The organism is Henriciella sp. (assembly GCF_029936995.1).
In the GTDB taxonomy this organism is placed as follows: Bacteria; Pseudomonadota; Alphaproteobacteria; order Caulobacterales; family Hyphomonadaceae; genus Henriciella.
On sequence record NZ_JAPYRE010000006.1, the window covers coordinates 169105 to 212331 of the forward strand.

28 protein-coding genes (1 of these 28 only partly in view) are annotated in these 43227 nt (G+C 58.3%); 17 read left to right on the forward strand and 11 right to left on the reverse strand.

Translation table 11 applies throughout. The features are described 5' to 3' along the window. Together Q1K31_RS13945 and Q1K31_RS13950 are read right to left on the reverse strand one after the other, a co-directional pair. Positions 1–449 carry the 5' portion of an aldose 1-epimerase gene (locus Q1K31_RS13945; RefSeq protein WP_300380781.1) on the reverse strand. Its footprint begins 457 nt before the window's first position, so the window shows 449 of its 906 coding nt (coding positions 1–449); its start codon is at positions 447–449; its stop codon lies off the left edge, out of view. After that, positions 442–2934 (reverse strand): glycoside hydrolase family 3 protein, encoded by a 2493-nt coding sequence (locus Q1K31_RS13950; protein ID WP_300380783.1) that lies wholly within the window; start codon positions 2932–2934, stop codon positions 442–444. The genes Q1K31_RS13945 and Q1K31_RS13950 overlap by 8 nt, the downstream gene beginning before the upstream one ends. A 228-nt stretch (positions 2935–3162) precedes the next feature. Between Q1K31_RS13950 and Q1K31_RS13955 the strand changes: the two genes are divergently transcribed. Then, positions 3163–6069 (forward strand): glycosyl hydrolase 115 family protein, encoded by a 2907-nt coding sequence (locus tag Q1K31_RS13955; protein WP_300380785.1) that lies wholly within the window; start codon positions 3163–3165, stop codon positions 6067–6069. Here the strand turns inward: Q1K31_RS13955 and Q1K31_RS13960 are convergent. The 3 genes from Q1K31_RS13960 to Q1K31_RS13970 all read right to left on the reverse strand — a co-directional run bounded on the left by Q1K31_RS13960 (position 6038) and on the right by Q1K31_RS13970 (position 11554). Further along, a complete protein-coding gene (locus Q1K31_RS13960; protein ID WP_300380788.1) occupies positions 6038–7048 on the reverse strand; it encodes a glycoside hydrolase family 5 protein in 1011 nt (336 codons plus the stop codon). The genes Q1K31_RS13955 and Q1K31_RS13960 overlap by 32 nt on opposite strands. A 30-nt stretch (positions 7049–7078) precedes the next feature. Beyond that, positions 7079–8161, reverse strand: coding sequence for a cupin-like domain-containing protein (locus Q1K31_RS13965; RefSeq protein ID WP_300380791.1), 1083 nt, complete (start codon positions 8159–8161; stop codon positions 7079–7081). A gap of 105 nt (positions 8162–8266) precedes the next feature. After that, positions 8267–11554: a TonB-dependent receptor gene (locus tag Q1K31_RS13970; protein WP_300380794.1), complete on the reverse strand. Its 3288-nt coding sequence runs from the start codon at positions 11552–11554 to the stop codon at positions 8267–8269. Between the two features lie 251 nt (positions 11555–11805). Here Q1K31_RS13970 and Q1K31_RS13975 point away from each other — a divergent pair, with 251 nt between their 5' ends. Genes Q1K31_RS13975 through Q1K31_RS13990 form a run of 4 tightly spaced genes read left to right on the forward strand, consistent with a single transcriptional unit; the run spans position 11806 to position 17695 of the window. Further along, on the forward strand, positions 11806–13314 hold the full coding sequence (locus Q1K31_RS13975; protein WP_300380797.1) for a tryptophan halogenase family protein: 1509 nt from the start codon (positions 11806–11808) through the stop codon (positions 13312–13314). Next, a complete protein-coding gene (locus Q1K31_RS13980) occupies positions 13311–14648 on the forward strand; it encodes a tryptophan 7-halogenase (protein ID WP_300380799.1) in 1338 nt (445 codons plus the stop codon). The genes Q1K31_RS13975 and Q1K31_RS13980 overlap by 4 nt, the downstream gene beginning before the upstream one ends. After that, complete coding sequence (locus Q1K31_RS13985) at positions 14638–16158, forward strand: tryptophan halogenase family protein (protein ID WP_300380802.1); 1521 nt, start codon at positions 14638–14640, stop codon at positions 16156–16158. The genes Q1K31_RS13980 and Q1K31_RS13985 overlap by 11 nt, the downstream gene beginning before the upstream one ends. A 10-nt stretch (positions 16159–16168) precedes the next feature. After that, positions 16169–17695 (forward strand): tryptophan halogenase family protein, encoded by a 1527-nt coding sequence (locus Q1K31_RS13990; protein ID WP_300380805.1) that lies wholly within the window; start codon positions 16169–16171, stop codon positions 17693–17695. Here Q1K31_RS13990 and Q1K31_RS13995 read toward each other — a convergent pair whose 3' ends face one another. After that, positions 17696–19420: a glycoside hydrolase family 43 protein gene (locus tag Q1K31_RS13995; protein WP_300380807.1), complete on the reverse strand. Its 1725-nt coding sequence runs from the start codon at positions 19418–19420 to the stop codon at positions 17696–17698. Between the two features lie 144 nt (positions 19421–19564). On the opposite strand from Q1K31_RS13995, the gene Q1K31_RS14000 reads away from it, so the two are divergent. From Q1K31_RS14000 to Q1K31_RS14015, 4 genes are all read left to right on the forward strand, one after another. Further along, a complete protein-coding gene (locus Q1K31_RS14000; RefSeq protein ID WP_300380810.1) occupies positions 19565–20704 on the forward strand; it encodes an endo-1,4-beta-xylanase in 1140 nt (379 codons plus the stop codon). A 148-nt stretch (positions 20705–20852) separates the two neighbouring features. Then, a complete protein-coding gene (locus Q1K31_RS14005; RefSeq protein ID WP_300380813.1) occupies positions 20853–21884 on the forward strand; it encodes a LacI family DNA-binding transcriptional regulator in 1032 nt (343 codons plus the stop codon). A 141-nt stretch (positions 21885–22025) separates the two neighbouring features. Beyond that, positions 22026–24374, forward strand: a complete 2349-nt coding sequence (locus tag Q1K31_RS14010) for a glycoside hydrolase family 3 N-terminal domain-containing protein (protein WP_300380816.1) — start codon at positions 22026–22028, stop codon at positions 24372–24374. Between the two features lie 68 nt (positions 24375–24442). Further along, complete coding sequence (locus tag Q1K31_RS14015) at positions 24443–25150, forward strand: DUF6445 family protein (RefSeq protein ID WP_300380819.1); 708 nt, start codon at positions 24443–24445, stop codon at positions 25148–25150. A 58-nt stretch (positions 25151–25208) separates the two neighbouring features. Here Q1K31_RS14015 and Q1K31_RS14020 read toward each other — a convergent pair whose 3' ends face one another. After that, positions 25209–26630: a sugar porter family MFS transporter gene (locus Q1K31_RS14020; protein ID WP_300380821.1), complete on the reverse strand. Its 1422-nt coding sequence runs from the start codon at positions 26628–26630 to the stop codon at positions 25209–25211. 307 nt (positions 26631–26937) lie between these two features. Between Q1K31_RS14020 and xylB the strand changes: the two genes are divergently transcribed. The 4 genes from xylB to Q1K31_RS14040 all read left to right on the forward strand — a co-directional run bounded on the left by xylB (position 26938) and on the right by Q1K31_RS14040 (position 32455). Continuing rightward, positions 26938–28392, forward strand: coding sequence for a xylulokinase (gene xylB / locus Q1K31_RS14025; RefSeq protein WP_300380823.1), 1455 nt, complete (start codon positions 26938–26940; stop codon positions 28390–28392). A 1-nt stretch (position 28393) separates the two neighbouring features. Next, a complete protein-coding gene (gene xylA / locus Q1K31_RS14030) occupies positions 28394–29737 on the forward strand; it encodes a xylose isomerase (RefSeq protein ID WP_367187589.1) in 1344 nt (447 codons plus the stop codon). Between the two features lie 10 nt (positions 29738–29747). After that, the gene (fsa, locus tag Q1K31_RS14035; protein WP_300380826.1) at positions 29748–30398 is read left to right on the forward strand and encodes a fructose-6-phosphate aldolase; all 651 of its coding nucleotides are present in this window, start codon (positions 29748–29750) and stop codon (positions 30396–30398) included. Between the two features lie 107 nt (positions 30399–30505). Further along, complete coding sequence (locus Q1K31_RS14040; RefSeq protein WP_300380829.1) at positions 30506–32455, forward strand: sialate O-acetylesterase; 1950 nt, start codon at positions 30506–30508, stop codon at positions 32453–32455. A gap of 23 nt (positions 32456–32478) precedes the next feature. On the opposite strand, the gene Q1K31_RS14045 is transcribed toward Q1K31_RS14040, so the two are convergent. Further along, positions 32479–33162: a Crp/Fnr family transcriptional regulator gene (locus tag Q1K31_RS14045; RefSeq protein ID WP_300380832.1), complete on the reverse strand. Its 684-nt coding sequence runs from the start codon at positions 33160–33162 to the stop codon at positions 32479–32481. Positions 33163–33279: 117 nt separating this feature from the next. On the opposite strand from Q1K31_RS14045, the gene Q1K31_RS14050 reads away from it, so the two are divergent. From Q1K31_RS14050 to Q1K31_RS14060, 3 genes are read left to right on the forward strand one after another with little or no spacing between them, the layout of a single operon-like run. Continuing rightward, positions 33280–35205 (forward strand): DUF3604 domain-containing protein, encoded by a 1926-nt coding sequence (locus Q1K31_RS14050; protein WP_300380834.1) that lies wholly within the window; start codon positions 33280–33282, stop codon positions 35203–35205. Next, a complete protein-coding gene (locus tag Q1K31_RS14055) occupies positions 35206–36033 on the forward strand; it encodes a peptidyl-prolyl cis-trans isomerase (RefSeq protein ID WP_300380836.1) in 828 nt (275 codons plus the stop codon). Beyond that, positions 36030–37016 (forward strand): HupE/UreJ family protein, encoded by a 987-nt coding sequence (locus Q1K31_RS14060; protein ID WP_300380840.1) that lies wholly within the window; start codon positions 36030–36032, stop codon positions 37014–37016. Before Q1K31_RS14055 ends, Q1K31_RS14060 begins: the two co-directional genes overlap by 4 nt. Positions 37017–37057: 41 nt before the next feature. Here the strand turns inward: Q1K31_RS14060 and Q1K31_RS14065 are convergent, their stop codons facing one another. Then, entirely contained in the window at positions 37058–38671 is a 1614-nt protein-coding gene (locus Q1K31_RS14065) for a GMC family oxidoreductase (RefSeq protein WP_300380842.1), read from the reverse strand. Next, positions 38671–39960 carry a 3-hydroxyacyl-CoA dehydrogenase gene (locus tag Q1K31_RS14070; protein ID WP_300380845.1) on the reverse strand — a complete coding sequence of 430 codons (1290 nt, stop codon included), beginning with the start codon at positions 39958–39960 and terminating at the stop codon, positions 38671–38673. Before Q1K31_RS14070 ends, Q1K31_RS14065 begins: the two co-directional genes overlap by 1 nt. A 259-nt stretch (positions 39961–40219) precedes the next feature. On the opposite strand from Q1K31_RS14070, the gene Q1K31_RS14075 reads away from it, so the two are divergent. Then, the gene (locus tag Q1K31_RS14075) at positions 40220–40657 is read left to right on the forward strand and encodes a peptidylprolyl isomerase (protein WP_300380847.1); all 438 of its coding nucleotides are present in this window, start codon (positions 40220–40222) and stop codon (positions 40655–40657) included. A 464-nt stretch (positions 40658–41121) separates the two neighbouring features. On the opposite strand, the gene Q1K31_RS14080 is transcribed toward Q1K31_RS14075, so the two are convergent. Further along, a partial coding sequence (locus Q1K31_RS14080; RefSeq protein WP_300380850.1) for an error-prone DNA polymerase occupies positions 41122–43227 on the reverse strand: 2106 nt, incomplete at its 5' end.

Below are 43227 nucleotides of genomic sequence, written 5' to 3' on the forward strand. Positions count from 1 at the left end.
AGAGAGAGCGAGAAGTCGACGCCCGCTTCCCGAAACCGGATATGTTGCTCGCATTCATAGCGCCATGGCCACCAGTCTGTGCCTTGCAGGTACAGGCTGATACGGTCTTCTTCCAGCTGGGTAACATGCCAGGTGCGCTGCCAGCCTTCACCATGGATGGCATTGGCATCGCCCGTCCAGTTCGGCGGGAGGGTATATGTCCTGCCCTCATGGGAAAACTGGCCGTTCCTGATGCGGTTCGAGAACGGCACGAGTGCAAAACTGCCAGCATCAAGAGGGTCCGGATCAGTAAGGCGCTGGCGTGGTGCCAGAATGTCCTGACCAAGATAGCTGAGCCGGTCAATCCTGCCGCCGAAGGCAGGTGTGATGTTCATATCGAAGCCATGTGCCGACAGGTGAAGGCGCGATGTTTCCGCCTCTCCTGCCGGCGAAGATACGGAGTTACTCACCGTCACATGTCTCCTGGCCGTCTGCATCTTCGGCCAGGCGGACATCGGATACAGACACTTCAGCTGCCGCTTCACTGCGGATCGCAAGGGGAGCTGTAATCTGTTCGAGATTGATGTCGCTAAAGCAGCTGAGGGAAATGCGGACGTCGGTCCATTGCCCGTCAGTGCTGGTGAATGTGCGGTAGGCTGCACAATCATCGCCCTCGCAGAGCATGCCGATATCAAGACTGTCAGCTGCGGCAGCTTTCAGCGTCAGGGCAAGTTCTATGTCGGCATTGGATTCACGTACATAGCTGTGCGTCTGGCCATCGGTGAAGGTGGCCTGGCCGCCTTCGGAGGGGAAGCTGAACTGGATCGCATCTTCCTGGGCCTGATGATCGACACGAGTCTGGCTGACCTCGTCCGACAGGTTGGCCTTCCACTCGCCAACGAAGCCGCCTTCAGCGAAGAAAATACTCTGGCCTTCACTTGCTGAAAGCTCTGAACTGACGTTCTCGTTCAACTCTTCGAGTGTGCCGGGATTGGCATAGGAAAGGCCATATCCATAGGCAAAGAGCGGGTCATATGCTTCGTCACCGACGTTGAGGGGCGTCTGGTCGGGCTGGCGCGGCCATGAAAAGGAGAGCGTGCCCTTGAAGTCATGGCGCGGTTCGCCGTCTTCATTGGCAATCAGGAGATCGGCCACGCCCCCTCCCTCGCTGCCGGGAAGCCAGGCGGCGACAAAGGCGTCTGATGCGTTGAGCTCACGGTTTACCCACATGGGCCGGCCTGAGAGGAAGACGCTGACGACAGGAATGCCCTCGGCCTGAAGTTCTTTCAGGAGAGTGAGCTCCTTTGAGCCGCTGAGATCATAGGCAAGATGGTCGACATCGCCGCGGAATTCCGCATAGGGCTCTTCACCGAAAACGACGATCGCGACATCGGGGGTTTCCGAGTAGGTGCCCTCAGGGCTGTACTCGACGCTGCTCGCGGCTTTCTCAATCCCTTCCAGGATTGAGCTTGCATTCGGGAACTCGGCGTTGTCGGCACCGCCCCCTTGCCAGGTGAGCGTCCAGCCGCCGGACTGTTTCGAGATGTTATCGGCTCCATCGCCAGCGACAAGGATACGCTTGTCTGGCGTGATTGGAAGGACCCCATCATTCTTGAGCAGAACGAGCGATTCGCGTACTGCCTGACGGGCTAGAGTGCGATGTTCGTCAGAGCCAAGGATATCTTCCTGCCCAGCGAGCGCGCGTTCTGAAGGCGTGCCTTCCTCGAAGACGCCGAAATGCAGCTTGGCCCGCAGGATCCGGCGCACGGCATCGTCCAGCCGCTCCATCGGGATCTCGCCTGACCTGGCCTGTTCGAGTGTGCTTTCATACAGTCCGCGCCAGCTATCGGGGGCCATATACATGTCGAGGCCGGCATTCAGCGCTTCCGGGCAGTCGGTATTCGTGCAGCCCTCGATCTGCCCGTGGGCATTCCAGTCCCCCACGATGAAGCCATCAAAACCCATGCGTTCCTTGAGCACATCGTTGAGCAGGTAAGGGTCTCCTGTGACCTTCTTGCCGTTCCAACTCGAGAATGACGCCATGACAGACAGGGCGCCAGCTTCGATAGCTGGCGGATAGCCGGCATTGTGAAGCCGTACGAGTTCGGCCTCACTCAGTATTGCGTCGCCTTGGTCTATGCCGTCCTCTGTACCGCCATCGCCCAGGAAATGCTTGGCCGTCGAGATCACATGGTCCTTGTCGAGGAAGACATCTGAGCCGAATTCACCTTGCAGGCCTTCAACAATACGGGGGGAGTAGGACGCCACGATTTCCGGGTCTTCGCCAAAGCCTTCATAACTGCGGCCCCATCTGTCATCGCGGGGGACGGCGACTGTTGGCGCGAAGGTCCAGTCATGGCCTGTCACACGCAGTTCAAGGGCGGTGACACGGGCGATCTCTTCCATGAGGTCCGGGTTCCGCATCGCGCCAAGGCCGATATTGTGAGGAAACAGTGTGCCCCCGACCACATTATTGTGGCCGTGAACTGCATCGATCCCCCAGAGGATCGGGATGGCGACGTCTACGCCTTCGGGATCAACAGATGCCTTGTAATAGGCATCGGTAGCCGCGACCCATTCTTCGACATTCGCATAGGGTTTGCCGTCCGGGGCGGAATTGCCGCCACTCAGGACCGAGCCGATCCGGTATTCCTTTACTTCTTCAGGGGTGATGGAAGCGTTATCGGCCTGGATGACCTGGCCGACCTTCTGTTCCAGCGTCAGTTTCGAAAGCAAGTCGTCGATGCGGGATTCGATTTCCCCGTCTATGAGGTGGCTCTCGGTTTCGGGCCAGAGTGTGAGGTCTCTTGCTGTTGAAGCGGCAGGTGTTCCGGCTTCGGTCTGGGCCGGGTCTTGCGTTTCCGCCGACGCATTCTGGGCGGGTTCGCCGCTGCAGGCGGTCATCAACAGCAATGCGGCTAGCGATATGGTTCCGTTCAGCTGCCTGGTCTTCATTTTCAGTCCTCCCCGGGTCCGTTTTCGGACGCCTTCCTTTTATGTCCTCGCCAGCAGAATGCGGTTGCAACACAAAATGTTGGCGTTAACATTCTGGCTAAACGAAAATGTATTCCGGCGCAACGGCGAAACCGGACGGGAGGAAAAATGACCGAGATGACGGGTCGGCTAGCCTGGATTTGTAAGCGTTCAACAACCTTGTTCGCTACGATTCTATTTGTAGCATTGGTGGCAGACGCACAGCCTCAGGCTGTTTCTCCAGATGAAGCGAACAGCAATCCTGCGGCCGTCTCGGAAGTGGCTGATAACCTCTCTTTTCCCTTGTTCGGGGCAGGCAAACCGACCACGATACTTGTCGACCCGGCCGAGGACCCCGGCATCCTGCGGGCTGTTCGTGACCTTCAGTCAGACCTTGAGGCGCGCGGGCCAATCCGCCCGGTTATCCGGACAGAGATACCGAAAGAGCCGGGCCAGATGATCGTTGTAGGGTCGCTGGAAAATTCGCGCTGGCTCTCTCCCCTGTTAGACAGCGGACAGGTTTCAACGCAGGGCCTTTCAGGCGAGTGGGAGGCATTTTCGCAGGAGGTTGTCGACGCGCCTTATGAAGGCGTGGAGCGGGCGCTGGTGATTGCGGGTTCAGACAAGCGCGGCACGATCTATGGCATCTATGACCTGCTCGACCGGGCCGGGGTTTCACCCTGGGCCTGGTGGGCGGATGTGCCGATCGAGAAGACCGGCAATCTCTATGTGTCCAGCGGACGGCGCCTTGAGAAACCGTCCGTGAAGTATCGTGGCATCTTCCTGAATGATGAGAACCCGGCCCTTTTCGGCTGGGCCAACAAGACGTTTGGCGGTTTCAATCACGCTTTCTATGAGCGCGTTTTTGAGCTGATCCTGCGCCAGAAAGGGAATTATCTCTGGCCGGCCATGTGGGGAAAGGCATTCTATGACGATGATCCGATGAATGCCGAACTGGCAGATGAAATGGGGATCGTGATCGGAACCTCTCACCATGAGCCGCTGGGGCGGGCGCATATCGAGTGGGAACGGTACGGGGAAGGGGACTGGAACTACCAGACCAATGCCGGAAACCTGCGTGATTTCTGGCGCTTCGGTATGGATCGGATTGGCGGACGCGAGGCGCTCGTCACGATTGGTATGCGTGGGGACGGCGATGAAGCCATGTCGGAAGGTACGGCGATCGACCTTCTTGAAACAATCGTTTCCGACCAGCGCTCGGTTATCGCGGATGTAACCGGAAAACCGGCCTCCCAGACGCCGCAGATATGGGCGCTCTATAAGGAGGTTCAGGATTATTACGATCAGGGCATGGACGTGCCCGACGATGTCACGCTCCTGTTTGCCGATGATAACTGGGGCAACCTCCGCCGCCTGCCGGAGCCGGGCGCAGAACGGCGGGGCGGATATGGCGTCTATTATCATTTCGACTATGTCGGCGGGCCGCGGAACTATAAATGGATCAACACGACCCAGATCGAGCGCGTCTGGGAGCAGATGGGTATCGCTTACGATTATGGGGCGCGCGAGGCGTGGATCGTCAATGTCGGCGATCTGAAGCCGATGGAACTGCCGATCAGCTTCTTCCTGGATTATGCATGGGACCCGTCTGATATCCCCCTCGAAAATCTGGACACCTACACACGTGACTGGGCCGCGCAGCAGTTTCCCGATGCGTATGCCAACGAGATCGCGGCGCTTCTGGAAGCCTACACAAAGTATAATGCGCGCCGGAAACCGGAACTGCTGGATGCCGATACCTACAGCGTTGTGAATTTCAGCGAGTTCGAGCGCGTTTCTGACGAGTACCAGGCGTTGGCAGAGCGTGCCGCTGTGCTGCGCGAGGAACTGCCGGAAGCCTATGACGATGCTTTCGTGCAGCTCGTCTGGTTTCCTGTTACAGCCAGTGCCAACCTGAATGCGCTCTACTACACAACAGCGCTTAACCGGCTCTATGCCGAACAGGGGCGCGCGCGCACGAACGGGCTCGCGGAGAAGGCCGCAGAACTTTTCGCGCGTGATGACCAGCTTCGGCGCGTCTATGAGGAAGAGATCGCCGGGGGCAAGTGGGTCGACATGATGTCCCAGACCCATATCGGCTACACCTACTGGCAGCAGCCTGACGTGCAGTCTGCCCCTGATACCGAACGTATTGAAATGCCAGAGGAAGCCGGCTTTGGCGTCGCTGTGCCGGGCAGCCGTGAGAACTGGGCTGCGAGAAGCGCGGAAGCTGTGCTCCCGCAAGTCGATGTGCTCTCGCGCCATACGGCTGAATTTGAAGTCTTCAATACCGGGCAGGCACCTTATGAGGTGACAGTCACACCGTTGCGGCCCTGGGTTTCGGTATCGGACAATGCGCTCAACATCGAGATGCAGAAAAGCGTCACACTGGCTGTGGACTGGGGCGAGGCCCCACTGGGATTGACGCGCGTGCCGGTCGAGATCGACGCAGGGTTGCTTGGCACCAAGACGCTTCATCTCCCGGTCTTCAAGCCAGAAAACGCCGCAGACGTCAGTGGCCTGGTAGAGGCGGATGGGTTCATATCGGTGGATGCTGCCGCGGCGAGCCGAATTTTTGGTGGGGAAGACATAGAGTGGTCAGTTATTCCAAACCTTGGCCGGACAGGCGACAGTATCGTAGCGCTTCCTGCCACGGCACCAGCGTCGGAGCCGGGCAGTGATAGTCCACGGCTGGAGTATGATCTCTGGCTGTTTGAGCGAGGGAAACTGGACGTTACGATAACGCTGGCCCCGACGCAGGATTTCAAGGCGCAGGGCGGCTTGCATTATGCGCTTTCAATCGACGATCAGGCGCCCGTTCTCGTCAATGCGGTGGAAGCGGAGGTTTCCGGGGAAGGCGATGCAAGCTGGGAGAAGTCTGTCGCGCAATATGCGCACGAGATTACAACAAGGCTCAGTGTCGATGAACCGGGTGCCCATACGTTGAAGCTCTGGCGGGTCGATCCGGGGCTGGTTTTCCAGCATGTTACGGTTGCGACGCGCGATTTGCCTGAGACATATCTTGCTCCGCCGGGCACCCCACAGTGTGAGGCATCCGATACGGGAGAGACCCTGCCGGATTGCTCTATTCCGGTTGTGTCGTCTGCCAGCCCCTGAGGATTTCACGGAAGAGCTTGCCTGAAGGGGTCAGGTCTTCCGGGCTCCAGGGGCCTGTCGGAGAGGTTCCCGGCTTGAAGAGGGAGGCGCCTTCATCCTTGTCGCTGACCGCCCAGTTGGCGTGCGACAGGTCATTGGCACGAATGAAATCCATCCATGCCCGGACAGACTCTTCATCGACAGCGCCGTCGCCGTCATAGCTCACTGCGCCCCATTCAGTGACGAACAGGGCAAGTCCTGCATCAAGGGCAGTCCGCGCTTTCTGGCGCAGTTCGTCCTTGTGACTGGCCGCATAGAAATGCAGTGTGTAGGCAATATTGTTGAAGCCCGTCAGCGGGTTACTGGCAGCCTTGTCGACATCCTGTGACCAGCTCTGCGTGCCTACGATGATAAGATTGTCAGGGTCGACTTCGCGGATCGCGCCGATGACGGTTTCGGCGTAGGGTTTAACCGTGGTTGACCAGTCTGTCGTATCCAGCGGTTCGTTGTAGATCTCATAAATCAGGTTGTCGGTATCGCCATAACGTTGGGCAATGTCGGTGAAGAATTCCATCGCGGCTTCAGGATTGTTTTCGGCACGATGAGAGTGCCAGTCCACAATGACATAGATGCCGTTCTCGATGGCGGCATCGATCACCGTATAGGCCCGTTGCAGGTTGCCTTCCGGGTCGGTGAGATAACTGCCTTCGCGTGTATCGGCTGCAATGGCCGCGCGTACCAGTGAGGCATTCCAGTTGCTGGCGAAATTATCCACGGCCTCCGCATTGTAATATTTTTCCTGTCCCCAGCCTGTGGTGCTCCAGAAGAAGCTTGGCCCGGCGAGGGAAACAGGCGTGCCGTTTTCGTCCACGATGCGGTTGCCTTCAGTGGTGATAAGCCCGTGGCGTTCGACTGGCGTGTCGCTAGCCGCTGGCGGCGGAGGCGTTATACAGGCGACAAGCGCGCCCATGATTGATGCGGTGATGAGCGTGCGTTTCATGTTTTTCCCCTGTGAGTATTCTCGCGTCGTTCAGGATGGGTTCTTGCGCGGCATCAGTCCGGCCTGCATGGCGAGATTGGTGGCCACCCTGGCCTTAAGCTGCTGGCGGCTCTGGGGCGTATGCGGGCCGAGCGCGCCTTTTGAGTGGTCGGGCAGGTGTGCGACCGGATCGCCGGTCTCGTGAAAGACGTACTGGTCGAGCATCATCTTCCAGGCTTTCTGCTGATGGGGCGGCATGTCCCGCAGCGCCAGGATGGCATGAAGCAGCGCATCGAAAGGCGAGGCGAGGTCGCGGGGGCTGTCATTCCACCAGTAATTCACGAGGACATTGAAGTCCTCGAGCGACTGGACGTGGTGCCACCAGAAATACGGAATAAAAAGCGCATCACCGGGTTCCAGCGTTGCTGTCTGTGCGTGGCGAAGCGCTTCAGCAAAACGCGGATATGTCTCCAGGTCCGGTTCTTCCAGCCGCACGAGGCTTACTGGTGGACCAGCGAGGGTGAATTCGAATGGCCCGGCATAGAGGTTCGGTGTCTGCTCTGGCGGGAAAAGGGTAAAGCGGCGGCGTCCAGAAACCACACAGGCAATGTTTTCCGAGAGATCAAAATGGGTCTGCACGGTCAGCCGGTTGCCCATCCATATTCGCGGCTCGATGACAGGTGGCAGGACGCCAATCTGATTTTCTTCCGCGAAACCCGGAAGGTTTTCGTACATGGGGGCCGACTGGATGTAGACCGATGGTGGATTGGCCTCATCCCGATAGCGGGCGATCGCATTCAGGGACTCGCTGATCACGGCGGGCTGGCGATCGAAATTCAGACCCGTAAGATCATCATTGTAAAAGTACTTGCCGGCGATTTCCGGTTTGCCGAGTATCGTTTCGACCGGACGGCGTGCATCAAACCGTTTCACATAGTCCATGATCGCTTCGGGCGACTGCCGGCTCGCGGCAACGGCTGGCCAGTGGGCAATGAAGTTCTTCATCAGGACAGGCTGGGCGGCCGGAAGGATATCATCACGGAACTGCTCAAGTGTGACGTCGTGCAGCGTTCGGACTTCAGGCATATCCTGAGCGCTTGTGCTCTTCGGGCTGTTCTCTGTCGTCTTCAGCATCGTGTCGGCCTTCCTGGTAGCGTTCGAAGCGGCCTCAGTTAAAAACGAACGGGCCCTACCATCAAATGGCAGGGCCCGGCCGTATAGTCTCGATCAGCATCAACCCTAGAAGTTGAAGCGCCCTGTGAGGGTGAAACGGCGGTCATTCTGGAACCAGGACCGTCCGCCGCGGCGACCGTCCGAGTTTGGAATGAAGGATTCCGTTTCGGTGATCTCATTGAACAGGTTGGCGAACTGGACCCCGATCTTGAAGTTGTCATTCACCGTATAGAAGATCGACCCGTCGACCTGTCCGCTGGCGTTCTGGAAGATCGGATAGAACGGTGTGATCGTGTCCCTTGCGGTTACGAGGTACTCATCGCGCCAGTTATAGGCGACACGTGCCGATACCGGGCCTTTTTCATAGATCAGGGCGACATTTGCATTGTGCTCTGAAAGGCCCTCCAGAGGTAGATCGCCGAGATCGACCACAGCTTCACTCCCGCCTGCTTCGGCATCGACGGGGCTCACCGTGGAAGAATTGACCCCTTCACTATCGATATAGGTGTAGGCGGCCTGAAGTCCCAGACCGTCCAGCCCATAGGGCAGGAAGTCATAAAACTGGCTGTAGGCCAGTTCGAAGCCCTTGATCGTGCCTGTTTCATCCGAATTGGTCGGCTGGTTCGTGACAAACACATCGAATGTCTCACCATTGTTCGTCAGCGTGATCGTGCCCGACCCTGAGACGATAATGTCCTCGATCTCCTTGTAGAAGGCCGTGGCAGTGAACGAACCTGTGTCGCTGAAGTACCACTCGAAGGCGAGGTCATACTGGTCGGACTTGACCGGCTCAAGGAACGGGTTGCCGCCGGAAGTCTGGAAGCCATAGAAGCCGGAGCTGAATCCGTCAGGGACACCTGATCCCGGGTTGGCCGGGTCATCCTGTGTAGCGGCAGATACCGGATAGGTCGCCCGCGTGAGGCCCACATCAGGACGTGAGAAGGCCTTTGAATAGGCAAATCGAATGAACTTGTCGTCCGTAAGGCCCAGCTTGACGTTCAGGCTGGGGAGCCAGTTTTCATAGGTCTTCTCGCCCACAAATGGAGCTGTCGAGTCATCCAGGAAGGCATAGGCGGCTGCCCGCTCTTCGGGAGACAGCGTACAGAAGAAGGACACGTTCTGTGCGGGGTCATCCGGGATACAGTCGCTACCCGAGGCATTACCAGATGTGCCCTGTGTGCCATCATCGGGGAGCGTTGAGGAGGAGCCATACTGGATGCCACCGCTCGAAGCGAGCTGGGTCTCCACATATCTCAGGCCGATATTGCCCTCGACCGTCATGCCGTTGCCGAATGGGTCATCATGACCGAAATTCAGCTTGGCATAGTAAGAGGTAATCTCTTCAGCCGAGTCTGTGACTTCGCCGGGTAGATAATTCGATCCGTTGATCGTACCGGGACGTTCGCTAAGCCGTCTCCAGCCGCCGCCGCCGCCGCCGGGCCCGCCAGTTACGCCGCCCTGATTGAGCCATGCAGCCACCACCGCATCGGCAAAATCGGCACTCGTGTCATAGTTCTGGGCCGGGTTGAGGCCGAAGAAGGGGAGTGACGGTGGCTGGGTGGTGTCACCGCGCTGGTAATTGTTCCAGTTGAATTCATCGTCAACTACACCAGAACTGACGCCTATGTCATCCATCCAGATCGGGCCGCCATTGCCCCAAACTTCTGACAAGGCACCCCAGTTATAGACCGAGAAGCGCGTCGTCAGATCCCGTTCATTATATCGCCCGCCAAAGCGAACAGACCGGACCCAGTCGAAGTCATCCTCGAAATCGTAATTCGCATCGATCCTGAACGCATCGGAGGAGCCTTCACTCTGCTCCGAATGGTCCATTGCGGCCCGCCAGAAGCTGTTGACCGGGTCATTGAAGCCAGTGCCATTTGCGAAATAACGCGGGCATGTCTGGCTGCCGACCGGGTTGGAGCAATCGATGTCTGCCCCGCTGGCACCGCCACCAAAACCGGGGGTCATGTTGGGTGGCAGGAACTCGATCTCTGGAATTTCAGGTCTGAGGTCGACGCGAACATCCTGGAAAGAACTGCCCCAGATGCCGAAATCGATATTGTCGGTCGTCGAATCGACATGCTGATAATCGAAATTGAAGGACCAGCGATCCGTTGGCGTCCACTTGAAGTTCAGGGACGTGTCTTCCGTGACCGTTTCCTGTTCCACGCCGCGGAAGATGTTGTTGGATTGCAAACCGTAAACCGGTACGCGCGCATCACCGCTTTGCTGGTCGGCCCGCCAGCCCACGGGAGCTGAAATCGTGCCGAACTGCAGCAGGTCGTCGCCGCCGAACCCGAACTCGGTGCCGGGCGCAAAGAAAAACGCGCTGTCGCCGACATTGTCCGTGGCAATCTCGGAGGCATGTTCGTTCCAGCTGGTCGTCGCTTCGGAGCGAAGATATTCAAAGGTGGCGAGCATCGTGTCGTCATTGCTCTCCCACTGGGCTGAACCGCCATAGCCGGTACGCTCACGGTCGTATTCCTGCGTGCGGACAACAGCCCCTTCAGGCACCCAGACGCGGCGGTCTGCAAGGTCATCGCGCGGCTGGAAACTGGATATCTGCGCCCCGTCAGAACGGGTCTTCAGCTCTGAATAGACGCCGCTGACAAGAAAGCCCACCCGGCCGATGTCTGTGTCCCATTCGTTGCTGTAGAGCAGGGAACCGGTCGGGGCGCCTTCATCGCGGAAGTCGGAATATTCATATTCCAGCGTACCTGCGAATTTCTGGCCGTCTGTATCAAACGGCTTGCGGGTGACAAGATTGACCGTTCCCGCAATGCCGCCCGGTATCAGGTCGGCGGTCTGGTTCTTGTAGACCTGAACAGATGCGAGAAGCTCCGGGGAAATGTCCGAGAAAGTCAGCGCGCGGCCATTATTGGCCGTGAACGTGTCGCGACCGTTGAGTTCGGAGCGGACATAGGTCAGGCCGCGAACGACGACACCAGACCCTTCGATCGAGAAGTGATCCGGGTCATCTGCTGCCGCAAACCGGCTGATTGAGACGCCAGGCACCCTTTGCAGGGATTCGGTGACAGACCCGTCCGGCAAAGCGCCTATATCTTCGGCCGTGATGGCATCGACCAGGGTATCTGCCCGGCGCTTGATGTCCTGAGAACTGGCGATGGAGCTACGGATGCCCTTGACGGTAACTGTATCGAGACGGGCTTCACCTGCGTCGGGGGATTCCTCGGCCGAGGCATCTTCCTCGATTGTCTCAGGGGCCTCTTCCTCCTGGGCGACCGCTGGTGTTGCCTGCATGATTGCCATGGCAGACGCCGTGCACAACAAGAAGCCGAACATCCGCTTCCTGGTGATAACAGACTCATTTTGTGCGTAGGTCTTGTCCATTCAGGGCCTCCCATCCCTTGGTTAATTATTGGGAGCGCTTTAATGTTAACGCTCTCAGTTTATGTTTGCACGAGACCACATAGTGTTTGCGCTATCAAGAATTAATTTTATGTTTTGTAAAAAGCCTGCGATTTGTGGCCAGAAGGCAACCCTTCCGCCGCGGCTCGACAGGCGCGGCCATATACCGGAGTAGAATTGGCGGGTGCAACGACATCTGCTCTCTGGTTGAATGGGGCATAGAGGGAGAGAGTATGCAGGTCAGAAGGATCGTTATTGCGGGTGGTGGTACGGCTGGCTGGATGACAGCTGCCGGACTTTCCAAGCTTCTCGGCCCGCTTGGCCTGGATATCTGTCTCGTAGAATCCGAACAGATCGGCACTGTTGGTGTCGGTGAGGCAACTCTGCCTCACATGCGTTTCTTCAATCGAACTCTGGGGCTGGACGAACGCGAGCTGATGGCTTTCACCAACGCGACGTTCAAGCTTGGCATCGAGTTTCGTGACTGGGCGCGGATTGGCGATTCCTATGTTCATCCCTTCGGGGATTATGGCCCCGCAGATCAGGAAATCCCTTTTCACCATGTCTGGCATCGTCTGCATGCGGAGGGCCGGGCTGGGCGGATTGATGATTTTTCCCTGCCCGTGCGGATGAGTGAGCGTGGGAAGTTCGACTTTCCCTCTACAGACCCGGACAACCTGCTGTCGACTTTCTCCTATGCCTACCAGCTCGATGCGAGCCTTTATGCGAAGTATCTGCGCCGTTTCTCGGAGGCCAATGGAGTGCGCCGTATCGAGGGGCGCATCATGTCGGTCGAACGGAATGGCGATAGCGGTGACATAAGGGCGCTGGCACTAGAAAGCGGCGAACGGCTGGAAGGCGAATTGTTTATCGACTGTACAGGCTTCCGGGCCATGTTGATCGGCAAGGAGATGGGCGCAGAATTCGATGACTGGTCGAATTGGCTGCCATGTGACCGGGCAATTGCCGTGGCGTGCGAAATGGCCGGGGAAAGTGTCGCCTACACGCGCGCGACCGCCCGGCCGGCAGGCTGGCAATGGCGTATCCCCCTTCAGCACAGAACAGGCAATGGGCACGTCTATTCCAGCGACTGCATGAGCGATGACGAAGCCGCGGACATCCTGCTGGGGTCTCTGGAAGCCAAAGCGCTTGGCGACCCGAAATTCCTGCGTTTCAAGGCCGGCATGCGCCCGAAGCAATGGGTGGGAAACTGCGTCTCAATCGGGCTTTCAAGCGGTTTCCTTGAGCCACTGGAGTCGACAAGTATCTATCTCATTCAGGCAGGAATAACCGCACTTGCAGAGCTGATGCCAAGTGGTGGAGTCGATACGCGGGATATCGAGGAATTCAACCGGGTCATGCAACTCGAATATGACCGGATTCGGGATTTCTTGATCCTGCATTATCATGTCACCGAGCGTGATGATTCAGACTTCTGGAATTATGTCCGCACAATGAGCATTCCGGATAGCCTGCGGGAGAAAATCGAGCTCTTTCGGTCACGCGGCGTTGTGCAGGAGTACAAGGACGGGCTGTTCCTGCACCCAAGCTGGGTTGCGGTGTATCTTGGCCAGCGTGTCATGCCGCAGGGTCGTGACCCGCGGGCGGACGCAATGGATGAGGCGCGCCTTAATGAGATGCTCGACTTGCCTGCGCAGATCGAGCGTAAACTCGACCCCTGTGCGGCTCATGAAGATGCCGTGAAATCATACTGCAAGCCTCGTATGGCGGCCCCCTCATGAGCCGGACTGTCTTCATCCTTGGTGATACGGTCGAAGCCTGGGCTACTGGCCTGTATGTCAGGCGCGTTCTGGATAAACTGGTGGACAATGTCGTGATCGCGCCATCGGCAGAACATCGGACCTCTGAGCCGTCTGCCCTTGTCGCGCCTCCGCAGACAAAACGCTTTTTTTCGTCCCTTGGACTGACAGAGGAGATACTTTTTCGAGAGGCGGGGGCGAGCTTCCTGTTGGGTGCCGAAATCAGGGCGCAAGAGACCTTTACTCTCGCCTATGGCCAATATGGTGTGCCGGCCAACTCCGTTCCTTTCCATCATTTCTGGATGCGTATGATGGATGTGGATGCTGCAGCGCCTTTCGATCATTACTCATTTGGCGCCGAGCTTGCCCGGTCCGGCCGCTTCGTCCATCCGTCACCAGATCCGAAACGCATCGAGTCGAGTTTCGATTATGGTTATACCCTTGAAGGTACCGCCTTTGGCGCCTGTCTTCGGGCGCAAGCGCTGTCGGCCGGTGTGATGCAAGCCTCGGCACAGGACATTGAGGAAGTGTCCCCCTGGCTGGTGCTCGATTGTACGGGGCGGGAAAGCCGAGGAAACTGGGTTTCCTGGCCGGACTTGCCGGAGAGTTTCTCTGTTGATGAAGAGGTCTCAGAAGAGCCTTCCGGCAACCTTTCTGTCTATACGGTCCAGCGCCTTGCGGACGGGGTTTCCATCTGCCTGCACCCCCGCAAGCCGACTGTGACCCGGAGGCTTGGGATTTCAGCGGGCGGAGAATGCAGGACAGGCCGGTCTGAAGCGCCGTGGCGGGGCAATGCCGTTTCGCTTGGTGGTTCGGCCTGTCAGTTGCCGGGGCTGCATTCACCCCAGTTTCTGCTTCTCCACGCCCAGCTTGACCTGCTTGCCAGCCTGCTGCCTGCTGAAAATGTGGCAGTTGATGTTGTCGCTGCTGAATACAATCGCAGGGCGACACGGATGATGGACAATGTCGCCGATTTCGACGCTCTCGCCCTGACATCGCTGAAAAAAGCAGGGCTGTGGCGCTATTCAGCCCCCTCACTTGCCCGCAAGGCCGAGCAGTTTGTGAGCCGGGGCCGGCCTGTCACTTATGACGATGAGCTTTATTCCGAACAGGATTGGATCGCAGCTTTTATAGGAGCAGGCTTTCTGCCTGAACGCGTCTCACCGCTGGCGCTTGCCGCGCCTCTCGAGGCGGTCGAGCGCAATTATGAAGGGCTTCGCAGGGCGATTGTACAGGCCGCTTCACGCCTTCCGGACCAGCAGCAATACCTAGACCACCTCTTGTCGATACAACAGGGGGCGCCGAATGCTGTCTGAGAACGGGTTGCGCGATATCATTATTGTGGGCGGGGGCACGGCGGGCTGGATGACGGCGGCTGCGCTATCCCGGCTCATGGCCAATGGCCAGACCCGTATCCGGCTGATCGAATCTGACGATATCGGCACAGTGGGCGTTGGTGAGGCGACAATTCCGCCGATCAATACCTTCAACCGGCTGCTAGGTATTGACGAAAACGATTTCGTGGCCAGGACACAGGCCACCTTCAAGCTTGGCATCGAATTCGAGGACTGGCTCAGGCCCGGCCATTCCTACCTGCACCCGTTCGGGGAGTTCGGTCTCGATATCGAAGCGGTGAAATTCTACCAGTTCTGGCTGAAATATTCCCGCGAGCAGGAGATTCCGCCGCTCGGGGAGTTCTGCCTGTCCGCTGTGGCGGCGAAAGCCGGAAAGTTCCTGACACCGGGCCATGATCCGCATTCTGTGCTCTCGACACTGGCCTATGCATTCCATTTCGATGCGACGCTCTATGCGCGCTACTTGCGTGAATATTCCGAAGCGCGCGGTATACAGCGTATCGAAGGCAAGGTCGTCGATGTGGGCTTGCGCGGCGAAGACGGCTTTATCGAGCATGTCAAGCTGGGCTCCGGGCAAACTGTTGAGGGCGATTTTTTTATCGACTGCACTGGCTTTCGTGCACTTCTGATCGGACAGGCGCTGGGTGTTGGCTACGAAGACTGGACGCACTGGCTGCCCTGCGACCGTGCGGTTGCCGTGCCGAGCCACCGCCAGCATGCCCCGCTTCCCTATACCCGTGCCATAGCGCGCCCGGCCGGATGGCAGTGGCGTATCCCGTTGCAGCATCGCACCGGCAATGGTCATGTCTATTGTGGTGAGTTCATGAGCGATGATGCAGCGACCGAAGCACTATTATCCAATCTGGATGGTGAGCCTTCCGCATCGCCGCGGCAGCTCCGGTTCACGACCGGACGACGGGAGCGTTTCTGGGAAAAGAACTGTATCGCCATCGGCCTGTCGGCAGGCTTTATGGAGCCGCTGGAGTCGACCAGTATTCACCTCATACAGGCAGGTATCTCTAAGCTCATTGCTCTCATGCCGGACCGTGGTTTCGCGCCGGTCGAGCGCAATGAATATAACCGGCTCACGGCCATGCAGTTCGAGCAGATCCGGGACTTCCTGATCCTGCACTACAAGGCAACCGAACGCGACGATACCGGGTTCTGGCGCTATGTCCGCAACATGGACATCCCTGACAGTCTTGAACGCAAGATCGAGCTATTCCGCTCGAAGGGGCGTATATTCCGGTTCGAGGATGAACTCTTCGGGGAGTCCAACTGGCTTGCAGTCATGCTGGGGCAGGGGATTATGCCGCGAACCTGGGACCCGATGGTTGATACGGTCGCCCCTGCCAAAGCGCTCGAAACCATGCGGCATGTGCATCAGGCCATTCATGATGTCGCCCGGCGCATGCCCACCCACCAGGCCTATATCGACCGGTATTGCGCCGCAGAGAAACTGACAGCCTGAGAAGGATGCCATGCAGATCAACCGTATTCGAAAAGTCCTGATCGTGGGCGGGGGAAGCGCCGGATGGATGACGGCCGCCGCACTCTCCAAGCTGCTCAAGAACGATTACTGCGAGATTCAGCTGGTTGAATCCGAGCAGATCGGGACGGTTGGCGTCGGTGAGGCGACGATCCCCCAGATCGGAACGTTCAACCGGACTCTCGGCATCGACGAGACCGATTTCATCCGGAAAACACGTGCGACTTTCAAGCTTGGTATCGAGTTCCAGGATTGGGGCAGGCTCGGAGATTCCTATATCCATCCCTTTGGGCCCTATGGCCTCGACATGGACGGGGTCTCCTTCCATGCCTTTTTCCTGAAGCATCACGGCAAGGATTATGCGCCGGAGACGACCGAGCAGTATTCGCTACAGGCGCTTGCCGCGCGCCAGGCGAAATTCATGCGGCCGGTTAATGCGGGCAATTCGCCGCTTTCCAAGATTGCCTATGCCTTTCATTTCGATGCGACGCTTTATGCTGCCTATCTGCGTGCGGAGTCCGAAAATCGAGGCGTCGAGCGTGTTGAAGGCAAGGTCACGAACGTCAACCAGAACCCGGAGACCGGCTTTGTGACTTCGATCGACCTTGAAGACGGGCAGAATCTCGAGGCTGATCTCTTTATTGACTGCACCGGATTCCGTGGCCTCCTGATCGAGGGCGCGCTGGAAACAGGCTATAATGACTGGTCTCACTGGCTGCCGGTCGACCGGGCGATTGCCGTGCCGACCGAGCGGGGTGAAGGGCCGCTTGTTCCGCATACAAAATCGATTGCGCGGGAGGCAGGCTGGCAGTGGCGTATCCCCCTGCAGCACCGCACCGGTAATGGCCATGTCTATTCCAGTGACTTCGTGAGCGACGAGCAGGCTCATGATACGCTGATGAATAACCTCGATACGAAGCCAACAGCCGAGCCGAGGTCGCTGCGCTTCAGGACAGGCCATCGCAAGAAGTTCTGGAACAAGAATGTTGTCGCGCTCGGCTTGTCTGCCGGATTTCTCGAGCCACTGGAGTCGACCAGTATTCACCTTGTACAGTCAGGTGTTGGCCGCTTGCTTCAGATGTTCCCGGACCGGGAGTTCAATCAGGCGGACATTGACCGCTATAACCGGATCACGACGTTCGAGTTCGAGCGTATCCGGGACTTCCTGATCCTGCATTATCACGCCACAGAACGAGATGATTCAGAGTTCTGGAACTATGTGCGCAACATGGAGATTCCGGATTATCTGGCCGACAAGATACGCCTGTTCAGGAGCTATGGCCGCATCTTCCGTGAGAATGACGAGCTGTTCAACGATACGAGCTGGTTCTCTGTCATGATTGGCCAGCGTATCCGTCCGGAGGCATATGACCCGGTTGCCGATGTGCAGTCTCCAGCTGAAACGGCCGAACGCATTGCCAATATCCGCTCCGTCATCGAGACGTCAGCTGGCCACATGCCGCAACATGCCGATTATATTGCACAGAACTGTGCTGCCGATGATCCCATAAAGGTCTGATCAGCGCGGCATGGCTTCTGCGTAGAGACCGAATGTAGCACCGACAAAGCCACCCGCCGTGCGTGTACTGAGCGGCTTGCCGTCCAGTCCCCGGGCAATAGTTGTCCATTCATCACTTTCGTCCGGACGGTAGGCGAAGTCATAGACATCACCGCGTGCCTGGATACGAAGTTGTAGAGACGTGTCTGGGTAGGGGGTGAGCATATCGCGCGCAATCTCCTCGCCGCCTTCGGGCGCTTCACCGCCTGCCTTTCTGCGCAGTGTGATAATCGCAGAGCCGTCAGCGGCCTTGCCGAGACCCAGCGCATAGAAATGATTGTCGTTCTGGAGCACGGCGATACCGGCTTCGCTGCCTGGCCTGTCGGGGGCGAAAGTGAGTGAGGTGGTCACTTCGGCATTCTGGTGTTGTTGACGCCGGCCCAGATAGGAGGGCTGTTTGCCACTGCCGATCGAGACGGGGCGTGCCTCAATCTCGAGAGCCCCATCAGGCAGCGACCACCAGGGGCTTTCCGGGACGCGGAGGGTCATCCAGTGCAGGGGCAATGCATCGCCCTCAAACTCTTCACGCAGCACGAAATTGCCGGATAGCGGTGTGACTTCAGTAAGCGGTTCAAAGCCTGCCGGTCGTGTTTTGCTGCTATAGGGAACTTCCTCTCCAGTTTCGGTGATAACCGGCCAGCCATCCTTCCACGCGACCGGCATGAGGAAAGTTTCCCGGCCGGTGTTGTAATGGTCGCCTTCATAGGGCCGCACGCCGAGAAAGGTTGCCCACCAGTCGCCTGCTGCATCCTGTACGAGGTCGGCATGGCCCACTGATGTGATGGGATTGGGGCGATCGGCAGACAGGTCGCGCTGGGTCAGGATGGGGTTCTTTTCATGCGCGGTGTAAGGGCCGGTTATCGACTTCGAGCGCAGCACGACCTGTGAATGGTCGATTGCTGTGCCGCCTTCCGCCGCGCTCAAATAGTACCAGCCATCGAGCTTGTAGATATGCGGCCCCTCGATCCATATGGGCTTGTCTTCGGGACGGACACCGCCATCGATAATCATCACGGGTTCGGACACTGGCTGAAACGTCTCCGGGTCGATTTCCCTGATCCAGATGGCGCGATGTCCCTCATAGGTCGAACCGCCCTCCGGTGCGTCATTGTTCATGAGCCAGACTTTTCCGTCCGTATCGAAGAAAAGGGACGGATCGATCCCGCCAACTTCCGGCAGCCAGACCGGATCGGACCACGGCCCGGCAGGGTCTTCGGACGTCACGATGAAATTACCGCCGCAATCGACGCATGTATTGGCAACATAGAAAGTGCCCTGATGATACTCGATCGTGGGTGCAAAGACCCCGCGTGACAGGCCGAGATCGTCGAAATCGAGCATCCCCGACCGATCTATTACGTTGCCGACCTGCTGCCAGTTCACGAGATCCCTGCTGTACATGACAGGGATGCCGGGGAAATAGCCGAAGGTCGAGGTGACGAGGTAGAAGCCGTCGTCTGCCTGCGTAACGCTCGGGTCAGGATAGAACCCGGCCAGAACCGGATTGAGATAACCGCCCGGGCCTGGAGGGTCACGAAAGGCCGGGTCATCCCCGCGATATTCGAACCAGTCGAAGCGCGCGATAGAGATGTCCTCCTTAACAGGCTCAGCCTGAGATGCGGGGTCGCCAGCGCACGCTGTAGCTGCAATGGCAGCAGCAAGTGATAAAAGAACTCGGCTGGACATGATCCATCAGCCTCCCTGGTGATTTTTTTGTCCTTCTGGTCAACCAGCGGGTAGACGCAGACGATAATTGAATGATAGCGTTACCATAAATAATGAAAGAACCAAGCCCGGATCATGAACGGGCCATGCGGACGGGAGGCTGCAATGACGGATTTTACACGGCGGGATGCTTTGAAGCTGGGGGCAGGTGCCTCTGCGGCCCTCGGTGCCGGGGCCTGTAGCGCAACACCTCAGAGGGTAGCTGCAGATATAGAGTCGGCCACGCCCCTGCATGAGCTGGCTGGCAAGAAGGGTGTCCGGTTCGGATCTGCCATGGGGGCCGGGCAGCTTGATGATGCGCGCTACAAGGACATCATGCGGCGCGAATGCGCCACCATGGTCGCCGAAAACGAGCACAAATGGTACACGATCTACCCTGATCCAAGGACGGTTAATTTCGACCCGGCTGACAGGCTTGTCACATTCGCAAAGGATAATGGCCTTACCATGCGAGGTCATACACTGCTCTGGCATCGTGAGAAATGGTCGCCCCAGTGGGTCAATGATCTCGAATTCGAATCTGCTTCTGAAACGGCTGAGTTTGTCGAGCAGAAGGTCGCGCGTATCGCTCAGCGCTATGACCCGTTCATCTATGCCTGGGATGTGGTGAACGAAGCCGTGGACGAAGAGACGGGGGCCTTCCGGCAGACATCGCTTTCAGCGCGAATGGGAGAGCAGCTCATCGATCACTGCTTCGCCGTCGCAAAGGAGAACGCACCGAATGCGCGGCTGGTCTATAATGACTTCATGAGCTGGGAATCGACCAGCGCTGCCCATCGGGCAGGTGTCCTGCGGCTGCTGGAGGGGTTGAAGAAACGTAATGTCCCCATTGATGGCGTCGGCCTGCAAAGCCATTCCAATTATGAGATGCCGGACGAGTTCACCCGGCAAAAGCAGAAGAACTGGATCGCTTTTTGCGATGAAATCACGGGTATGGGGCTGGAACTCTACATCACCGAGTTCGACGTCAACGACACGGATCTAAGGCCTGACATCGCATATCGTGACCGGCTTATCGCTGATTACACACGGGATTATTTTGACCTCATGCTGGATTATCCGCAGCTAAAGGAGGTGCTGATCTGGGGCATGGTGGATGACCAGAACTGGCTCCAGGACTTCCTTCCGCGAACGGATGGCGTGCTGAAACGGCCGACCGTCTATGACGAGAATTACAAGGCCAAGTCCATGCGCACGGCTATCGCCGATTCCTTGCGGGGCGCGGCGTATCGAGAGCCGATCTGACCGCAATCAGGTCAGTTTCGCGGGTTCTTCGCATCAAAACGTTCAGTCTTCAGCACTTGTTCACGCTAACGGTGAAGGCTCTTGCCATCACTGTAGCGGACTAGTTACAGGCATATACCTGTAATCATGCGGATTGGACGAAAGAACATTGAACAAGCGTCAGCCAATTACCATCAAGGAGGTCGCCGAGAAAGCCGGCGTCTCCCAGATGACTGTCTCGCGGGTGCTGAACAAGCAGAAGCTCGTCAAGGAATCGACACGCGAGAAAGTTGAGGCCGCCATCGCGGCGTTGAACTACCGGCCCAATCTCATGGCGCGAGGGCTGGCGGGCGGCCGTTCGAAATTGATCGGCCTGGCCTACTATAACCCCAGTCCCAGCTATCTCAGCGCGCTCCTGGTCAGCGCCCTGAAGCATTGCCGCGACCTCGGCCATCATCTTGTTATCGAGGACCTTGCCGATATCGAGAATGACTCCGATACGTCCGCAATCGTGAAACGCCTGAGTACGATCCGGCTGGATGGCCTGATCCTGGCACCACCCCTGAGTAGCAACACGGCGCTCCTCAAGCTGATTCAGGAGTTCGGCCTTCCTACTGTCCTGCTTGGTAATACGGAGTCGGCTGAAAGTCAGTCCACAGTCGTTTTTGATGATACCGCTGCGGCGCAGAGAATGACTGACTTGCTGATTGAGAAGGGGCATGACCGCATTGGTTTTATCTGTGGTCCTCTTGATCATCCGTCGAGTGGCCAGCGTCATGATGGGTACAGACAGGCCCTGAAAGCGGCGGGCATTCAATTTGATGAGGCGCTGGTTTTTGAGGGCGACTTCACCTTCCGGTCCGGTATGGATATTGGTGACCGGATGCTTGATCTGGATGTTCCGCCGACAGCCATCTTTGCCAGTAACGACGACATGGCAGCCGGCGTGATTGCCGCCGCACAGCGCCGCTCTGTCCAGGTCCCCGAACAGCTTGCGATTGTCGGCTTTGACGATACAGCCATTGCAGCTGCGATCTGGCCACGGCTGACAACTGTGCATCAGCCGATTGCTGAAATGGCGCAGGATGCTGTCGATATCATCTCGCAAGTTACCAGCAGTGACTGGAATGGTCAGCCGCTGCATCTCATCAATAACAATATCCAGATCATCGAGCGTGAGAGCCTGAGCGAACGCGGATAGCGCCGGAAAAACGGTTTACAGACTTCTCTCCCTGTATTTATGTTAGCCCTATCATAAATACAGGGAGAGAAGTCGATGGGCAGTTTGCAAAGCCGCGAAAGGTGCCGGTTCGGGTCTATTTTCAGAAGCGGTGCGGCGATCTTGGCCGCAGGCGTACTCGTTGCCGGGCAGGCCGGTCTCGCCCAGGGCCAGACTTCTGCTGAGACAGCTTCCGCTGAAACGCCGGCTTACATGGATGCAGAGCTGAGCGTTAAGGAGCGCGTGGACGATCTTCTTTCACGCATGACGCTTGAAGAGAAGATTGCCCAGATTACCACCGTCTGGACCGCCAAGACCGAGCTGTTTGACGAACAGGGCCGATTTGATCCTGAAAAAGCAAAAAATCTCTACCCTGACGGAATCGGGCATTTTGCCCGTCCAAACGATTTGCAGGGGGCATCGAGTCCCCTTGAAGAGCCATTTCGCGATGAGCAGGAGACCGTGCAGCTCGTCAATGCGATCCAGCGATATGCTGTCGAAGAGACGCGCCTTGGCATTCCGGTCCTGTTCCACGAAGAGGGGCTCCACGGCTATGCCGCACGTGGGGCGACATCGTTCCCGCAGGCAATCGGCCTTGCCTCAACCTGGGATCCGGCCCTGATCGAAGACATCTATTCCGTGGTTGCGCGTGAAATCAGGGCCCGCGGCCCGCACATGGTGCTCTCGCCGGTTGTGGATGTTGCGCGTGACCCGCGCTGGGGGCGTATCGAGGAAACCTATGGCGAAGATCCATACCTTGCCGGACGGATCGGGCTGGCTTCCGTGCTCGGATTTCAGGGCCGGAGCCTGCCCCTGGCCGATGACAAGGTCTTTGCGACCCTCAAGCACATGACGGGTCACGGGCAGCCGGAAAGCGGCACCAATGTCGGCCCTTCCAATCTTTCCGAGCGCTTGCTCAGGGAAGTATTCTTCCCGCCCTTTGAATACATTGTCGAAAACTCGAACATTCACAGCGTCATGGCTTCGTACAACGAGATTGATGGTGTGCCCTCACATGCGAATGGCTGGCTGCTGAATGATGTCTTGCGCGGTGAGTGGGGCTTCGAAGGCGCGGTTGTCAGTGATTATTGGGGCATTGATGACCTTGTGCGTCTGCACGGGGTCGAGCCCAACATGAAGCAGGCGGCTGTGCGTGCCCTGAAGGCCGGTGTCGATTTCGATCTGCCGGATGGCAATGCTTTCAAGCTGCTGCCGGAAGCGCTTGAAGAAGGCCTCGTCACCGAAGCGGAGATCGATCAGGCGGTTCGCCGGATGCTGGAGATCAAGTTCCTCTCAGGCATGTTCGAGGATCCTTACGCCGACGCAGAGTATGCCGTGGAAGTTACCGACAATGCCGAGGCTCGTGCGCTGGCTGAAGAGGCAGCTCGCAAGTCCGTCGTGCTGCTCAAGAATGACGGAATGCTACCACTCGACAAGAATGGGTTGGGTACGCTGGCGGTTATCGGCCCGAATGCTGATGCTGTGCGGCTTGGGGGGTATTCCGATGTGCCCACGCGCGTGCTCACCGTACTCGACGGGATCAAGGCGGAGGCAGACGATGCCCTTAATATTGTACATCACCCTGGCGTCGAAATAACCTCGCAAGGCGACTGGTGGGAAAACGAGATCATTCTCGCCGACCGGGAGAAAAATCTTCAGATGATCGAAGAGGCAAAGCAGGTTGCTGAAGGCGCCGATGCGATTGTTCTTGTGATCGGCGGGACTGAGGCCACCAGCCGTGAAGGCTGGGACAATCAGCATCTTGGCGACCGGACCGATATCGAGCTTGTCGGCGAACAGAAGGAGCTTGCCGAGGCCATGTTCGCGCTCGGCAAACCGGTTACGGTTGTTCTCATCAACGGCAAGCCGCTTGGTGTAGAGGACGTTGCCGCGCAGGCGAACGCACTGGTCGAGGGCTGGTATCTTGGTCAGGAAGGCGGCACGGCGATGGCCGATATCCTGTTCGGCAATGCCAATCCCGGCGGCAAGTTGCCGGTCACGATTGCGCGCAATGTCGGCCAGTTGCCGCTCGTCTACAATCACAAGCCGAGCGCGCTCAGGGGCTATCTTTTCGATACCACCGAGCCTCTTTTCCCGTTCGGGTATGGCTTGTCCTATACTACGTTCGAATATGGTGCGCCGACGCTCTCGGATGCTTCCATCCCGGTTGATGGAGAGGTCACGGTCAGCGTCGATGTGACCAATACAGGCGATGTGGCTGGTGACGAGGTCGTCCAGCTTTACCTGCGCGACGTCGTTTCTTCCGTGACCCGGCCGGTACAGGAACTGCGTGGCTTTGAGCGGATAACGCTTGCACCGGGGGAGACCCGCACGGTCACATTCACGCTCGGCGAAGACGATTTGCGTTTCTGGAACCGGGACATGGAGCGTGTTGTCGAGCCCGGCGCGTTCGAGATCATGACCGGGACAAGCTCGGCAGACACACAGAGCGTGACCCTGACAGTCGAATAGAACGATGCTTGCCTGATGCCCTGCGGGGCGTCAGGCTGACAGCGGACGGGCAGACCGGGAGACAAAGCGTGCAGCCTGATGCCGGCAGCCAGCCGCAAGTACGGCTCGAGGAGATTGGCCGCGAGCGCAATCCTGTCATAATCATAGATCAGGCAATACCGGGCGCTGGGACACTGATCGATACAGCCGCCAGCCAGGGCGTTTTCTCCAGACGCGGGCCATATTATCCCGGCGTGCGCACGCCGGGCCCTCGCGCATATGTCGACGCGGTCGGGCGGACATATGGCGGGCTGATCTGCGATGTTTTTGGCTGGCAGAGTGAAGGAATGCAGCCGGCGGGCTGTGATTTTTCGCTGGTGACGACCCCGCCTGAAGAACTGGTCCTGTACCAGCGCCTGCCGCATATCGACGGGACGAGCCCGGATCTCGTCGCGATTCTGCACTATCTTTGCGGGCCTGAAACCGGGGGGACGGGGTTCTTCAGGCATGTCGCGACAGGTTATGAATCGCTCACGGCTGAACGTCATGCCGGATATACTGAATCCCTGAAAACAGAGCTGGCTGAGACAGGCGAGCCGCCAGCGCGCTATCCGGGGGCCTCGCCGCATTTCGAGCGTGTTCGCGACTATGCCTGCACGTTCAACCGTATCCTGGTCTATCGCGGCAACTTGTTGCATTCCGGGCTTATTCCGGAGGACTTGCCGCTGTCTGACGATCCGCGCACCGGGCGGTTGACGCTTAACACATTCTTCCAGCGTGGCCCGCGCGGGGCATGAAAAAAGACGGCAGAAGCCAAGCCCCTGCCGTCCTTTATGAAGCGCGGAATGAAGCAGTCTAGCCTTGCATGTCTTCCAGTTCCTTGCCCTTGGTCTCCTTCACGGCCCAGACAACGAAGAAGATCGAGATGATCGCGAAAGCAGTATACAGGCCATACGCCCCGGTGAGCCCGATTGCAGGTGCAGCCAGCAAGACCGGGAAGCTCCATGTGATCAGGAAATTCGCGATCCACTGGAAAAAGCCTGCAACAGCCAGGCCGGAGCCGCGGATCTGGTTCGGGAACATTTCGCCCAGCATGACCCACATGACCGGTCCCCAGGAGAAATTGAAAAACATCACATAGGCATTGGCCGCAATCAGCGCGAGCAGGGCCATGGAGGTTGATAGCTTCAGGCTGCCATCCACAAGCGCGCCGGTTGAGAATGAGAAAGCAACAAGGCCGAGTGTGATGGCCATGCCGATCGAGCCGATAAGCAGCATGGGTTTCCGTCCGATCCTGTCGATCAGAAGAAGGCCCACAGCCACGGCCCCGATACTTAGTGCTCCCGACAGCACATTCGTGGCCAGTGCGTCGCTTTCTGTGAAACCTGCGGCCTGCCAGAGCACAGCACCGTAATAGAAGACAACGTTGATGCCGACGAGTTGCTGGAATACGGCCAGGCCGATACCGACCCAGATGATCGGGCGAAGGATCGACCCGCCACGAAAGATATCGGCGATGCGGGGCTGATGGTCACGGGCAAGTGATTCTTCGATTTCCGTGACCTTGCCGGCGGCACGGTTCTGCCCCGATATCCGTACGAGAATATTCTGGGCAACTTCTTTCTTCCCGGACACTACGAGATAGCGCGGGCTTTCCGGGATCGCGAGCAGCGCCACGAAAAAGATACCGGCTGGAATAAGCTCGATCCAGAACATCCAGCGCCATGCCTCGAAGCCCCACATCCATTCATTGGAGGCAGAACCTGCTGCATTGGCGATCACGAAATTACTGAGGAAAGCTACGAACAGGCCTGAAATGATCGCAACCTGCTGGATAGAGGACAGGCGTCCGCGCATGTGGGCTGGGGCGACTTCGGAAATATAGGCGGGCGCCATGACACTTGCGGCGCCAACGGCCAGCCCACCGATGATCCGGTAGATAACGAATTCAAGCGAGGAGCCCGAAATTCCCGACCCCCAGGCGCTTATGATGAAAAGGATCGCCGCAGCGATCATCATCGTGCGCCTGCCGAACATGTCGGAGAGTTTACCGGCGGCTGCAGCGCCAACCGCACAGCCCAGAAGTATGGATGCGACATTGAAGCCTGTCACGGCGGCATCCGAGTTGAAAGCCGCGCTTAATCCGTCCACCGTTCCGTTGATCACGCCGCTGTCGAAGCCGAACAGGAAGCCGCCGATGGTCGCGACGCAGCTGATCAGCAGAACAAAGGCAAAATCACCCTCGAAACGGCTTTTCGCCGTTGTGGTATCCGTCATGTCTCCTCCCGTTCCTCAAATGAGGACTCTTTCTGGTTCTTTAGCAGCCTCAATGTTAGGGCTATCATTTCGAGGCTACCGCACGTTTCGTCTACGTCAAAGACTTTTTCCCGATAAGCATCAAGTTTGCGGTCCAGTGAGGAGATTGAGTGATTTGAGATCATCATGACAGGCAGAATACCCAGGACCCATCGCAAAATAATCCGTCGGGCTATTGTCCACCACTCTTTGTGATGTTAGCGGTATCAATATAAAGACAAAAAACCGGCGCTCATTATGCCGGCAGAGGGCAAGGAAGCCGGAACGTATGTTTCTGGGAATTGATATCGGTACATCGAGTGTGAAAGCCGTCCTGATGGACGAGGCCGGCGCGGTGGTTGATTCCAGTAGTGCAGAGGTCCCGATTTCACGGCCGAAACCGCTCTGGTCTGAACAGAATCCAGCGGACTGGTGGACCTCAACCAACATGGCCATCGCTGGCCTCAGCGTGAAGCATAGACACGGCGTACGCGCCATTGGACTGTCCGGGCAAATGCATGGGGCGACGCTGCTCGACGACTCCCTGACACCTCTTCGTCCCGCAATCCTCTGGAATGACGGTCGTAGCCATGCCGAAGCGGCGGACCTGCAAGTGCGTGAGCCTGAATTTGTGTCCAGGGGCGGCAACCTCGTCATGCCGGGATTCACGGCGCCAAAGCTCGAATGGGTGCGCCAGCAAGAGCCGGAAGTGTTCGCCAGGACCGCCAAGGTTCTCCTGCCGAAAGACTATGTCCGCCTACGGATGACCGGTGAGCTTGCCTCCGACATGTCGGACTCGGCTGGCACGCTCTGGATGGATGTTGCCGGACGCAAATGGCACGAACCGCTGCTCGAAGCCTGCGGACTGACAACTGACCAGATGCCGGAACTTTATGAGGGCATTGAAGAGACCGGCATACTCCGCCGCGAAGCAGCTGAAGCCTGGGGGATGGACCGTGTACCCGTTATAGCTGGCGGCGGCGACAACGCGGCGGGCGCCGTGGGTGCCGGCATTGTTGACGAAGGCGACGCGCTCCTGTCTCTCGGCACATCAGGTGTAATTTTCGTTGCCGGAACAGAATTCCGCTCCAATCCGGGCTCTGCAGCCCACGCTTTCTGCCACGCTTTGCCGGAGCGCTGGCACCTGATGTCAGTCATGTTAAGCGCGGCAAGCTGCCTTGACTGGGCCTGCCAGTTAACCGGCACGAAGACGGCTGAGCAGCTGATCAACCTGGCCAGCCAGGATGCAAAAATCGCATGTGAGGAAGTCTTCCTGCCGTATCTTTCGGGTGAGCGTACGCCGCACAACAACCCGCATGCGAGTGGTGTTCTGTTCGGACTTGGTCACGACTCCTCAAAAGGGCAGGTGGCTCAGGCCGTGCTTGAAGGTGTTGCTTTTGGCATGGCGGATGGCTTCGACGCACTGCTGGCCTCAGGAATTGATGTGCATTCGATCTCGGTCATTGGCGGTGGCTCACAATCTTCCTATTGGGGGCGCATTCTCGCTGGCGTTCTCAAGCGCCCGCTCGTGTATCGCGACGGGGCCGCAACCGGTCCTGCACTGGGGGCCGCCCGGCTGGCCCGCTTCTCACAGGTCAAGGGTGCGATTGACGAGGCTTTTGCTGCCCCGCGCGCAATCAACGTGATCGAGCCGCAAGACAACGACATGGACCGCCTGGACGAGAAACGCGTGAAATTCACGCGGCTCTATCAGGCGCTGTCCCCGGAATTCACAGGAGATTGAAATGGCAGATAGTAATGCAGTCCCGGGTAAGCCGTCCCCCTTCGCTGACATGGCGCCCATCACGTTCGAAGGGCCTGACAGTGACAACCCGCTTGCTTACCGCTTCTACAACAAGGACCAGAAGGTCCTCGGAAAGCGTATGGAAGACCATCTGCGCATGGCGGTCTGCTATTGGCACACCTTCTGCTGGGACGGCTTTGATGTCTTCGGGGCCGGGACGTTCAACCGCCCGTGGCAGAACCCGGCCAATGACCGCGACGCTGCCGATGCCCGCATGGCGGCCGCCTTCGACTTCTTCAAGGTCCTTGGCCTGCCCTTCTACTGTTTCCACGATGAAGATGTGACGGAAGCCTCCGATACGCCGGACGCACTATCGAACAATTTCAAGCGCGCCAGCGACAATCTTGCCCGCTATCAGGAAGAAACAGGCGTGAAACTCCTCTGGGGTACGGCTAAACTGTTCGGGCATCCCCGCTATGCAGCGGGCGGGCTCACCAATCCAGACCCGGAAGTTGCCGCCTGTGCAATACGCCAGATCCGTGACTGTCTTGAGGCAACTCATAAGCTCGGCGGGGCGAACTATGTCCTTTGGGGCGGGCGTGAAGGTTATGACACGCTGCTCAACACTGACCTATCGCGTGAGCTTGAAAACTTTGGCCGCTTCCTGAGCATGGTTGTCGAGCACAAGCACAAGATCGGCTTTCAGGGTAAGATCCTGATCGAGCCGAAGCCGCACGAACCAATGTATCACCAGTATGATTTCGATGTGGCGACCATTCACGGCTTCCTTCGCCGCTTCGATCTGCTGGGCGAGGTCCACGTGAATATCGAGCCGAACCACTCGACGCTGTCGGGCCACAGCTTCTCGCACGAGGTTGCAACCGCCGTTTCACACGGCATGATGGGCTCGATCGATATCAATACGGGCAACTATCAGAATGGCTGGGACACCGATCAGTTCAACCTGGATGTCCGCGATATCACGCAGGCGCTGATCGAGCTCCTGCCATCAGGCGGCTTCGATACGGGCGGTTTCAATTTCGACGCCAAGGTGCGCCGCCAGAGCTCCGACGAGATCGATCTGGTCTATGCGCATGTTGGCGGGGCCGATGCGCTTGCTCGTGCGCTTCTGAGCGCGGCAGACCTCATCGAGCGCGGCGATATACAGGCTTTCAAGGATGAGCGCTATGCCGGCTGGAAGGGCGATCTGGGCCGGAAGATGCTGGCCAATGATGCCAGCCTTGAGAGCATTGCAGACCATGCCGCTTCAGCCGGGATCAATGGCAAGCACACCTCCGGGCGCCAGGAATATCTCGAAAATCTCATCAATCGCAGCCTGAAATAGGAGAGCGATCATGAAATTCTTTGTCGATACAGCCGATGTGGATGCCATCCGTGACCTGCATGAGCTTGGTCTCGTCGATGGCGTCACCACCAATCCGAGCCTGATCGGTAAGTCAGGCAGGGACTTCCGGGAGGTTGTCGCGAAAATTTGCGAGGTGACTGATGGCCCTGTGAGCGCCGAGGTCATTGCGACAGATGAAGACGGCATGTTGAGCCAGGGCCGCTCTCTTGCCGGAATTGCCTCGAATATTGTGGTGAAATTGCCGCTGACGCTTGAGGGCTTGAAAGCCTGCCGGAAGCTGACAGCAGAGAACATCAGAACGAACGTAACACTGTGCTTTTCAGCCAATCAGGCGCTCCTCGCGGCCAAGGCCGGGGCGAGCTATATCTCGCCTTTTATCGGGCGGCTCGACGATATTCATATCGAGGGCACCGAGTTGATCGGGGATATTCGCACCATCTATGACAACTATGGTTTCGAAACCGAGATTCTTGCCGCCTCGATCCGCAATCCGCTGCATGTGAAAGCGTGCGCGCTCATCGGAGCGGATGTCGTCACGGCACCACCTGCCGTCATTCGTTCGCTTGCTACTCATATGCTTACAGATAAGGGGCTCGATGCGTTCCTGGCCGATGCGAAGAAAGCTGGAATCAAGGTCTGACCCAGGCCTTGACGGTCGTTGTTGATCCATTTCCTCCGGGGTTTTCAACGATACTTGGCCACCCGGCGGGCAGTTGCCGGGTGGCCGTCTGTTAAAGGATAGGACTGATGCGCCCGAAACCGCTGATTGCCGCCGCTGCGCTTTTCCCGTTGGCTTTCGGGCTCGTGTCCGGACAGCCGGTACAGGCTGAACCCACACTTGAGCGGCCTTATACCGACCATGCCGTTATCCAGCGAAACAAACCGGTCTCACTAGCCGGTCTGGCGGCAGGCGGTTCGGCTGTCGATATCACCTTTGCCGGCAGAAGCCTTCAGACGCAGGCGGACAAGGATGGCCGCTGGCAGGCAATGATGGAGCCAGTACCAGCCGGCGGACCATACACTTTGAGCGTGGAAGACAGCGACGGGCGGCTGGAACTCACCGATGTCATGGTCGGTGATGTGCTTCTATGCTCCGGTCAGTCCAACATGGAATACCCGGTCTACCGCGCGCTTAATCCTGACGCTGCCGTCAGCGGAAGCGAGGATGATAAGCTGCGTCTGCTGACCGTCCCCAGAAGCACCGCGCTTACGCCGCAGGCGCATTTGCCCGATGGGGCTGGCTGGGCAGTCTCAGGCCCTGACGTGGTGCGAGACTTCTCAGCCGTCTGTTATTTCACAGGGCGCCAGCTGCGTGCTGACAGTGATGTGCCTGTCGGCCTGATTGATGCGTCTTGGGGAGGTTCACAGATTGAGGCATGGTTACCTGCCAAAGCGATGGAGCCGCTTGGTATCCATGGCGCACAGCTCGGCCTGTTGGAAAGCTACCGGAAAGACCCGGAAGCAGCGATGGCAAGCTTTGGAGAGACATGGGAATCCTGGTGGCGGGAAGCGCATGGCAGTACGCCCTGGGCGAGCACGTCTGAAGATGCAGACTGGAATCCGGTTCCCGAAACTTTTCCAGACTGGAAGGTCTATGACGACCCGGAGACGGAAAATCATTACGGTCGGCTCTGGTATAGCCGGGAGGTCGAACTCACAGAAGCGCAGGCCGATGGAGCAGCGTCAATTTCGCTGGGCCTGTTCGACGATACAGATGCAACCTGGGTCAACGGACACTTCATTGGCTCGACATCGAGCTGGAGCGACCATCGCACCTATAATGTCCCCCAAGGCATTCTGAAGCCTGGCTCCAACACGATCATGATCAATGTGCTCAACACTTATGGGCAGGGTGGCATGATGGGGCCGGGCGAAGCTATCGCGTTGAAGTTCGGGAATGGCAACACCCTGCCACTTGGTGACGACTGGCAATACCGGGTGGTCCACCAGCCGGATTCAGGCGGCCCGCGCCCGCCCTGGGAAACTGTCACAGGTTATACGGCCATCCAGAATGCCATGATCGCGCCGCTTGCCGGAATAAGCCTCAAGGCTGCGATCTGGTATCAGGGTGAAAGTAATGTAGGCCGGGCAGACGAATACCAGCCATTGCTGCAAGCTCTGATGGACACTTGGCGTGATTATTTCGGCAAGGACCTGCCGGTTGTTATCGTACAGTTGCCGGTCTATGGTGCCATGCCGGATACGCCCGTTGATTCCGGATGGTCTGGCATCCGCGAGGCCCAACGGAAAGTGGCGCTGTCTGACCCGCAAACCGGTCTTGCTGTCACGCTGGATGCTGGTGACCGCACAGACATTCATCCCGCCAACAAACTGCTGGTGGCAGAGCGCGTCAGCCGTATTCTGAGCATCCTGATGGAGCAGACCAGTGGGCATGAAGATGGCGCTTCGCCGCAAAGTGTCGCGTTTGACGGCAACACGATAAAGATCACGCTTCCTGAAGGCCGCTACAAGGTGATCGGGTCCAATGCCCCCAATGCGTTTGAGGTTTGCGACACGTCCGGCGTTTGCGCCTGGGCAGATGCCCGCATCGAGGGGAGGCAGGTTCTTGTGAACTTGCAGAAGGCTGCCGATCCCCGCGAGATCCGTTATTGCTGGGGAGATGCGCCAGTTTGCAATCTGTTCACTTCGGCCGATGTGCCTGTGACACCTTTCCAGGTTGAAGTGCCTGCGCGGTAGAATATCTCAGGATTATCTCCTTTTTAGCGGGGCTTGGAGCTCCGGCTCAAGAGCCAAGATTGCAGGGTCTCCCTGTCGATAATCTGTAGCTGACTGTAGCCCGGTTCAATAAGTTTGAGGGTTGAGAGTTCGCCCAACGCGCGGTTCAGGGAAGCCCGCGAAACGCCGAGGCTGGATGCTAGGTCTGATTGTCTGAAACGCAACAACGGGCTTGTGGTGTTTTCCGGGGAAAGAAGAAGCAGGAATTTCGCTGTCCGCTCAAGCAAGGGCAGACGCTGGAGCGCATCCAGCATTTCAAGAAGGCGGTGGGCCCGCACCAGTGAAGTGACCAGCAAGGCTCTCTGATAGGCCGGTTCTTCATCGCAGATGGCGAGAAAGCGGCTGGCCGAAATCTGGAGGAGAGTGGTCTCTCCCACCGCGGACACATCATGGGTTCGGGGAAGCTCGGTAAAGACCGTGAACTCGCCGAACGTGTGTCCATGTCCGAGATAGGACGTCAGGATGAAAGTGCCGTCCGGTCCATATATGCCGACCTGGGCACCGCCTGTCTCGATAATGGAAATGCCGCGCAATGTGTCACCACGACTGTGGACAAGCTGGCCATCGCGGAATTTCCGGCGAAACCCGGCGTCTGACAGTCGGGCGATCATGTCGGCAGATAGCGCACTGAGGAAGGGGGTGACCCTGAAGCCGGGAAGGTCGCTCATACAAGAATGTCGCATATTTGACATTCTTGTCCATCCGATCCTGCTATTTTCCGAGAAAGCTCCAGACAGAACTGGACAAAAGGGCCAAGGAATAAGCCGGCCATCAGGGAGGGATTGATGAAATTGCGTACACAGCAGCTATCCATTCTGGCCATGGGGCTCGCAACTGCGGCCTGTTCGGCTGGCGAACAGGGCGGTGGCAGCACGATTGAGCCCGCAGCTGACGCGCAGGCCACAATCGAAGAGGCAGAAAAACCGGAGATCGAGCCCGTTGAGACCCGCAACGCCTATTTCGGTGATCTGCATATTCACACACGTAACAGCTTCGATGCTTATATTTTCAATGTCCGGCGCACCGCCGATGATGCCTACCGGTTTGCCAGGGGCGAAACGGTCAAGCACCCGTCTGGCTTTGACATGACGATTGCCGGTGGCCCGCTGGATTTCTACGCTGTCACGGACCATGCGGAATATCTCGGCATTCTTCCGGCCATGAATACGTCCGGCACGGAGCTAAGCGACCTGCCGCGCGCAAAAGACATGTTCTCGACTGATCCCGAGAAAATCACAGAAGCTTTTAACGAGGTTGGCTCCTCCGTACGCTCGGGCGAGCGGATCGAGGAGATGTATGACCGCCCGCTTATGAAATCGGTCTGGCAGCAGAATATCGAAGCTGCCGACCGGTATTATGAGCCAGGCGTCTTCACGACCTTTGCAGCCTATGAGTACACCTCTGTTACCACCAGGCCGGACGATGCCGGCTTTGGCGGTGGCAACCTGCACCGGAATGTATTCTTCCGGGACGCTGCACCTGACAGGGCTTTCTCCACGCTCGACTCGACCAATCCGGAAGACCTCTGGGACTGGATGGATGAGCAGAGGGCCGATGGCATAGAGTCGATTGCCATTCCCCATAACCCGAATGTCTCTGATGGCCAGATGTTCAAGCTGGAAACCTATGAGGGCGAGCCGCTGTCTGCTGCCTATGCCGACCAGCGCATGCGCAATGAACCACTTGTGGAAGTGACTCAGGTCAAGGGCACATCGGAAACCCACCCTGATCTGTCGCCAAATGATGAGTGGGCCGACTTCGAGATCTATGACCGCTTGCTGGGCAGCTACAATGTGTCGGCCACGGATGGCAGCTATGTGCGCCAGGCCTATCGCCGTGGTCTCGAACTCGAGGAAGATGAGGGATTCAACCCGTTCCGCTTTGGCATGGTGGGCGCTTCAGACAGTCATGTCGTCGGCGGCGCTTATGCCGAAGACGACTACTGGTCAAAGGTCGGTATTATAGATGGTGTGCCGGCCGCCAGGGGGTCGATCCCGTTTCCGCCAGCGAAAAGCTGGGACGAGCAGCCGGACAACTCCATCACGAGGAATGCGGATGAATGGTTTTCCCGCTGGTCTGCAGCCGGCCTGACCGGGGTGTGGGCTGAAGCCAATACTCGTGAATCCATCTTCGATGCCTTCCGCCGCAAGGAAACCTTCGCCACGACAGGGCCACGCATGAAAGTCCGGTTTTTTGCGAGCCTGGACTTCGAGCCCGGTCTCGTCAGCGATCCGGACCTTGTTTCAAAGGCTTATGACACGGGCATCACAATGGGCGGTGATCTTGTCGGCGATGGCAGCAGCACGCCGAGCTTCCTCGTCTGGGCACAGCGCGATGCGAACGCTGCTCCCTTGCAGCGCGCTCAGGTGGTCAAGGTGACTGCGGCCGGTGAACAGGTCTATGACGTTGCCTGCCATAAAGGCGAGCCCGACCCCGAGACACATCGCTGCCCTGACAATGGTGCAAGCGTTGACCTTGCAACGTGTGAACCGCAGAGCGACGGCGCTGCAGAGCTCAAGGCAATGTGGAGCGACCCGGCATTCGATCCGTCAGAGCGGGCAAGCTATTATGTCCGGGTTCTGGAGAACCCGACCTGCCGCTGGTCGACCTGGGAAGCCCTTGAAAACGGTACACCGCCCCGTCCGGACCGTCCAAAGACGCTTCAGGAACGCGCCTATACTTCTCCCATCTGGTATACGCCGGGCAAATAGATGCATCGTCTTGTCCGTGAGCCCCTGGTTCATTTCGTCCTGCTGGCCGGGCTGATTTTCCTCGGCCATGCCTGGCTCAGTGAACGTGGCCGGTCTGCTGAGAGTACGATCGTGGTCTCGCAGGCAGATCTCGAGCGCCTGGCTGAGCTTTATGCCGTCGAGGCGGGCAGCCTGCCCGGCGAGCGCGATATGCGCGGTATGCTCGTTGACCATGTGGAGCAACAGGCACTTGCCCGTGAGGCGCGCAAGCTCGGCATGGCCGAAGGCGATACGGTGATCGAGCGGAGGCTCGCGCAGAAAATGCGCTTCATGTTGTCTGATCTCGATGAGATGGAGCCGCCATCTGACGAAGTGCTGGAAAGCTGGCTTGAAGAGCATGAAGACAGGTTTGCCGAGCCTGCGAGATGGTCTTTCCAGCATGTCTTCTTCACAGACGCTGAGGCGCCGAAGATTTCAGATGCGCTCGATAAACTGAACAATGGCGCTGATTTTGACTGGCGCAGCCTGGGCGAACCCTTCATGTTGCAGCGCGAGTACAGCGAGTTGCCTGCCCGTGAGATTACCCGGCTTTTCGGAAGCGGCTTCACGCAGGCCGTTCAGGCGCTTGAAGCAGGAGATACCTGGCACGGACCTGTACGGTCTGCGCTTGGCACTCACCTGGTGCGGGTGCGCAAGCAAACCGACGCCTACCGCCCCCCGCTTGAGGATATCCGCCCGGCTGTGGAGGCCGACTGGCGCAATCAAGGACAGCGTGAACGCACTGCGAAGGAAGTCCAGTCAATTGTCGATCAGTACGATGTCGTGATCGCTGACGGTGCGAGTGAATGAGCTTTCTGCGCGTCCTGTGCCTAATCATGCTGCTGGGCACCGGGCTTTTACGCCCGGCGAACGCACATGAGGTCAATCCCGCCTATCTGGAACTTGCCGAGGGCGAGCCCGGGGTTTTCGAAGTCCTCTGGAAGCAGCCCTTGAAGGATGGCCGCCGCCTGCGCCTGGCCCCGGTGTTCCCATCAGGTTGCGAGAGTGGGGAGAAACGCCTCAAGGCCGCGGGCACGGCGGTCATAGAGCGGTGGGAAATAACCTGTCCACTGACGGATGGAGAGATCCGTATCGAGGGTCTGGACCGCACTTTGACGGATGTGTTCGTCCAGATAAACCGTGCCGGCGAGCCTCCCATCTCGGCAGTCCTGCGCCCGACTGAGGCTGTCTTCGATCTTGGCACCTCCCGGAACGCAGCTCCGCTCTTGGCCTATTTCAGGATTGGCGTCGAACACATCATCTTCGGCTTCGATCACCTTCTCTTCGTGCTGGGGCTCTGCCTCGTTGTCCGGCCCCGCCAGCTGCTTGCGACAATCACGGCTTTCACGGTCGCGCACTCGATCACGCTGGCCCTGTCGACGCTCGCCGGGATCACCCTGCCGGGACCACCTGTGGAAGCTGTGATCGCACTGAGCATCATTCTACTCGGGCGTGAGGCCCTGGCGCTTCAAGCCGGGCGTGAAGCCCTGACAGGCCGTGTGCCCTGGCTGATCGCATTTGGCTTCGGGCTTATACACGGGTTCGGTTTTGCCGGGGCACTCTCGGAGATTGGACTGCCGGAGAATCAGGAAGTCTGGGCGCTGCTCCTGTTTAATCTCGGTGTGGAGGCCGGGCAGCTTGTCTTCGTGGCTTTCATCATTGCCATTGCCGGCGGCCTCTGGATGCTCATGCAACGCGCACAACAGGCCTGCCGCACACTTGCAGCCTATTTCATTGGTGTGGCCGGGACCGCCTGGCTGATAGAGCGCGTCGTGTCTTTTCCCACTGTTTGAAATGGCGGCTGCTGCGCCAGCAAGCAAGCGGCGCGACGCGCCTATTGCCCAATCATGGCCGCTCCCTTGGCTGCAATCATGATGGTGGGCGTGTTCGTGTTGCCTGAGGGAATGCTAGGCATGACGGATGCATCGATCACCCGAAGGCCTCCGATCCCATGGACGCGAAGCGTGGCGTCGACGACCGCCATCGGGTCGCTATCAGTTCCCATTTTCGCTGTTCCCACCGGATGGAAGATCGTGGTGCCTATGTCTCCGGCGACTTCTGAAAGGTCTTTGCCATTCGCCGCCTGGCCGGGAACGAACTCTTCAGGGCCAAACCGCTTGAGCGCTGTCTGCTCCATCAACCGTCTCGTGACACGGATTGCGTCCGCCGCGACACGGCGGTCTTCCTCGGTGTCCAGATAATTCGGATTGATAATAGGGGCAGCTTCCGGCTCACGCGAGGAAATATGTATATTTCCGCGCGATGTTGGAGAGAGGTTACACGCTGCAACAGTGATCGCAGGGAAGCGGTGAAGCGGGTCGCCAAACTTGTCGAGCGAGAGAGGTTGGACGTGAAACTGGATATTCGCTCTCTCCCGGTCTGGATCGGAGCGTGTGAATATTCCAAGCTGTGACGGTGCCATGGTCAACGGGCCGCGGCGGCGGAAGATATAATCCAGCCCCATACTGGCTTTGCCAAAAAGTGCATAATAGCTCTGATTGAGTGTCCGGGTTCCAGAGACCTTGTAGATCGCCCGTTGCTGGAGGTGATCCTGAAGGTTGGCGCCGACGCCCGGCAGGTCCACTATGGTCTCGACACCCGCCTCAGCCAAAACGGCCCCCGGTCCGATACCGGACCGCTGCAGGATTTGCGGACTTCCGACCGCGCCAGCACAGAGAATGACTTCTGCATTGGCTTTCGCGGTGAAGCTTTGTCCGTTTTTACTGAAGCTGACGCCCGTGACATGACCGTTCTCAAGTGTCAGTGTTTCCGTGAGGGCGCCAGTTTCCAGCCTCAGGTTCTCGCGATTCAGCGCGGGCTTGAGAAAGCCGCGTGCCGAAGACCAGCGACGGCCGGCTTTCTGGTTAACATGGAAATATCCTGATCCCTCATTATCGCCTGTATTGAAATCAGGGATCTTCGGAATGCCCATCTCTTCTGCCGCATCGCGGACTGCATCGAGGATTTTCCAGCGGACACGCGGCGGTTCGACCCGCCATTCACCGCCAGAACCATGCATCTCACTCTCACCGAGATAATGGTCCTCTATGTCGCGAAAAAAGGGCAAGACATCTTCCCAGCCCCAGCCGGGCAGGCCGCTGTCGCGCCAGGCTTCATAGTCTGCTGCCTGTCCGCGCATCGTGATCATGGCGTTGATCGCAGACGACCCTCCGATAACCTTGCCGCGCGGATAGTCGAGCGCACGGCCATTGAGGCCGGGTTGCGGGGTCGTCTTGAACATCCAGTCTGCGCGCGGGTTACCTATGGCGAAAAGGTACCCCACGGGGATGTGGAACCAGACCCAGTTGTCCTGTCCGCCCGCCTCAAGCAGCAGGACCCGTTTGGCCGGGTCGGCCGACAGGCGGTTTGCTACGACGCAGCCTGCCGACCCGGCACCAACGACAATGTAGTCATACTCCCCGGCCAGGCGTTGGGTAGACGCCTTCATCAGCCTGGCTGTACGTCTGTGAACCGGCCACCCTCCTTGGCGAGACGCTTCAACGTCTCACATGGGGCAAAACGTTCATCATCCGCGCCAAGCCGTTCCATCGTCGCAAGAACGGTCTCCGCACCGACCATGTCACCATAGAGCATCGGGCCGCCCTTGTCGGCTGGCCAGCCATAGCCGTTGAGCCAGACAATATCGATGTCCGAGGCACGTTGGGCCTTTTCTTCCTCGAGGATTTTAAGACCCTCATTGATCATCGGGTGAATGCAGGTTGCGATTATCTCGTCCCGGTCCGGTGCGTTTCCGGCCTCGACGCCGGTAACGTCCTTGATGATCTTCGCGGTTATATCTGAGGGAACAGGCTGGCGGCTCTCGTCATAGTCGTAATATCCTGCGCCCGTTTTCTGGCCCCGCCGGTCAAGCTCGCAGAGGGCATCTCGGATCGGGTTGTTTGTCTTAGCGCCTTTTTTCCAGCCGATATCTAGGCCGGCCAGATCGGACATCTGGTATGGCCCCATCCGGAAGCCAAATGCGTTAAGGGCAGCATCCACATCCCACGGCATGACTCCGCGATACAGGAGTTTCTGGGCCTGCGCCTGACGCGCGAACAGTATGCGGTTGCCGACAAAGCCGGGGCAGACACCAACGAGTACGGCGATCTTGTTGATTGTTTTCGCCAGGTCCATGCAGGTTGCAATCACATCGTCGGCCGTATGATTTGCGCGGACGATTTCGAGTAGCTTCATCACATTCGCAGGCGAAAAGAAGTGTAGTCCGATGACATCTTCCGGGCGCTTGGTGACGCTTGCGATCTCATTGATGTCGAGGGCTGAGGTGTTGGTCGCAAGAATGGCGCCCGGTTTCATGATGCGGTCCAGGTCGGCGAAGATTTTCTTCTTCAGCTCCATGTCTTCGAACACCGCTTCGATGATCAGGTCGCAATCTGCGAAATCTTCCATGTCCAGCGTGCCTGTCAGCCGGGCCATACGTGCTTCGACCTCGTCCTGGGGAAACCGGCCCTTGTCGGCGCTGCGCTGATAATGGCCGCGCACGACGGAAAGCCCGCGATCAAGGGCTTCCTGCTTCTGCTCGAGGATCACGACCGGGATACCGGCTGTGGCGAAGTTCATGGAAATGCCACCGCCCATCGTGCCTGCGCCTATGATGCCGACTTTCCCGATGCTGCGGCGCTGGGTGTGCTCCGGAACGTCGGGCACCTTCCAGGCATCCCGTCCGGCCTGGGCGATATAGTCGGATATTTCGTCAGTCGTCATCGAGATAGCGGGCATGATTGGCTTTCTCTCCCTTGGCGTGTTTCAGAATATAGATAGCAGAGAGGAGCACCCTGTGGCCGCATAGGCAATGCCTGCGACCTTGGAATTGCCAACTTCGCCCAGCAAGTTTCGCCTGAAAATACCGGGCGCAGACGTGAATTTGACAGCCAGCGCACGGATTGCGACGAGTGCGGGTCATGGGCGCGAAGTATAAAGCGCCTGTGGCGTCGTCCCTGACGCGCCTGACCTTATTCACCTTCGATAGGATTTCATCATGCAAGCCGCAAAAACGGGCGATACCGTCCTTATAGATTACACCGTTCAAACAGCCGATGGCCGGGTCGTCGGAAAAACCGAAGAAGACGCGCCAGTATCGGTTACCATTGGCAGTGCCGAGATATTCCCGGAGGTCGAAACCGCTCTTGACGGTATGGAAGTCGGCGGCGAACGCTCGGTCACGGTAAGCTCTGACAATGCCTTTGGCCCGCGCCGTGAAGAGATGATCATCGACATTCCACGCGCGCAGCTGCCGGATGACAACACTCCCGAACCCGGCATGACGCTGGCCGCCCAGCAGCAGGACGGCTCTACAGTAAACCTCACGATCGTTTCAGTAAATGAAGAGACGATCACGGCCGATGGCAATCACCCCCTGGCGGGCGAGGATCTGCATTTCGGGCTGAAGCTCGTCGACATCAAGCCTGCTGCCTGAGGCCGCTACAACGGCCATGTCTGCGTCGAGATCCGCAGGCATGGCACCAGCGTTGACTGATTCTCTGTTATAAGAAGCGAATTCCAAAGCGCTGGGCTGCGTGGCGGTGTTGAGAGACAAATACAAACTCGTCTCCGTCTTCCGACGGCAAGCCACCTTTCTGGCTGGCTGCATGTGACGATATTCTACGAGGTCGGCATTGTGGTTCTTCGCCTGACCGCATTGCATCGTTCTTTGGTCTCTTTGCTCTTTGAAGCAGAGCAACAGCGTGAATTGGATTGCTGATATGTTCTGCTTGTCTTCATTGGCCGGAGACCCGGTCGGTCCCACGTTTGAATTGAGGGAACGTCGCAAAGGGAAGATAACCGCAAAAGCAAATTCACAGAATAGCGGATCATCCCGTGAGAGCCAGATATATAGCTGCTGATCTGCTTTCCCAAAAAATGCATTATGCAATCAGACGTTCAATGAAAATCCCGGCTCGCAGGAATTATCCGAGCACTGCGGGGATGGCGCCCACCGGGCTGGCTTTTCCACTCGGGTATAGGCCGGCGAACCTCATCCGCTCTGGCCACTGTATGCCTGAGCGGGTCGTTCTGGGCGTCTTCCGTTAGCAGGTTCAGGTCACTGGTCAGGTCGATCAGCTGGGCCGCCACGATATGGGTGACATTGTCAGCCCTCTGGACGCGGCCATTGATCAACATGATCCGCGCACTCATAAGCGCGGCCCGGTATAGCTCGCCGGTCCGCGGCCAGATGACGGTATTCGCGATGCCTGTTTCATCTTCTAGTGTAACGAAGTAGACCCCGTTGGCTGAGCCGGGCCGCTGACGCACCAGCACAACGCCGGCTGTTCGTACACGGGCCCCGTTTCGCTGGGCGACCGCCTCCTGCGTGGTCATCAGACCAAAGCCTTTATAGCGTTCCCGCAGGAAGCTCATGGGGTGATCTTTCAGCGAGAGGCGTGTCGTCTGGTAGTCCTGCAGGACATGCTCAGACATTGGCATATGGGGCAGCCGGGTGGCATCTTCCTGGCCTTGCTCGGCTGTATTGGCCGCGGCAAAGAGCGGGAGGGCTTGGCCAGGTGCCTCACCTCGCACAGTCCAGAGAGCGCTGCGCCGGTCCAGTTCCATGGACTGGAAAGCATCGGCAGCGGCCAACAATTCAATGGCCCTGCGGCTGATACCCGCACGGGGGCGAATATCTTCCGGCCGCTCAAAGCCTGCTCCGCGGGCCGCCATAAGCGCTTCCATTTCGTCCTCACGCAGGCCGTCGACCTGCCGGAAGCCGAGGCGGACCGCGTAGTTTCCGCCTTCAGCGGGCTCAAGAATATTGTCCCAGTCCGACAGGTTCACATCCACGGCGCGCACCTCGACACCATGCTCACGCGCATCGCGCACGATCTGGGCCGGTGCATAGAAGCCCATGGGCTGGCTGTTCAGAAGCGCGGCGCAAAAGACATCCGGATGGTGGCACTTCAGCCAGGAGGAGACATAGACCAGTAGTGCAAATGACGCAGCATGGCTTTCCGGAAAGCCATATTCGCCGAACCCCTTCACCTGGTCGAAACAGCGCTGGGCAAAGGCGCGCTCATACCCGCGCGCAGCCATGCGCGAGACCATCATCTCTTCATAATTCTGGATCGTGCCGACCTTGCGGAATGTCGCCATGGCGCGGCGCAGGCCATTGGCTTCGTCGGGCGAGAAATGCGCCGCATCGATCGAGATCTGCATCGCCTGCTCCTGGAAAAGCGGGACGCCGAGCGTGCGCGAAAGAATACGCTCCAGCTCGTCAGGCGGCCCTTCTTCCGGGGCAGGACTGGGATAGCTCACTTTCTCAAGCCCCTTGCGCCGGCGCAGATAGGGATGAACCATGTCCCCCTGGATCGGTCCGGGCCGGACAATCGCCACTTCGATGACGAGATCATAGAAGGTCCGCGGTCGCAGCCGCGGCAGCATGTTCATCTGCGCCCGGCTCTCCACCTGGAAAACCCCAAGCGAGTCCCCCTCGCACAGCATGTCATAGGTCGCACTGTCATCTGGCGGGATACTGGCGAGCGTATGCGCGATCCTCTTGTGCAGCTTCAGGAGATTGAATGCCTTGCGGATACAGGTCAGCATGCCGAGGGCGAGGACATCGACCTTCATCAGGCCGAGCGCATCGATGTCGTCCTTGTCCCATTCGATGAAGGTGCGTTCCTCCATCGCTGCATTGCCGATCGGCACGGTCTCGACCAGCGGGGTACGCGTCAGCACGAAGCCGCCGACATGCTGGGAGAGATGCCGTGGAAACCCGATCAGCTGACGCGTCAGGATGATGGCGCGCCGGATCGTCAGATTGTCTGGGTCGAGCCCGGCCTGACGGATCTGTTTTGTATCGATATCCGTGCCCCAGCTGCCCCAGATCGTTCCGGCCAGCGCCGAAGCGATATCCTCCGACAGGCCGATTGCTTTGCAGACCTCCCGTACCGCCGAGCGCGGGCGGTAGCATATAACAGTTGCTGTCAGCGCCGCCCTGTGGCGGCCGTAGCGGCGATAGACATACTGGATGACTTCCTCGCGGCGTTCATG

What these genes read in the sequence shown, in the direction of transcription:
- Q1K31_RS13950 (WP_300380783.1), bottom strand. Translation starts at nt 2,934, where the DNA reads ATGAAGACCAGGCAGCTGAACGGAACCATATCGCTAGCCGCATTGCTG.
- Q1K31_RS13960 (WP_300380788.1), bottom strand. Translation starts at nt 7,048, where the DNA reads ATGAAACGCACGCTCATCACCGCATCAATCATGGGCGCGCTTGTCGCC.
- Q1K31_RS13965 (WP_300380791.1), bottom strand. Translation starts at nt 8,161, where the DNA reads ATGCTGAAGACGACAGAGAACAGCCCGAAGAGCACAAGCGCTCAGGAT.
- Q1K31_RS13970 (WP_300380794.1), bottom strand. Translation starts at nt 11,554, where the DNA reads ATGGACAAGACCTACGCACAAAATGAGTCTGTTATCACCAGGAAGCGG.
- Q1K31_RS13975 (WP_300380797.1), top strand. Translation starts at nt 11,806, where the DNA reads ATGCAGGTCAGAAGGATCGTTATTGCGGGTGGTGGTACGGCTGGCTGG.
- Q1K31_RS13980 (WP_300380799.1), top strand. Translation starts at nt 13,311, where the DNA reads ATGAGCCGGACTGTCTTCATCCTTGGTGATACGGTCGAAGCCTGGGCT.
- Q1K31_RS13985 (WP_300380802.1), top strand. Translation starts at nt 14,638, where the DNA reads ATGCTGTCTGAGAACGGGTTGCGCGATATCATTATTGTGGGCGGGGGC.
- Q1K31_RS13990 (WP_300380805.1), top strand. Translation starts at nt 16,169, where the DNA reads ATGCAGATCAACCGTATTCGAAAAGTCCTGATCGTGGGCGGGGGAAGC.
- Q1K31_RS13995 (WP_300380807.1), bottom strand. Translation starts at nt 19,420, where the DNA reads ATGTCCAGCCGAGTTCTTTTATCACTTGCTGCTGCCATTGCAGCTACA.
- Q1K31_RS14000 (WP_300380810.1), top strand. Translation starts at nt 19,565, where the DNA reads ATGACGGATTTTACACGGCGGGATGCTTTGAAGCTGGGGGCAGGTGCC.
- Q1K31_RS14020 (WP_300380821.1), bottom strand. Translation starts at nt 26,630, where the DNA reads ATGACGGATACCACAACGGCGAAAAGCCGTTTCGAGGGTGATTTTGCC.
- xylB (WP_300380823.1), top strand. Translation starts at nt 26,938, where the DNA reads ATGTTTCTGGGAATTGATATCGGTACATCGAGTGTGAAAGCCGTCCTG.
- xylA (WP_367187589.1), top strand. Translation starts at nt 28,394, where the DNA reads ATGGCAGATAGTAATGCAGTCCCGGGTAAGCCGTCCCCCTTCGCTGAC.
- fsa (WP_300380826.1), top strand. Translation starts at nt 29,748, where the DNA reads ATGAAATTCTTTGTCGATACAGCCGATGTGGATGCCATCCGTGACCTG.
- Q1K31_RS14040 (WP_300380829.1), top strand. Translation starts at nt 30,506, where the DNA reads ATGCGCCCGAAACCGCTGATTGCCGCCGCTGCGCTTTTCCCGTTGGCT.
- Q1K31_RS14045 (WP_300380832.1), bottom strand. Translation starts at nt 33,162, where the DNA reads ATGAGCGACCTTCCCGGCTTCAGGGTCACCCCCTTCCTCAGTGCGCTA.
- Q1K31_RS14050 (WP_300380834.1), top strand. Translation starts at nt 33,280, where the DNA reads ATGAAATTGCGTACACAGCAGCTATCCATTCTGGCCATGGGGCTCGCA.
- Q1K31_RS14055 (WP_300380836.1), top strand. Translation starts at nt 35,206, where the DNA reads ATGCATCGTCTTGTCCGTGAGCCCCTGGTTCATTTCGTCCTGCTGGCC.
- Q1K31_RS14060 (WP_300380840.1), top strand. Translation starts at nt 36,030, where the DNA reads ATGAGCTTTCTGCGCGTCCTGTGCCTAATCATGCTGCTGGGCACCGGG.
- Q1K31_RS14065 (WP_300380842.1), bottom strand. Translation starts at nt 38,671, where the DNA reads ATGAAGGCGTCTACCCAACGCCTGGCCGGGGAGTATGACTACATTGTC.
- Q1K31_RS14070 (WP_300380845.1), bottom strand. Translation starts at nt 39,960, where the DNA reads ATGCCCGCTATCTCGATGACGACTGACGAAATATCCGACTATATCGCC.
- Q1K31_RS14075 (WP_300380847.1), top strand. Translation starts at nt 40,220, where the DNA reads ATGCAAGCCGCAAAAACGGGCGATACCGTCCTTATAGATTACACCGTT.